General features: G+C 35.1%; 52 protein-coding genes (2 of these 52 only partly in view). 29 read left to right on the forward strand and 23 right to left on the reverse strand.

The features are described 5' to 3' along the window. The 3 genes from ABEB31_RS08535 to ABEB31_RS08545 form a co-directional block, all read right to left on the reverse strand. Nucleotides 1–37, reverse strand: partial view of a UvrD-helicase domain-containing protein gene (locus tag ABEB31_RS08535; protein WP_347050997.1) — the 5' end (the start) only. Its footprint begins 3,122 nt before the window's first position; 37 of the gene's 3,159 nt are visible here — the first part of the coding sequence; the start codon lies at nucleotides 35–37; the stop codon falls past the left edge of the window. 129 nt (nucleotides 38–166) lie between these two features. After that, entirely contained in the window at nucleotides 167–766 is a 600-nt protein-coding gene (locus tag ABEB31_RS08540; protein ID WP_347050999.1) for a lipoprotein signal peptidase, read from the reverse strand. Between the two features lie 120 nt (nucleotides 767–886). Then, on the reverse strand, nucleotides 887–1,102 hold the full coding sequence (locus tag ABEB31_RS08545) for a hypothetical protein (RefSeq protein WP_347051001.1): 216 nt from the start codon (nucleotides 1,100–1,102) through the stop codon (nucleotides 887–889). A 182-nt stretch (nucleotides 1,103–1,284) separates the two neighbouring features. Here ABEB31_RS08545 and ABEB31_RS08550 point away from each other — a divergent pair, with 182 nt between their 5' ends. Together ABEB31_RS08550 and ABEB31_RS08555 are read left to right on the forward strand one after the other, a co-directional pair. Beyond that, nucleotides 1,285–1,641, forward strand: coding sequence for a roadblock/LC7 domain-containing protein (locus ABEB31_RS08550; RefSeq protein ID WP_347051002.1), 357 nt, complete (start codon nucleotides 1,285–1,287; stop codon nucleotides 1,639–1,641). A 30-nt stretch (nucleotides 1,642–1,671) separates the two neighbouring features. Continuing rightward, the gene (locus ABEB31_RS08555; RefSeq protein ID WP_347051003.1) at nucleotides 1,672–2,052 is read left to right on the forward strand and encodes a hypothetical protein; all 381 of its coding nucleotides are present in this window, start codon (nucleotides 1,672–1,674) and stop codon (nucleotides 2,050–2,052) included. 240 nt (nucleotides 2,053–2,292) lie between these two features. Here ABEB31_RS08555 and ABEB31_RS08560 read toward each other — a convergent pair whose 3' ends face one another. The 5 genes from ABEB31_RS08560 to gdhA form a co-directional block, all read right to left on the reverse strand. Beyond that, nucleotides 2,293–2,673 (reverse strand): TraR/DksA family transcriptional regulator, encoded by a 381-nt coding sequence (locus ABEB31_RS08560; protein ID WP_057115206.1) that lies wholly within the window; start codon nucleotides 2,671–2,673, stop codon nucleotides 2,293–2,295. Between the two features lie 7 nt (nucleotides 2,674–2,680). After that, complete coding sequence (gene ileS / locus ABEB31_RS08565) at nucleotides 2,681–6,082, reverse strand: isoleucine--tRNA ligase (protein ID WP_347051004.1); 3,402 nt, start codon at nucleotides 6,080–6,082, stop codon at nucleotides 2,681–2,683. A gap of 120 nt (nucleotides 6,083–6,202) precedes the next feature. Continuing rightward, nucleotides 6,203–6,916, reverse strand: coding sequence for a DNA repair protein RecO (gene recO, locus ABEB31_RS08570; protein ID WP_347051006.1), 714 nt, complete (start codon nucleotides 6,914–6,916; stop codon nucleotides 6,203–6,205). 81 nt (nucleotides 6,917–6,997) lie between these two features. After that, entirely contained in the window at nucleotides 6,998–9,280 is a 2,283-nt protein-coding gene (porZ, locus tag ABEB31_RS08575; protein ID WP_347051007.1) for a type IX secretion system anionic LPS delivery protein PorZ, read from the reverse strand. 115 nt (nucleotides 9,281–9,395) lie between these two features. Beyond that, nucleotides 9,396–10,739 carry an NADP-specific glutamate dehydrogenase gene (gdhA, locus tag ABEB31_RS08580; protein WP_347051009.1) on the reverse strand — a complete coding sequence of 448 codons (1,344 nt, stop codon included), beginning with the start codon at nucleotides 10,737–10,739 and terminating at the stop codon, nucleotides 9,396–9,398. A 323-nt stretch (nucleotides 10,740–11,062) separates the two neighbouring features. Here gdhA and ABEB31_RS08585 point away from each other — a divergent pair, with 323 nt between their 5' ends. After that, nucleotides 11,063–11,857, forward strand: coding sequence for a THC0290_0291 family protein (locus tag ABEB31_RS08585; protein ID WP_347051010.1), 795 nt, complete (start codon nucleotides 11,063–11,065; stop codon nucleotides 11,855–11,857). A 114-nt stretch (nucleotides 11,858–11,971) separates the two neighbouring features. On the opposite strand, the gene ABEB31_RS08590 is transcribed toward ABEB31_RS08585, so the two are convergent. Then, entirely contained in the window at nucleotides 11,972–13,114 is a 1,143-nt protein-coding gene (locus ABEB31_RS08590) for a cystathionine gamma-synthase (protein WP_347051012.1), read from the reverse strand. A gap of 170 nt (nucleotides 13,115–13,284) precedes the next feature. On the opposite strand from ABEB31_RS08590, the gene ABEB31_RS08595 reads away from it, so the two are divergent. Next, complete coding sequence (locus tag ABEB31_RS08595; RefSeq protein ID WP_347051013.1) at nucleotides 13,285–14,028, forward strand: DUF3298 and DUF4163 domain-containing protein; 744 nt, start codon at nucleotides 13,285–13,287, stop codon at nucleotides 14,026–14,028. Nucleotides 14,029–14,067: 39 nt separating this feature from the next. Here the strand turns inward: ABEB31_RS08595 and ABEB31_RS08600 are convergent, their stop codons facing one another. From ABEB31_RS08600 to ABEB31_RS08610, 3 genes are all read right to left on the reverse strand, one after another. Further along, nucleotides 14,068–15,210, reverse strand: coding sequence for an ATP-binding protein (locus ABEB31_RS08600; protein WP_347051015.1), 1,143 nt, complete (start codon nucleotides 15,208–15,210; stop codon nucleotides 14,068–14,070). 114 nt (nucleotides 15,211–15,324) lie between these two features. Next, nucleotides 15,325–16,077, reverse strand: coding sequence for an SDR family NAD(P)-dependent oxidoreductase (locus tag ABEB31_RS08605; protein WP_347051017.1), 753 nt, complete (start codon nucleotides 16,075–16,077; stop codon nucleotides 15,325–15,327). Nucleotides 16,078–16,220: 143 nt separating this feature from the next. Next, nucleotides 16,221–17,096, reverse strand: coding sequence for an aldo/keto reductase (locus ABEB31_RS08610; protein ID WP_347051019.1), 876 nt, complete (start codon nucleotides 17,094–17,096; stop codon nucleotides 16,221–16,223). A 213-nt stretch (nucleotides 17,097–17,309) separates the two neighbouring features. Here ABEB31_RS08610 and ABEB31_RS08615 point away from each other — a divergent pair, with 213 nt between their 5' ends. The 8 genes from ABEB31_RS08615 to ABEB31_RS08650 all read left to right on the forward strand — a co-directional run bounded on the left by ABEB31_RS08615 (nucleotide 17,310) and on the right by ABEB31_RS08650 (nucleotide 26,632). Then, nucleotides 17,310–18,314, forward strand: a complete 1,005-nt coding sequence (locus ABEB31_RS08615) for an AAA family ATPase (RefSeq protein ID WP_017497457.1) — start codon at nucleotides 17,310–17,312, stop codon at nucleotides 18,312–18,314. Nucleotides 18,315–18,443: 129 nt separating this feature from the next. After that, nucleotides 18,444–19,307: a DUF58 domain-containing protein gene (locus ABEB31_RS08620; protein WP_347051021.1), complete on the forward strand. Its 864-nt coding sequence runs from the start codon at nucleotides 18,444–18,446 to the stop codon at nucleotides 19,305–19,307. Nucleotides 19,308–19,465: 158 nt separating this feature from the next. Next, the gene (locus ABEB31_RS08625) at nucleotides 19,466–21,100 is read left to right on the forward strand and encodes a hypothetical protein (protein ID WP_347051022.1); all 1,635 of its coding nucleotides are present in this window, start codon (nucleotides 19,466–19,468) and stop codon (nucleotides 21,098–21,100) included. After that, nucleotides 21,100–22,101, forward strand: a complete 1,002-nt coding sequence (locus ABEB31_RS08630) for a vWA domain-containing protein (RefSeq protein WP_347051024.1) — start codon at nucleotides 21,100–21,102, stop codon at nucleotides 22,099–22,101. The genes ABEB31_RS08625 and ABEB31_RS08630 overlap by 1 nt, the downstream gene beginning before the upstream one ends. Nucleotides 22,102–22,163: 62 nt before the next feature. Further along, nucleotides 22,164–23,198 (forward strand): vWA domain-containing protein, encoded by a 1,035-nt coding sequence (locus ABEB31_RS08635; RefSeq protein ID WP_347051026.1) that lies wholly within the window; start codon nucleotides 22,164–22,166, stop codon nucleotides 23,196–23,198. 42 nt (nucleotides 23,199–23,240) lie between these two features. Next, the gene (locus tag ABEB31_RS08640; protein ID WP_347051027.1) at nucleotides 23,241–23,984 is read left to right on the forward strand and encodes a tetratricopeptide repeat protein; all 744 of its coding nucleotides are present in this window, start codon (nucleotides 23,241–23,243) and stop codon (nucleotides 23,982–23,984) included. Nucleotides 23,985–24,093: 109 nt separating this feature from the next. Beyond that, the gene (locus ABEB31_RS08645; protein WP_347051028.1) at nucleotides 24,094–25,839 is read left to right on the forward strand and encodes a BatD family protein; all 1,746 of its coding nucleotides are present in this window, start codon (nucleotides 24,094–24,096) and stop codon (nucleotides 25,837–25,839) included. Between the two features lie 46 nt (nucleotides 25,840–25,885). After that, nucleotides 25,886–26,632 carry a tetratricopeptide repeat protein gene (locus ABEB31_RS08650; protein ID WP_347051029.1) on the forward strand — a complete coding sequence of 249 codons (747 nt, stop codon included), beginning with the start codon at nucleotides 25,886–25,888 and terminating at the stop codon, nucleotides 26,630–26,632. A gap of 180 nt (nucleotides 26,633–26,812) precedes the next feature. On the opposite strand, the gene ABEB31_RS08655 is transcribed toward ABEB31_RS08650, so the two are convergent. From ABEB31_RS08655 to ABEB31_RS08665, 3 genes are all read right to left on the reverse strand, one after another. Continuing rightward, entirely contained in the window at nucleotides 26,813–28,366 is a 1,554-nt protein-coding gene (locus ABEB31_RS08655) for a vWA domain-containing protein (protein WP_347051031.1), read from the reverse strand. Between the two features lie 276 nt (nucleotides 28,367–28,642). Further along, nucleotides 28,643–29,215, reverse strand: coding sequence for a 5-formyltetrahydrofolate cyclo-ligase (locus tag ABEB31_RS08660; protein WP_347051032.1), 573 nt, complete (start codon nucleotides 29,213–29,215; stop codon nucleotides 28,643–28,645). Further along, entirely contained in the window at nucleotides 29,202–30,182 is a 981-nt protein-coding gene (locus ABEB31_RS08665; protein WP_347051034.1) for a succinylglutamate desuccinylase/aspartoacylase family protein, read from the reverse strand. Before ABEB31_RS08665 ends, ABEB31_RS08660 begins: the two co-directional genes overlap by 14 nt. A gap of 138 nt (nucleotides 30,183–30,320) precedes the next feature. On the opposite strand from ABEB31_RS08665, the gene uvrC reads away from it, so the two are divergent. The 12 genes from uvrC (at nucleotide 30,321) to ABEB31_RS08725 (ending at nucleotide 47,320) form a co-directional block, all read left to right on the forward strand. Next, a complete protein-coding gene (uvrC, locus tag ABEB31_RS08670; RefSeq protein ID WP_347051035.1) occupies nucleotides 30,321–32,114 on the forward strand; it encodes an excinuclease ABC subunit UvrC in 1,794 nt (597 codons plus the stop codon). A 172-nt stretch (nucleotides 32,115–32,286) separates the two neighbouring features. Further along, nucleotides 32,287–34,479: a patatin-like phospholipase family protein gene (locus ABEB31_RS08675; protein ID WP_347051036.1), complete on the forward strand. Its 2,193-nt coding sequence runs from the start codon at nucleotides 32,287–32,289 to the stop codon at nucleotides 34,477–34,479. Between the two features lie 284 nt (nucleotides 34,480–34,763). Continuing rightward, entirely contained in the window at nucleotides 34,764–35,921 is a 1,158-nt protein-coding gene (locus tag ABEB31_RS08680) for a homogentisate 1,2-dioxygenase (RefSeq protein WP_347051037.1), read from the forward strand. A gap of 149 nt (nucleotides 35,922–36,070) precedes the next feature. Next, nucleotides 36,071–37,231 (forward strand): 4-hydroxyphenylpyruvate dioxygenase, encoded by a 1,161-nt coding sequence (gene hppD / locus ABEB31_RS08685; protein ID WP_347051039.1) that lies wholly within the window; start codon nucleotides 36,071–36,073, stop codon nucleotides 37,229–37,231. Between the two features lie 298 nt (nucleotides 37,232–37,529). Next, nucleotides 37,530–38,300 (forward strand): DUF3108 domain-containing protein, encoded by a 771-nt coding sequence (locus ABEB31_RS08690; protein WP_347051040.1) that lies wholly within the window; start codon nucleotides 37,530–37,532, stop codon nucleotides 38,298–38,300. Then, a complete protein-coding gene (locus tag ABEB31_RS08695) occupies nucleotides 38,300–39,241 on the forward strand; it encodes a tryptophan 2,3-dioxygenase family protein (protein ID WP_347051042.1) in 942 nt (313 codons plus the stop codon). The genes ABEB31_RS08690 and ABEB31_RS08695 overlap by 1 nt, the downstream gene beginning before the upstream one ends. A gap of 23 nt (nucleotides 39,242–39,264) precedes the next feature. Further along, nucleotides 39,265–40,488 (forward strand): M23 family metallopeptidase, encoded by a 1,224-nt coding sequence (locus ABEB31_RS08700; RefSeq protein WP_347051044.1) that lies wholly within the window; start codon nucleotides 39,265–39,267, stop codon nucleotides 40,486–40,488. A gap of 113 nt (nucleotides 40,489–40,601) precedes the next feature. Continuing rightward, nucleotides 40,602–41,222 (forward strand): hypothetical protein, encoded by a 621-nt coding sequence (locus tag ABEB31_RS08705; RefSeq protein WP_347051046.1) that lies wholly within the window; start codon nucleotides 40,602–40,604, stop codon nucleotides 41,220–41,222. A gap of 269 nt (nucleotides 41,223–41,491) precedes the next feature. Further along, nucleotides 41,492–43,135, forward strand: coding sequence for a glucose-6-phosphate isomerase (pgi, locus tag ABEB31_RS08710; RefSeq protein ID WP_347051047.1), 1,644 nt, complete (start codon nucleotides 41,492–41,494; stop codon nucleotides 43,133–43,135). A 325-nt stretch (nucleotides 43,136–43,460) separates the two neighbouring features. Next, nucleotides 43,461–46,208, forward strand: coding sequence for a TonB-dependent receptor (locus tag ABEB31_RS08715; protein WP_347051048.1), 2,748 nt, complete (start codon nucleotides 43,461–43,463; stop codon nucleotides 46,206–46,208). A gap of 106 nt (nucleotides 46,209–46,314) precedes the next feature. Then, nucleotides 46,315–46,737, forward strand: coding sequence for a hypothetical protein (locus ABEB31_RS08720; RefSeq protein WP_347051050.1), 423 nt, complete (start codon nucleotides 46,315–46,317; stop codon nucleotides 46,735–46,737). 91 nt (nucleotides 46,738–46,828) lie between these two features. Next, nucleotides 46,829–47,320: a septal ring lytic transglycosylase RlpA family protein gene (locus tag ABEB31_RS08725; RefSeq protein ID WP_347051052.1), complete on the forward strand. Its 492-nt coding sequence runs from the start codon at nucleotides 46,829–46,831 to the stop codon at nucleotides 47,318–47,320. 32 nt (nucleotides 47,321–47,352) lie between these two features. Here the strand turns inward: ABEB31_RS08725 and ABEB31_RS08730 are convergent, their stop codons facing one another. Beyond that, the gene (locus ABEB31_RS08730) at nucleotides 47,353–47,808 is read right to left on the reverse strand and encodes a DinB family protein (protein WP_347051053.1); all 456 of its coding nucleotides are present in this window, start codon (nucleotides 47,806–47,808) and stop codon (nucleotides 47,353–47,355) included. An 80-nt stretch (nucleotides 47,809–47,888) separates the two neighbouring features. Here ABEB31_RS08730 and ABEB31_RS08735 point away from each other — a divergent pair, with 80 nt between their 5' ends. From ABEB31_RS08735 to nadD, 5 genes are all read left to right on the forward strand, one after another. Further along, a complete protein-coding gene (locus ABEB31_RS08735) occupies nucleotides 47,889–48,239 on the forward strand; it encodes an arsenate reductase family protein (RefSeq protein WP_347051055.1) in 351 nt (116 codons plus the stop codon). 229 nt (nucleotides 48,240–48,468) lie between these two features. Further along, nucleotides 48,469–49,329, forward strand: a complete 861-nt coding sequence (locus ABEB31_RS08740) for a YicC/YloC family endoribonuclease (protein ID WP_347051057.1) — start codon at nucleotides 48,469–48,471, stop codon at nucleotides 49,327–49,329. Between the two features lie 165 nt (nucleotides 49,330–49,494). After that, on the forward strand, nucleotides 49,495–50,067 hold the full coding sequence (gene gmk / locus ABEB31_RS08745; RefSeq protein ID WP_053473399.1) for a guanylate kinase: 573 nt from the start codon (nucleotides 49,495–49,497) through the stop codon (nucleotides 50,065–50,067). A 94-nt stretch (nucleotides 50,068–50,161) separates the two neighbouring features. Then, nucleotides 50,162–50,527: a four helix bundle protein gene (locus ABEB31_RS08750; protein WP_347051058.1), complete on the forward strand. Its 366-nt coding sequence runs from the start codon at nucleotides 50,162–50,164 to the stop codon at nucleotides 50,525–50,527. A gap of 108 nt (nucleotides 50,528–50,635) precedes the next feature. Next, nucleotides 50,636–51,217, forward strand: coding sequence for a nicotinate (nicotinamide) nucleotide adenylyltransferase (nadD, locus tag ABEB31_RS08755; protein ID WP_347051059.1), 582 nt, complete (start codon nucleotides 50,636–50,638; stop codon nucleotides 51,215–51,217). A 243-nt stretch (nucleotides 51,218–51,460) separates the two neighbouring features. Here nadD and ABEB31_RS08760 read toward each other — a convergent pair whose 3' ends face one another. From ABEB31_RS08760 to ABEB31_RS08790, 7 genes are all read right to left on the reverse strand, one after another. Continuing rightward, entirely contained in the window at nucleotides 51,461–52,930 is a 1,470-nt protein-coding gene (locus tag ABEB31_RS08760; protein WP_347051061.1) for a nicotinate phosphoribosyltransferase, read from the reverse strand. Then, entirely contained in the window at nucleotides 52,927–53,871 is a 945-nt protein-coding gene (locus ABEB31_RS08765) for an ADP-ribosylglycohydrolase family protein (protein ID WP_347051063.1), read from the reverse strand. The genes ABEB31_RS08760 and ABEB31_RS08765 overlap by 4 nt, the downstream gene beginning before the upstream one ends. A 3-nt stretch (nucleotides 53,872–53,874) precedes the next feature. Next, on the reverse strand, nucleotides 53,875–54,606 hold the full coding sequence (locus tag ABEB31_RS08770; RefSeq protein ID WP_347051064.1) for a metallophosphoesterase family protein: 732 nt from the start codon (nucleotides 54,604–54,606) through the stop codon (nucleotides 53,875–53,877). 3 nt (nucleotides 54,607–54,609) lie between these two features. After that, nucleotides 54,610–55,152: an RNA 2'-phosphotransferase gene (locus ABEB31_RS08775; RefSeq protein WP_347051066.1), complete on the reverse strand. Its 543-nt coding sequence runs from the start codon at nucleotides 55,150–55,152 to the stop codon at nucleotides 54,610–54,612. Between the two features lie 79 nt (nucleotides 55,153–55,231). Continuing rightward, the gene (gene ybiA, locus ABEB31_RS08780; protein WP_347051067.1) at nucleotides 55,232–55,762 is read right to left on the reverse strand and encodes a riboflavin biosynthesis intermediates N-glycosidase; all 531 of its coding nucleotides are present in this window, start codon (nucleotides 55,760–55,762) and stop codon (nucleotides 55,232–55,234) included. An 11-nt stretch (nucleotides 55,763–55,773) separates the two neighbouring features. Then, on the reverse strand, nucleotides 55,774–56,856 hold the full coding sequence (locus ABEB31_RS08785; protein WP_347051068.1) for an adenylosuccinate synthetase: 1,083 nt from the start codon (nucleotides 56,854–56,856) through the stop codon (nucleotides 55,774–55,776). A 222-nt stretch (nucleotides 56,857–57,078) separates the two neighbouring features. After that, nucleotides 57,079–57,671 carry the 3' portion of a hypothetical protein gene (locus ABEB31_RS08790; protein ID WP_347051070.1) on the reverse strand. Its footprint extends 277 nt past the window's final position, so 593 of the gene's 870 nt are visible here — the last part of the coding sequence; its start codon lies off the right edge, out of view; it ends in the stop codon at nucleotides 57,079–57,081.

Genomic DNA, 57,671 nt, shown 5'->3' on the forward strand with positions numbered 1-57,671 from the left:
CAGAAGCATCATATATGGAGAAAGACGGACTTTGCATAGTTAATTTTTTATACCGTAAAAATAACACAATAAAAATTAATCTCAATAATTCAAAATTCAAAATTCCAATATCTGCGCTTTATCGCACAAACATTGGAATTTATTTTTGTTATAATGAAATTTAAAATTATCCGTGTTTTGGAAAAGCTCTTTTATTAAAAACCAAAAGAATCCCTACTCCGGTAGAAATTGCCACATCGGCAACATTAAAAATTGCATTGAAGAACGCAAAATGCCTGCCTCCGACTATAGGAAGCCATGTTGGAAGATTTCCTTCCCAAATAGGGAAATAAAACATATCGACAACCAAACCATGAAACCATGTTCCGTAAGGCTGAGGAGAAAAAATAGTAGCCAGATTGTGTGTACTGTCATCAAAAATAACTCCGTAAAAAACCGAATCTATAATGTTGCCGGCCGCTCCTGCAAAAATTAAGGCAATAGCGACAACCAAATAGTTAGAATGACGTTTCTTAATTGCATCCGAAAGCCACCAGCCAATTCCGACTACAGCAAAAATTCTGAAGACCGTTAGAATTAATTTCCCGTACTCTCCCGGAATCTTAGTTCCCCACGCCATTCCTTCATTTTCTATAAAATGAATTTTAAACCAATCTGCAATTACAAATTCTTCACCCAGTATGAAGTTTGTTTTGACATAGATTTTTAAAAGCTGATCAACAATTAAAACCAGAAATATAAGGAAATACGCTTTTCGTAATGACATTTTACAATTTTTTGATGGGCAAAAATAACAATTAAATCAAAAAAAACGCTCCCAATGGAGCGTTAATTGTTTCTAATAAATCCAAACAAAGTTTAAGTGCTAATTTAAACCTGATTAGCTTTATTTTTTTGCCACAGCATTCGCCGGTGTTTTTGGAGTATCAGAGAAAAAATCAGAGATTGATTTAAATATGCCTTTACTTTCTTTCCCTGCAGCAATTCTCTTTGCTTCGTCTTTTTTTACATCTGTTTTAAACTTAATACGCAATTTTTCAAAATCTTTCATTCTACGCTCTACGTCAGAGCTTACTTCTTTGAATTTCAATACTTTAGTCATAATGTAAGTTTTTTATAGTAAATTATTTGAATTATTACTGATTGGGCATTACAATGATACATAATTTAATTTATATTTGTTAATAAAAATTAACACTTGTTTACCATAAATCAATTGTAATTTAATACAAAATATAATGAAACAAACGTAATTTAACATTTATCCCAAATCCTACAAAATCTATGAATGAAATCACAACCACTTTAAACGACTTTCTTGTCAATACCAAATCTACTGCAGCATTAATTTTAAATGGAAAAGGAAAACTAATCACTTCTTTAAATCTGGATTACGGAGACAGCGTTGCTGCTATGAGCGCTGCAATTTTATCCATGAGTGAAAAATTCTTAATTGATTTGGAAAAAGGCGCCTTAAAACAATTATACCTTAAAAGCGCAGAAGGTATTATTGTCGGAAACAAAATTAGCGGCTCCAATTTTATTGTGGCTTTTTCCCGCGAAGGAAGCAATCTCGCTTTATTAATGCGCTCAACAGAAGAAGTTTCTGCTGAGTTGAGCAAAAATTCCCTATTGAAATAAATAAACCATTAACAAACAAACCACTAAATTATGAGTAATGACTTTTTAAACGTGTTTTTAAACGAAATGAAAACCAATGTAAACGGCTTTATTGCTGTCGCTGTAACAGAAATCGAATCTGGATTAAGTTTCGGAAATTTAACTGTTGACCCGAGTTTTGATCCAGAGCTTGCCGCTGCATACAACCTGGAAGTTGTAAAAGCCAAATTAAGCGCAGTAAAAGCGTTAAATTTAAATCAGGATATTGAAGATATTCTGATTACACTTTCAAATCAAATTCATATTATTGATATTTCACCAAATAAAAAGTTTATGATTTATCTGGCAGCAGATGCTTCAAAAGCTAATTTAGGAATGACAAGGGCGATTTTGAAAAAGCACAAAGCTGAGGTTGAAAAAAATCTGGCTTAATTTAAATCTCACCAAATAGAAAACCGCCTTTTTTAAAGGCGATTTTTTTATTTATTTTGAAAAGAAAACAACTCAGTAACACCTTTCTAATTCCTACAATTAATCAATTAACAGGAAGCCTTTGATTTTAATAGTTATAAATAATTTCTTGCAAACACAATCATATAAATACAATCTTCGGAAGCACTAAATATTAAACAAAAAAAACGTCCCGATTTAGGACGTTTTTTTAGGATTATATTATCTCTGCAAATTTTTAGCTTCGATACTCATGGTTGCATGAGGAACAATTTTAAGCCTTTCTTTGCTAATTAATTTACCTGTTACTTTGCAGATACCATATGTTTTATTTTCAACACGGAATAGCGCGTTTTTTAAATCACGAATGAATTTCTCCTGACGAATCGCCAATTGAGAATTTGCTTCTTTTGACATTGTTTCGCTTCCTTCTTCAAAGGCTTTAAATGTTGGCGAAGTATCATCTGTACCATTATTCAGATCATTCATATAAGCACTCTTGATTAAATCAAGATCTGCTTGAGCTTTTTGGATTTTTGCCTGGATTATTTCTTTAAACTCTGCTAAATCTGCGTCAGAGTATCTTGTAATTTCATCTATCATTTTATAATTATTTTGAAATTAATATCAATGTTTTAATATCATCAAACTCAATTTCTGTGCCGTTTTCCAATACGTCAGCAAAAACCAAATCATCTGTCAGTGTCTCAGACTTTATATAGTCTTCATTTTTCGAAACAGCTTCTTCTAAAATACCGTTTCTTTTTATTTGTACCTTAATCTTATCAGTAACTTCAAATCCTGAATCTTTACGGATATTCTGAATTCTGTTTACTAATTCTCTCGCGATACCTTCATTTTTTAATTCTTCAGATATAGTAATGTCAAGCGCGACTGTAATTCCGTTTGAATTTGCAACCAGCCATCCTTCGATATCCTGCGATGTTATTTCGACGTCTTCTAATGATAAAGTTACATTATTTCCAGAAATAACAATATCCAGCGTTCCCTGCTTGTCCAGCTGATTGATCTGATCGGCAGAAAAACCTTGTATCTCTTTAGAAATCAATCCCATATCCTTACCAAAACGAGGTCCTAATGCTTTAAAATTAGGTTTGATTTGTTTTACTAAGATACCCGAAGCATCATCTAAAAGTTCAATTTCTTTTACGTTTACCTCAGCTTTTATCAGGTCAGAAATCGCTTCAATTTCTGCACGCTGATTCTCGTCAAGTACCGGAATCATTACCTTTTGCAAAGGTTGACGAACTTTGATCATTTCCTTTTTACGTAGTGACAAAACCAAAGATGAGATGGTCTGCGCCTTCTGCATTTTGCTTTCCAACGTTTTATTAACAAAGTTTTCGACAAATTTTGGGAATTCAGCCAAGTGAACACTGGCAAAATCCTCTGTTCCTGTCGAAGCAGTTAAATCTCTGTATAGCTTATCCATAAAAAATGGAGCTACCGGAGCACTTAATTTACTGATTGTTAATAGACAAGTATAAAGCGTTTGGTACGCTGCGATTTTATCTTTTGCGTATTCTCCTTTCCAGAAACGACGACGGCATAAACGAACATACCAGTTACTTAAGTTTTCCTGAACGAAATCAGAAATGGCTCTTGTCGCTTTTGTTGGCTCGTAATCTTCATAACATTCGTCAACAAATTTTATTAACGTGTGTAATTCAGAAATTATCCATTGATCGATCTCCGGTCTTTCGTTTAACGGAATTTCCGCTTCAGCGTATTTAAATCCGTCGATGTTTGCATATAATGAGAAGAAAGAATAGGTATTGTAAAGTGTTCCAAAGAATTTACGGCGAACCTCAGCAATTCCTTCAATATCAAACTTTAAATTGTCCCACGGATTTGCATTTGAGATCATGTACCAACGCGTGGCATCCGGACCATATTCTGCAATAGTTTCAAAAGGATCTGTGGCATTGCCCAGACGTTTAGACATTTTTTGTCCGTTTTTGTCTAATACCAAACCGTTTGAAACTACATTTTTATAAGCTACCTTATCAAAAACCAAAGTTCCGATCGCGTGTAAGGTATAAAACCATCCACGAGTCTGATCTACTCCTTCTGCTATAAAGTTGGCAGGAAAATCTTTATTATCATCAATTTTGTCTTTGTTTTCAAAAGGATAATGCCACTGTGCATATGGCATTGCACCAGAATCAAACCAAACGTCGATAAGATCACTTTCACGCTTCATTGGTTTTCCGGAAGCAGAAACTAATGTGATTTCATCCACAACATTCTTGTGCAAATCAATTAAATCATAATTGGATTCAGACATGTTTCCGATTTCAAAACCTTTAAACGGATTTTCTTTTTGAAAACCTGCTTCGATAGATTTCTCAATCGCATTGTACAATTCTTCAACAGAACCAATAAGAACTTCTTCTTTTTTATCTTCGGTTCTCCAAATTGGCAACGGAATTCCCCAATATCTAGAACGAGATAAGTTCCAGTCGTTGGCATTTTTAAGCCAGTTTCCAAAACGTCCCTCACCAGTAGATTTAGGCTTCCAGTTGATAGTTTCGTTCAGGTCGAACATTCTATCTTTTACATCGGTTACTTTGATGAACCATGAATCTAGCGGATAATATAATAACGGCTCATCTGTTCTCCAGCTGTGTGGATAACTGTGCACGTATTTCTCAACTTTGAATGCTTTATTTTCTTCTTTAAGACGAATTGCGATTTCAACATCTACAGATTTCTCCGGTGCCTGTCCAGCATCGTAATATTCGTTTTTAACGTATTTACCAGCTAAATCTCCTAAATGCGAAGTAAACTTTCCTTGTAAATCTACCAAAGGAACTGCGTTTCCTTCATCATCTAAAACCAACATTGGCGGAATCTCGGGCTTTGCTTCTTTTGCCACTTTAGCATCATCGGCACCAAAAGTCGGCGCTGTATGCACAACTCCTGTTCCGTCTTCTGTGGTAACAAAATCTCCCGCAATTACTCTAAATGCATTTTCAGCATTTTCGTAAGGCAAAACGTAAGGCAGTAATTGCTCGTAACGTATTTCTACTAAGTCTGCTCCTTTTGCTTCGGTTAAGATTTTATATGGAAGTTTTTTGTCGCCGTTTTTCACGTTGTCAAAATCAGCGTCGTCTTCACTAAGGAAAAATCCTTTTCCAAATTGTTTTCCCACTAAATTTTTAGCCAAAACCACATTAACCGGCTCAAAAGTATATTGATTGAAAGTTTTTACTAAAACGTAATCAATTTTTGGTCCAACAGTCAAAGCTGTATTTGATGGTAAAGTCCATGGAGTTGTCGTCCATGCTAAAATGTGAATATCTCCAAAACCTTGTAAAAACGAAGGCAATGTTTCCGGCAAAGTTTTAAACTGTGCTACAATTGTAGTATCTGTAACATCACGATAAGCTCCCGGCTGATTTACTTCGTGAGAAGATAAGCCAGTTCCGGCTTTTGGAGAGTAAGGCTGAATGGTATATCCTTTGTACAACAAACCTTTATCGTAGATTTGTTTCAAAAGCCACCAAACCGACTCCATGTATTTTGGTTTATAAGTTACATACGGATCCTCCATATCTACCCAATACCCCATTTTTTCGGTAAGGTCATTCCACACGTCGGTATAACGCATTACGGTTTTTTTACACGCTTCGTTATATTCTTCGATAGAAATTGTTTTACCAATATCTTCTTTTGTAATTCCTAATTCTTTTTCGGTACCCAATTCTACAGGCAAACCGTGCGTATCCCAGCCGGCTTTTCTTTTAACCTGAAAACCTTTCTGAGTTTTATAACGGCAAAAAATATCTTTAATCGCACGCGCCATCACGTGGTGAATTCCTGGTAATCCATTCGCTGAAGGCGGACCTTCAAAAAACACATAAGGCTCAGCACCTTCGCGGGTTGTTACACTCTTTTCAAATATATTTTCTTTCTTCCAAAAATCAAGAACTTCAGACGCTACTGTTGGCAGGTCAAGTCCTTTGTATTCAGTAAATTTTGTACTCATTTTATCCTTTTCTTAAACGAGGTGCGAAAGTAAGGAATTTTAAGGAAAATAGATAAAAGATGACAGAAAAAAGACCAGTTTGACAAAATTTCAAGTAGATTCTGCAACCTTTTAATGTAGTTAAGAGAAAACTTCTTTTAAAATCTCTAAAGATTTAGGTTTTTTAAATCCTTCCAGGTGCAGACTGTAATAATCAATTAAAATTTTAAGGAGAATTTGTCTTTCCAAAACATGAAAAACTTTTTGATCGTTATCAAATTTTAAATCCATTAATTTTTTAAACAAATTGGTCTCATGTTCTGAGAGCATATTACCTGTTTGAAAAAGGCTGAAGACGCCTTCATTCATTTCAAAAAAAGGCAAATTATTTTCTGAAAGATCCGGATAAAAACCAAGATATTTTGTTATTTCTAAAAGCAGGATCAAATGAAAATTAGAAATTTCATCATGATGATCCAGCCAGGTTAAAGCGGTTTCTAAAAACAGAAAAAGCTGTTCGTTTTTTTCTTCTTCCTGAATAGAATAATGCAGCATTTCAGAAAGAAATAATACCATTGTACTTTTCACAATATCAGTATGAATGCTCTGAAAAGGAACTGCCGTTTTTATTTCTTTGAAGTTTTCTAAAGTACCTTTGTTTTTATGAACAGCTTCTATTTCCAAAATCGAAAATGGCTGAAAATAGGCAATCTTCTGACTTGCCTTTTTACTTGAAAAAGCATCCCGTACGAAATAAGATTTCAGTCCGTTCGAAAGCGTAAAACATTTTACGATCAGACTTTTTTCCTGAAATTTTAAGGATGAAATTACTATGGCTTTGGTTTTGACGAGCAAAATTTTAGATTTTTAGACTTCTTAGATATTTGACTTCTAGATTATAGCTGACTTTCGACTTTTAAACTTTCAAACTTTTGACTAACGTATAATCATAACTTTTTTCACTTTTGTTTCTCCTCCATCCTGCGCAGAAATAAAAACCATATAGACACCTGAAGCTACTTTATATTTACCAAAGGCTGTTGTATCCCACTCAATTGTTCCTCCTGATGATTTTATTTCGTAAACCAAATTCCCTTCAATGTCGGTAATTTTTACGTTGGCATTCTCAATTAAGCCGGCAACTTTTACGGTTCCTGAATAATTTGGACGAACGGGATTTGGATAAACATAGACATTATTAAGGTCATCATTGGCTTCTGTAGCAATGCCATTAAAAGAAACCATTCCTTTACTGGTTGCAATAAATACCTCACCTGTTTTGGCATTAATTTTAATATCATTTACATAATTGCCCGGCAAAGGTGAATTGTTTATCGTAAAATGATATTTAGTTTCCTGACCGTTGGGAGAAACCATAAAAACGCCTGAATCTGCTGTTCCAATCCACTTATTGTTCGAACCATCAACCGCAATAGTGGTAATAAATTGTTCGTACAATAATTCCTGTGCCAGATCATCTTCAACAATAATAATAGGATTAGCTTTTAACTGGCTTTCTGTCTGAAAACTTCCAATATTCGACAAAACTCTTAAACCTTTTGCAGTACCAATCCAAAGCTGGTTTTTTGTATCCAGAGCTATTGCTCTCACGTCTGCAATTGGCAGATTTCCAACATCTGCGCCGAAGGTCATTTTTTTAAACGTATTTGAAGTTTCATTAAAACCTACCACTCCATCTCTGTTTGTTGCAAGCCATTTTACATTATTGCGGTCAACAACCAAACTGGAGTAACTGATATTTTCAGCAATATCAAAAATCGGAGTCATAGAATAACTGCCCCACTGACCGTTCGTTTTTAAAACCTTTAAACCATTTTTGATTCTGCTGTTTGTAACCCAGAGATTCCCCGATTTATCAAAAGCAGTTGCATTGATACGAATATCAATATAATTTGCACCTGCATTGGTAATAGATTCCAGTCCGCTATTTTTTTCATTATATAACGTAGTCGGAACTTCATTCTCAATCTTTAATAATCCGGAGAAAAAAGAACTTGCATATACCTGTTTTTCATTGTTCGGATTCGCAAGAATTCGCGTTATTGACTTTGCATCGTAAACTTCTGTGTACGGAATATTAAGCCAGCCGGTATTATTGTATCTGCTTATTCCGTAACTATCTAAAGGATAAGGATCGTAAGAAGTATCATAATCTCCATAAACTGCCCATAAATTATTGGAAGTAGATGCTAAAGAAAAAATATTGTTCCGAACAGGGCCCGCCGGGGTATTATTTTCAAAAGTACCTGCATTATTAAGCGATGATGAAAACAATCCATTTTCTTTTGTTCCGATAAAAATCTGATCTCCAATTGCCGTGGCACAGGTAAAATTCAGCATATTATTCAAAACCTGTGTATTAGCAATCTGCCGATTTAAAATCATTTGATTATTGTACACATAAACCATATTGACTGTTGTAACAAATAAATTATGATTTCTGGCTCTTATATCAACCGTTGACTGTGGCAATTGCGAAAAACCAACGAACGCAGTCGAATTGTATCGATGAATATATCCGGAATCGGTTACGGCTATAAGTTCTGTATCTAATGTTTCGACGCCAGTCCAATTTCCCGTATTGACAACCGTCCACTGATTGTAATCTATCAGATTTGGATTTGCACTGTCTGCTTTTCGAATACCCGAAGAAGTTGCCGCAAAAATAGAACCGTTAAATAAAGTGGCTTGCTTTACGCTGATTTCAGCTCCGTTATCTCCTATAAAATAAGTATCGCCAAATTGAGAAGTATTTAAATTGAACTGTACAATTCCGAAATCACAGGAAACATATACCAATCCGTTATGTTCCATAAAATGATTGATTTTTTTAATGTTTGCTGGTAATTGTTTGTTTATAATGTCGACAACTTTTAAAATACTTCCATCGGTTTCATTAATCACAATCAAAAGACCATTTTCATAACCTATAATAGTTTTTTTAAAGACTTCACTATAATAAACTGCAGAAATGGTTTGCCCCGATAATCCGTCAACAGTGGTTGTGGTTTTCAGTACATTTGCTGCCAAATTTTTTGAAAACAATGCGTTTTCTGAAGCCGCAAAAACATTTGTAGAAGATTCTGAAATATCTTTAATTTCATTAAAAGAAAAATATCCCTGCCATGACAATTTGCCCTGAGCCTGGGAAAACTGAATGAGTACTAAAACCAAACCGCAGAGAAATATTTTTTTCATTCTTTAATGTATTCGAATAGCAAATATACTACAAACGGGATTATTAAATTTTTGGAAGAATAAAAAATGCCTTCGATTATAAACCGAAGGCATTTTCATCATTGTAATTAATTTTTTAAACTACACCTTGTGCAAGCATAGCATCGGCAACTTTTACAAATCCGGCAATGTTAGCTCCTTTTACATAGTTAACATATCCGTCTTCTTCGGCACCGTATTTTTTACATTGGTTGTGAATTCCAACCATGATATCTTTAAGTCGTAAATCTACTTCTTCACTCGTCCAGTTTAAACGAATAGAGTTCTGCGTCATTTCTAATCCTGATGCCGCCACACCACCGGCGTTTGCTGCTTTTCCGGGAGCAAATAAAACTTTATTGTCAAGGAAAAGTTTAATAGCTTCTAATGTAGAAGGCATATTTGCAGCTTCTGTAACACATAGTACACCATTATCGATTAATTTCTGAGCATCGTCTCCGTTTAATTCATTTTGAGTAGCACAAGGAATTGCGATATCTACTTTCACTTCCCAAGGGCTTTTTCCTTTATGAAAAATGGCATTTGGATATTTCTCTAAATATCTTTCGGCTCTGTTATCTCCAGTTGCTCTCATTTCGACCATGTGCTCGATTTTTTCGCCGGAGATCCCTTCTTCATCATAAATATAACCGTCAGGACCCGATATAGTCACTACTTTACCACCAAGTTCATTTACTTTTAAAGCGACACCCCAGGCTACATTTCCGAATCCTGAAATAGCCACTACTTTTCCTTTAATATCATGACCTATCGTGCGAAGCATCTGATCTGTAAAGTAAACTACTCCATATCCTGTCGCTTCCGGTCTGATCAATGAACCTCCGTAAGCCAAACCTTTGCCGGTTAAAACTCCTGTAAATTCATTTCTAATTCTTTTATATTGACCAAATAAATAACCAATTTCTCTTGCTCCTACTCCAATATCCCCTGCAGGAACATCCAGGTCCGGACCAATATGACGGCATAATTCTGTCATAAACGACTGGCAGAAACGCATGATTTCTGCATCTGATTTTCCTTCAGGATCAAAATCAGAACCACCTTTTCCACCTCCCATAGGAAGTGTCGTCAGACTGTTTTTGAAAACCTGCTCAAAAGCTAAAAATTTCAAAACAGATAAATTCACAGAATGATGAAATCTTATTCCTCCTTTATAAGGTCCGATTGCAGAGTTCATCTGAATTCTAAATCCTCTGTTTACAATGATTTCACCTTTGTCGTCTACCCATGGAACTCTAAAAATTATAGAACGTTCCGGTTCTGCGATTCTTAAAAGTATATTTTTACCATCATACTTTTTACGCTCAGATATAAAGGGAATTACTGTTTCTGCAAATTCTCTAACTGCCTGAAGAAATTCTGGCTCATTTGGATTTTTTGACTCAACAAGAGCCATAAACTCATTTATTTTTTGTTCCATCGTTGAAATAAATTTTTCAGATCATTTAATTTAAATCTTACTCTAATAATTAAGAAATTATGTTTAAGAAAACGTTTTCGTTTTAACACACAAAGATATATCAAATATTGATTCCGTGTTATATTTTTCACGTTTTTGAAACGATTTGTGTTTTTTTCAGAGATTGCAAAAAAACACATTTTACATGTAGGTGTTTACATGCAAATCACCTTTTTAATGTTAGCAAATTAAGTATTTTGCTAGTTATTTTTCAATAGACCGATTTAATATTTTGAATCGTTTAGGTTTTTTATATATTTGCCAAGATTTGTAAGCCCTAAAAAATGTCTAAACACCTATTTATCAAACTATTTGCCCTATTTTGTATTGCAACTACGGCATCAGCGCAATCAGACCTAGCACAAGAGATAGGAATATATGCAGGACCTGTAACTTTACAGTCAGATTTTGGTCAGAGAAACAATTTTGACACCAATGCAGGAAACTCTGGTTTTGGTATTGGGATTATGCATTTTATCAATTTTTCTGCTGCCAATAACAGAGAAAGTTTCTTTACAGAACATTTTAAAGTAAGATCGGATCTTTCTTTCAGTAAAACAACTCTAAAACATTTTGGAGAATGGGTAGAAAGAAAACCTGACGGAGTATTTGCCCAGCAACTTAAAAACATGCACGCAAGCTCTACTATAGTAGGACTTGGTGCCCAAATAGAATTTTCTCCTTTTATGAAAATTCACGATTTCGAAAATACAATTGGAAGTTTTAGTCCGTATGGAAGTTTAGGATTTCAGGTAAGTTATTATTCTGCAAAAGTTGGGTCCCGCTTAGGAGATATAACTCTTCCTAACGTTACTCCGGGAAAATATTTAACGCCATCTGACGGCCGTGCGCATGGATTTTCAACAGAATCGGGAGTAGTATTATCAGCAACGGCTGCTCTTGGAGTACATTACAAATTAACAAAAATGAGCGACCTAATGTTTGAAACACGCTTTCAAATGTACAGCTCCGACTGGATTGACGGTTTAAATCCGAATAAGGATATTTATACCGAAAACAAATCTAACGACTGGCAGGTTTGGTTCAACTTTGGATATATCCATTATTTAGAATTCTAGTTTTAAGCAAGATACAACATAAAAAATCCCAAATTCCAAATAAAAAATGGAGTTTGGGATTTTTATTTATAATCAAAAGAGAAAAATTTTGAAGCTTTATCTCTTTGAATGTTTCTAAGACAATGCCTGTTCTAAATCTGCAATTAAATCTTCTGCATCTTCGATACCCACACTTAGTCGAACTAAATCATCTGTAATACCGACCTCAGCTCTTTTATCTGCCGGAATGGATGCATGTGTCATTAATGCCGGATGATTCGCAAGAGATTCCACTCCCCCAAGAGATTCTGCCAGAGTAAATACTTTTAATTTTTCTAAAAACGCTATAGAATCTTCTTTTTTGCCCGATTTAAAATCAAATGAAACCATTCCGCCAAAGGCTTTCATTTGCTTTTTTGCGATTTCATGAAACGGATGATTTTTTAATCCCGGATAATAAACAGTTTTTATTTTAGGATGACTACTTAAATATTCTACCACTTTTTCGCCGTTTTCACAATGTCTTTGCACTCGCAATGCCAGCGTTTTAATTCCTCTCAAAACCAAAAAACTATCCATTGGCCCTAAAGTTGCGCCCGTTGCAAATTGCTGAAAATGCAATTGCTCTCCCAATGCCTCATTCTTTACAATTAGTGCTCCGGCAATCACATCAGAATGTCCTCCTAAATATTTGGTTGCAGAATGCATTACAATATCAGCACCCAAATCCAAAGGCTTTTGCAAATATGGCGTTGCAAATGTATTGTCAACAGCCAGAAGAATATTTTTTGCTTTTGTAATTTTTGAAATTTCAGCAATATCAGCCAATTTCATCAACGGATTTGTAGGCGTTTCTACCCAGATTAATTTGGTGTTTTCATTAATTAAAGCATTCAATTTTTCGATATTCGTCATATCAACAAAATGAAATTTAATTCCTGAATCTTTATAAATTCTCGAAAACATCCTATAAGTCCCACCATATAAATCATCCATTGCAATGATTTCGTCCCCTGCCTTAAAAGATCTCAACACACAATCTGTGGCTGCCAGGCCAGAAGAAAATGCCAATCCGCGTGTTCCGTTTTCGATACTTGCCAGCGCATCTTCCAGAGCAGTACGGGTTGGGTTTGAAGCTCGGCTGTATTCGTAATCTGCTAGAGGTTTCCCAGGACTTGTCTGAACAAATGTAGAAGTTTGGTATACGGGTGGCATTACTGCTCCTGTTGCAGGATCATGATGTTGTCCTCCATGTATAACTTTTGTATTGAATTTCATATAAATAAAATTTATTTTTTAAATGTTCGTTTCCAACAAATTTGTTGATATTCGCAATTTTTTTGATTTATGTTTTAAAAATCGTAAATTTAGAATACAAATTTACCGTTTTAATTTATTTTATTCCAGATCCTCTTCACTATCTTTTCATATAATTAACATTTCCCGACATGAAACAATTTCCATTTTTAATCTTTATACTGCTGGCGTTTACAAGCTGCAGCAAAGAGCTAACATTTGAAAATGAAACATTTGAGGAAAAATCTAAAATTCCCTGTAAGAAAGATTGTCCGACAATTAATCTCGATGTTCCGATCGCAAAAAATGGAGAAATTATTGGAGACAGCATCAACAGGAAAATTTTTACTGTGATCAAGGAAATTGTTTATTTTGGAGAAAAGCCTACAAAAATTAAAGATTACAGATCTTTAGCATCATCTTTTATAGATTCGTATGAAGAAATGCATCAAAAATTTCCAACAGAAACCTTTGGCTGGGAAGCAAAAATTAAAGGAAATGTAGAGTTTCAGTCTTCGCAGATTTTAAATATCCGTTTAGATCATTATACTTTTACTGGAGGAGCGCACGGATATCAGGGTTACCGTTCTTTATTGTTTGATCTGAAAACGGGCAAAACAATCTTAAGCAATCAGCTTTTTAAAAACGAAAATGAATTTAAAGCTTTCGCTGAAAAAGCATTTCGCAAAAAATATAAAATTCAGGCAGAAGCCGTTATAAACGCAACAGGTTTAATGTTTGAAAATGACAAATTTCAATTACCTGAGAACATTTTCTACACCAGTGAAGGATTACTATTATATTACAACTCGTACGAAGCCGCTTCTTATGCAGACGGACCAAAAGATATTTTGTTTTCTTATGATGAAGTAAATAAATATTTAAAATTTCAGTAAAGAAAAAACCTCAAAACCTTAAAATTTCAGCACCTTCCCCTAAACATCATATTTCATCTTTCTCAAAACCCGAAGCGCTTCTTTAAAAGAGGAATAGACTTGTTTATATGGTTTTAACAGCAATTTGGCATCAATCAATTTTTGCCGTGCTTCTTCAAATCCATTCAAATGGCAAATCATAAAAGTAGAAGGCAGATTTTCCAGATCTTTCATTTCCCGTTCAGACAATGCGATTTCCTTTTGAAGTTTAGACAATAAAGCCATGTTGGTATTGTAAATGTGATACAGCATTTTCCGGTTGAATTCGGGTGGCTGAAAGAGCATCTGGCGGTCTATTTTATAGTAACCATTATCAAAAAAGTGGATGGTTTGTTCTTCTAAAGGATAATAGCTCGTTTTGTCGTTTAATCCCAGAGGAACATATTCTGTAATAGTAAAAGTATCATCGTTATAAACAATCGTAACAACATCTTGTGCCGAATAAAAAAGCTTAATCTGTTCGTTGATCAGCTCAATATCTACGCGGGACAAAAAGGTTTTATCGCGCATTTTTTTGGGAACGCCGGCCCAGCAAATCACAAACAACTCTTTAAATACATGATATTTTGGTGACATATCTTTATGCCGGAAATTCATAAAATCAAATACGCCGTCTAATGTGTACTGAATACTATTTCTGGAACTGTTTTCAATGCCAATTACGGTTTCGGTATTTTGATAGCTTTTCTCTACTTCTTCGTGTTCTTCTACAGGTATCGAATTACTTCCGCGTCTTATAAAAACACTATTAGCCAGAATGGTATGGATTCCTTTTTTAAAATAAGAAATCTTGTTTTTTGGCTTGATCGTAACCAAACCGATTACTTTATCTTTTGGCAGATTGGGAAACGGAATATTCTCGTACTGGATTTTTGGCGGATTTTCTAAAAAAGCGTTTACAAGATTTTGAATCCTGCTGTCATCAAAAAAATCATCGCCCACGATTTCATTGTCATGATCTTCAACCCCAACGACGATATAAGAATTATTGTTCGGATTGGAATTGGACAAAGCACAAATGTGTTTTAGAAATTTTCCTTTTCCTTCACGGGAATGCAGATTCAATTGCCTTTTTTTATCATAAAAACTGCTTTCGTCATTATGAGCGAGCAGGTTTTTTATTAAAAGGCGTTTATTGATCATATTTTTAGAATTCTTAGAATTTTAGACTTACTTAGATTTCTTGGTTTTTTGGACAATTTAGACTTCTTAGACTAATAAAAAATCTAAGAAGTCTAATTGTCTAAGAAGTCTGCGTTAGTCTCTTTTAACAATTGTCGACGAAGCCTGCGCTGTACTCATCACAACCAAATCGGCGATATTAACATGATAAGGCCTTGAAACTACAAAATGAATAATATCAGCAATATCTTCTGCCTGTAAAGGATCAAATCCTTTATAAACATTTGCAGCTCTTTCGGTATCTCCTTTAAAACGAACTTCGCTGAATTCTGTCGCTACCATTCCGGGATGAATTCCTCCGACTCTAATTCCAAACGGATTTAAATCAATCCGCATTCCGGCAGTTATAGCATCAACCGCATGTTTAGAACCACAATATACATTTCCGTTCGGATAAACTTCTTTTGCCGCCGTCGAACCAATATTGATAATATGTCCCGATTGTCTCTCCACCATTTGCGGAATTACTGCTTTAGAAACATATAAAAGTCCTTTCACATTTATATCAATCATGGAATCCCAATCGTCCAGATTTCCCGTTTGAATCGGATCTAAACCATGCGCATTTCCGGCATTATTGATTAATACATCTATAACGGAAAAATCAGCCGGCAAAGTACTTATTTTTTCCAGAACATCTTCTTTTTCACGAACATCAAATTGTAAAGAATGAACTTCTGTAAAAGCTGAAAGTTCTTTTTGCAGTTCCTCAAGACGATCCTGACGTCTTCCGCAAAGCACGATTTTATAATTATTCCTGGCTAATATTTGTGCAGTGGCTTTTCCGATTCCGCTTGTAGCTCCGGTAATTAAAGCTGTTTTTTTCATTGTTGAATTATTTTTTTGGCCACAGATTAGAAAAATCCATTTCAATTCTTATAATCTGTGGCCACTATTTTTTTCCGCTTAAAGCGAATTATAAAATCTAACTGAACCAATCACTAAAAAACTGATTACTGAACACTTGAAAATTAAGGCACATCATTGCCCATACTTTCTGTCCAGATCGCAAACCAGTCTTCGGTATCCATATCTAATTCTACCGCTTTTGATAAAGATTGGATTCTAGCAATATTAACTGTTCCCGCAATAGGAATTACCTTGGCAGGATGTTTTAAAATCCAGGACAACAAAAGTGTATCTGCACCTAAATGGTATTTTTCCATCAATTCTGAAAACAGTTTTTTCAGACGGCGCGTTTGTTTGGTATCTTCTCTAAAAACAGTTCCAAGCGGATTCCAGGATAAAGGACGAATCCCGTGTGTCTGCATATAATCTAAACTTCCGTCCAGCATTGGTTCGTAATGCGTAGCCGAAAACTGAACCTGATTGTAGCTTACTTCGGTTTTACTGCGAATTAATTCTGTTTGTGAACTTGTAAAATTAGAAAGTCCGAAATCTATGATCTTCCCTTCTGTTTTTAGTTTCTCAACGGCTTCTGCAATTTCGTCTGCCTGCATTAAGGGACTCGGTCTGTGCAGCAGGAAAACATCCACATAATCTGTCTTCAGGTTTTTCAAAGATTTTTCCACCGATTTAACGATGTAATCTTTAGAATAATCGTAATGTTTAATTTTGTTTTCGGGACGTTTTTCAGCAATCATCTGAATGCCGCACTTCGTAATTAATTGCAATTTTTCCCTTGAAATTTTACTTGCGTGAAAGGCTTTTCCAAAATCGGCTTCGGTCGTATAAGATCCGTAAATATCGGCGTGATCAAAAGTCGTAATTTTGTTTTCGATACTCACTTGTATCATGTTTTCCATTTCTTTGGTTGTAAGGTTTTTATCCCAAACTCCCCAATTCATAGTGCCTGAAATTATAGGCGATAAGACAGTTTTGTTCATAATAGTTATGCGTTATTTTTGGTAATAATCATGCTTTAATAAAACATAATCATCAAAGTTCTTAAAAATATAAAAATAGATTCACAATTAGTCCTTAAAATTAGGTCATTGGTCGAAGTTTTAACCATTCTTTAACATCTTACTTCTTAAAAAATATTCAATTTGCACTCTGAAAAATTAGGCGTACAAATCAAGGTTTTTAAAAATATTTATATGGAAGAAAATACAACGACTTTAGACATTAGAGCGATAAATGAAAAAATTGAAAGAGAAAGTGCTTTTATAGACCTTCTTACAATGGAAATGAACAAAGTTATTGTGGGTCAGAAACATATGGTCGAGCGTCTATTAATCGGATTGTTGGGACAAGGACATATTTTATTGGAAGGAGTTCCGGGCTTAGCCAAAACTTTAGCCATTAATACATTGTCTCAGGCCGTTCAGGGTTCTTTCAGCCGTATCCAGTTTACGCCGGATTTATTACCTGCCGATGTTATCGGAACCATGATTTATAATATTAAAGCAAACGAATTCTCAATTAAAAAAGGACCAATTTTCGCCAATTTCGTACTTGCCGATGAGATTAACCGTGCTCCTGCAAAAGTTCAGTCTGCACTTTTGGAGGCTATGCAGGAAAAACAAGTTACAATTGGAGACACCACTTTCAAATTAGATCGCCCATTTTTGGTATTAGCAACCCAAAACCCGGTAGAACAGGAAGGAACTTATCAGTTACCAGAAGCACAGGTCGATCGTTTTATGCTGAAAACTGTAATTGATTACCCAAAAATTGACGAAGAGCGTTTTGTAATCCGTCAAAACCTTAAAGGATCTTATGAAAAAGTAAATCCGGTAGTTTCTGTAGAACAAATTTTACGTGCTCAGGAAGCGGTTCGTGAAGTTTATATGGATGAAAAAATCGAGAAATACATTTTAGATATTATTTTCGCAACGCGTTACCCGGAAAAATACAAATTAGCCGACTTAAAACCGCTTATCAGTTTTGGAGCTTCTCCTCGTGGAAGTATCAATTTGGCTAATGCTGCAAAATGTTACGCGTTTATCAAACGTCGTGGTTATGTAATCCCGGAAGACGTTCGTGCCGTTGTACACGACGTTCTGCGCCACAGAGTTGGAATTACATACGAAGCAGAAGCAGAAAACATCACTTCTGTAGACATTATCAACAAAATCGTAAACGAGATTGAGGTTCCTTAAATTTTAGATTTTAGAGTTCAGATTTTAGATTTTTAAATCTGTGCTCTAAAAAGTACTCAATAATTAATTTTAGTTGTTTTGTAACTCGAAAATCTAAAATCTAAAATCTAAAATCTGCAATCCGAAAAAATGGATACAAAAGAGCTTTTAAAAAAAGTACGGAAAATAGAAATCAAAACGAAAAGACTGAGTAATCATATCTTTTCGGGAGAATACCACTCTTCATTTAAAGGACGAGGAATGACGTTTAGCGAGGTACGTCAATACCAATACGGAGATGATATTCGTAACATCGACTGGAATGTAACCGCACGTTATAACGAAGCTCACGTAAAAGTATTTGAGGAAGAACGCGAATTGACCATGGTTTTAATGGTTGATATTTCGGGTTCGGAATCTTTTGGTTCTAAAAATCAATTTAAAAAAGACATCGTAACCGAAATTGCGGCAACGATGGCTTTTTCGGCTACACAAAACAACGATAAAATTGGTTTGATTCTGTTTTCTGATACTGTAGAATTATATATTCCGCCAAAAAAAGGACGTTCACATGTATTGCGCATCATTCGCGAATTGATCGAATTTGAACCAAAAAGTCATAAAACCGATATCGCACAAGCCTTAAAGTTTTTATCCGGAACTCAAAAAAAGAAAGCTATTGTTTTTATGATTTCCGATTTTATGTCTGAATCTTACGAACATACTTTAAAAATTGCTTCTAAAAAACATGATATTACAGGCGTTCGTGTCTACGATATGCGCGAAGAACAAATTCCGAATTTAGGAATGGTAACCATGCTGGATGCCGAAACCGGCAAAATACAATTGGTAGACACCAGTTCTAAAACAGTCCGCCTGAGTTACGAGAAACATTATCAGGAAAAATTAAATTATTTTAAAGATACTTTCCGTAAATCCGGCGCAGGAATCGTCAACACAAGAGTTGATGAAAATTACGTTACTAAACTTTTGGGCTATTTCAAATCAAGGTAAATTAATTTTAGATTGCAGATTTTAGATTTTAGATTTTGAAAATCGAGTATTTAAGTATTCTGCCTTTGATAAAAAATAAAAAATCCGCTTAAATCTGTGTCATCTGCGTTCCATTTTTAAGCATTCATTTTAGACTAGAATCTGAAATCAAAAATCAAATGAAATTAAAGTTTTACATATTTTTATTCTTGCTCACTTCAGCTGTTTTTGCACAACAAAAACAAGTTGAAACCAGTATTGATACCACAAAAAATAAAATTGGCGCCGAGTTCAAGCTTACGCTGAAGACCGTTGTGACGTCTACCCAGAAAGTTGAATTTCCAAAGCTTAAAAATATTGGCGCTTTAGAAGTAATTCAATCCTATCCGATCGATACTGTAAAAAAGGACGGAACGTATGAATTAATTAAAAAGTACGGTTTAACCCAGTTTGATTCTGGCCGTTATACCATTCCCTCTATTAAAATTTTAATTGATAAAAAACCTTTTTTAAGCGATTCTGTTAAAGTTGAAGTGGCGAATGTAAAAGTGGACACGCTACAGCAGAAGATGTACGACATTAAAGATATTATCACCGTTGATGAAGGAATCGGAAATTGGTGGATTTACGTTTTAATTGCGTTAATAATTATCGGAATTGGTGCTTTTGTATATTGGTATGTAAAAAAACGTCAGTTGAAAAAAATTGAAGAAGAAGTTTATAAAACACCAATCGAAAAAGCGACAAGTCTGCTAAACAATCTGGAACAGAAAGAACTGGTTCAAAAAGGAGAAATCAAGGAATATTATAGTGAATTAACCGATATTGCCCGAAATTATATTGAAGAAGCGATTCATATTCCGGCAATGGAAAGTACAACTTCTGAATTAATTGCAGCGATCAGAACTGCTTCTGCCAAAAAGAAAATGACGCTGACCCCGGAAACGGTTGAAAATCTGGAACGCGTTTTACGCCAGGCCGATTTGGTAAAATTTGCCAAATCAAAACCACTGGATTTCGAAATTACAGAGGACAGAAATAAAATTCAGAAAGTAATTTTAACGCTTGACAATGCAATTCCGACTGAAGTTCCGGAAGAAATAGAAGACCAGTTACTGAATGAGGCACAACGTCAAAAACAAATACAGATTCAGCTACGCAAAAAACGCAATGCCCGTATTGGATATGCTGTCGGAGCCGTAATTCTGTTACTATTTGTTACCACTACTTTTCTTATTGTTACAAAAGGTTTCAATTATGTAAAAGATAATTTAATCGGTCATCCGTCTAAAGAGTTATTAGAAGGAGAATGGGTAAAAAGTGCTTACGGAAATCCGGCCGTTCTTATCGAGACTCCAAAAGTTTTGAAAAGAATGGATGCAGAAAAGGTACTTCCAAAAGAAGCTATGGCACTTATTAAAGAAATGCAGCTTTTTGCGTATGGAAGCATGATTGACAATTTCTACATTGCAGTTTCTACCACAAAATTTAAACAACCAACAGATATTGATTTATCTAAAGCTCTTGAGGGCTCATTAAAAGTGATGGAAGCTCAGGGCGCACAAAATATTATTTTAAAACAGGAAGATTTCCAAACCAACGAAGGTATTCAGGGAGTAAAAGGTTATGGAACAATGAGTATTCTGAATCCGGTAACAAAAACAAGTTCAAAAGCATATTATGAGTTGCTGCTTTTTAAACAAGAGCAAGGCTTACAGCAAATTGTAATTTTGCATGAAGAAGGCGATACCTATGCAAATGATATTACCACCCGCGTACTCAATTCTGTTGAACTTCAAAGAGCAAACAACTAATGAATAAGATCAATTTTTTAAATCCGGAATTCCTTTGGTTGTTTCTGTTAATTCCAATAGCCATAATTTGGTTTTTCTGGAAGAGAAATCAGCAATCGCCTACTCTTAAAATGAGTTCGACAGCAGGTTTTCAGAACAGCGAATCGTTTTGGACGAAATTTAAACCTTTCTTATACGTTTTCAGGATTCTTGGTTTAAGTTCACTAATTATCGCGTTGGCACGTCCAAGAACGGTAGATATCAGCAATCAGACCAAAACAACAAAAGGAATTGATATCGTAATGGCGATTGACGTTTCGGGAAGTATGCTGGCAAAAGACTTAAAGCCAAATCGTATGGAAGCGCTAAAAAGAGTTGCCGCCGATTTCGTTGAAGAAAGACCAAATGACAGAATCGGTTTGGTTTTATACGCTTCCGAGGCCTATACCAAAACTCCCGTAACAAGCGATAAAGCAATTATTCTCGAAGCGATAAAAGGAATTAAATACGACACGGTTCTACAAGACGGTACCGGAATCGGGATGGGTCTGGCAACCGCCGTCAATCGTTTAAAGGACAGTAAAGCAAAAAGCCGAGTGATTATTCTTTTAACTGACGGTGTAAACAATGCCGGATTTATCGAACCGGAAACTGCTGCAGATATTGCAAAACAATATGGTATAAAAGTTTATACAATTGGTTTAGGGACAAATGGTATGGCCTCATCTCCTTACGCTTATGCACCAAACGGAGGATTTCTGTTTAAAATGCAAAAAGTAGAAATTGACGAAAGATTAATGAAAAGCATTGCGCGCAAAACCGACGGAACGTATTTTAGAGCAACCAGCAATGACAGGTTAGCCGAAATATACAATGCAATTAATAAACTGGAAACAACCGAAATTCAGGAATTGAAGTTCTACGATTATGACGAAAAATACAGAGGATTTGTTTTATTTGCAGCCTTTCTATTATTGCTCGAAATTGGTTTAAGAAATACAGTTTACAGAAGCTTCATTTAATTTTAGATCAAAAAAATCTAAAATTAATCCCGAAGTTTCGGGACAGAAATCTAAAATTTAAAATGGAATTAGACGAAAAAAAATATTTATATCTCTTACTGCTTATCCCGATTGTGGTTTGTGTTTTTCTTTTCAATCTGTATTGGCAAAAAAGAAAACAGCGCGAGTTTGGAGATTTGGAAATGGTAAAAAGACTGAGTCCTGAAAAATCGGTTTTTAAACCTGTTCTAAAAATTAGCGTAATACTTTTGGCACTTACCTGTCTTATTATCGGACTGGTAAATCCGAAGATTGGTACAAAAATGGAAACCGTAAAACGTGAAGGTATCGATATTGTTTTTGCTGTCGATGTCTCTAAAAGTATGCTGGCCGAAGATGTTGCACCAAGTCGTCTGGCAAAAAGCAAACAACTGGTTTCTCAGATCATTAATCAATTAGGAAGTGACCGAATCGGAATTGTGGCTTACGCCGGAAGTGCGTTTCCCGTTTTACCTATCACCTCAGATTATGGTGTTGCAAAAATGTATTTGCAGAGTATGAATCCGGATATGGTTTCTTCACAAGGAACTTCACTAGACGAAGCCATCAGATTATCTTCGACCTATTTTGACGAAAAAAGTAAAACCAGTAAATTATTAATCCTGATTTCAGATGGAGAAGATCATTCTGAAGGTGCCACTTCTGCCGCAGAAGAAGCCAATAAATTAGGAATGAAAATTATTACGATTGGTGTTGGTACAGAAAGAGGAGCCACTATTCCGCTAAAAGAAAATGGCGTTTTAAGAGGGTATCAGAAAGATCAAAATGGGCAAACTGTAACCACCAAACTAAATCAGGAAGGTTTAAAAACGATTGCAAAAGCGACTAAAGGCGGTTATGTTTATGGCGGAAGCACCAAAGAAGTTTTAGATTACGTAAAAAATGCTTTGAACAATATTCAGAAAACTGAATTTGAGGCAACTCAAATGGCAGAATTTCAATCACAGTTTCAATGGTTCATCGGATTTGCATTTTTACTTTTATTCGCTGATATATTCTTGTTGGAAAGAAAAACAAGCTGGATTAAGGAGTTGAATTTATTTAACGAAAAGAAATAAGGGTTCGAATTTAAATTTCGAATAAAAAACAAAAAAAACAGAATGAAAAATTTACTTCTTTATATTTTACTAACGGTTTCTTTTGCGGTTTCTGCGCAGGAGAAAGACAAAGCTTTGCCTGCAGCCAACGAAGAATATAAGCAGAATAAATTTGTTGATGCTGAGGCGAATTACAGAATTTCGGAATCTAAATTTGCTAAACGTGCCGCTGCGCCGTACAATTTAGGAAATACAATTTACAGACAAAATCAGGTTTCTGAAGCGAAGTATGCTTACGCGAAAGCAATAAAAAACGCCAGAACAAGACCAGAAAAACACAAAGCTTTTCATAATCTCGGAAACGTTTTTATGAAAGAGAAAAATTATACGCAGGCAGTTGAAGCATACAAACAAGCCTTGCGAAATGACCCAACAGATGAGGAAACGCGTTACAATTATGCGTATGCGAAACAAAAACTAAAAGAAAATCCTCCGAAAAACGACAATAAGGACAAGGATAAGAATAAAGACAAAAACAAAGATAAGGACAAGGACAAAAATAAAGACAAGGATAAAAAAGACGACAAAGGCGATAAGGACAAAGATAAAAAAGACGGTAAAAATGATCCGAAGAAAGACGACAAGTCTGATAATAAAGGAGAACCAAAACCGCAGCCGGGAGGCATTTCAAAAGAACGTGTTCAGAATTTATTAGATGCAGTTAATAATGAGGAGAAAAAAATTCAGGACAAAGTAAACGCTCAAAAAGTAAAAGGCAATTCTAAGAAAACAGAAAAAGACTGGTAAAATTTGGTTAATCGTTTAACCGTTAATTTGTTTATTTGATCCAAACAATACGATTAAACAAAATAACGTTTAAACGATTAAACATTAAAAAACAACTATTAAACATTAAATGAAAAGATATTTAATTCTATTTCTAATCACTTTTCAAGGACTTATGGCTCAGGTTCAATTTGAAGCCAGAGTCAGCAAAAACACGCTTGGAATTAACGAAAGACTTCGTATAGATTTCATTATGAATGTAGACGGAGACAACTTCGAACAACCTGCTTTTGAAGGCTTCAGAATGGTTGCGGGGCCAAGTCAGCAAATAAGTCAATCCTGGATAAACGGAAGAAGTTCTTTTCAAAAGATATATTCTTATATCTTACAACCCGAGAGAAAAGGTTCTATAACTATTAAATCCTCTGCCATAGAATATAACGGACAGGTTTATAAAACATCGCCCATAAAAGTTACCGTTACCAATGCCGTTGCACAAGAGAGAGACCCGAACGACAGACCACAGGGCGGAAACGGAAACGAACTCCTGCAATTGGTTGCCGAAGTTTCTAAAACAAATCCGTATTTGAATGAACCAATTACAGTGGTTTACAAATTGTATTTTAATTATATCAACGTAACAGGATTTAAAGAACTTGCAAAGCCTAAATACAATGATTTTTGGAATCAGAATATAGATGTTAAGCAACTTTCAGTAGAACAAGGCTCTTTTCAGGGTCAGCAGGCTTATTATGTCATCTTAAAAAAGACTATTTTATATCCGCAGAAATCAGGAAGATTAACAATTCAGCCTCTGTCGTTAGATATTGGTGTCGAGATGGCAACCAATCGCCGCGACATGTTTGGTCAAATGATTACAACCGAAGGCAACAGAGTGGTTTCGGCAGGATCAAGAACAATCAATGTGCGTCCGCTTCCTGAGAGCAGTAAACCGGAAGGATTTACCGGAGGCGTTGGTAAATTAAATTTTGTTGTAACACCTTCCAAAACGAAACTTAAAAGCGGAGAAAGTCTCGATTTAATTGTGAGCGCACAAGGAACAGGAAACATGAAGTTATTTACACTTCCAAAACCTGTTGTTCCAAATGCTTTGGAAATGTATGATCCGGTTCACGATGAAAGCGTCAGCACTTCGCTGAGCGGAATGTCCGGAAGAATTTCTGATAAATATACGATTGTACCGCAATACAAAGGAAAATATGCGATAAAACCAATGCAGTTTTCTTATTTTGATTTGAGTACTGGTTCGTATAAAACTATAACATCAAAAGAAATTATGATTGATGTTTTAGATGGCCCGACACTGGCAGAAGAAAATCCGTCGACGGCAGCCAAAAGTATGGCGACACAAGATCAGTTTACGCATATTAAAACACGTACAGTTTTAACCGGTATTGCTAAGAATGATTTTTACGGATCGAATTTGTATCTCGGTCTCTTATTCGCACCATTTATTATTATTCCTCTAATTATTTTAGTTAAGAAACGAAAAGAAGCTATTGACAGCGATGTTACCGGAAACAGAATCAGAATGAACAACAAGCTTGCGAAGAAATATTTATCTCAGGCTAAAAAACATCTGAACAACAAAGAGCCTTTCTATATCGCATTAGAAAAAGCCATGCATAATTTCCTGAAAGCGAAACTGCATATTGAAACCTCGGAAATGAGTAAAGCCAATATTCGTGAATTATTGCTTTCGAGAAATGCCAAAGAAGAAACCGTTCAGAGTTTTATTGAGCTGACAGAAAATTGTGAATTTGCCCGTTATGCACCGGCATCGAGCGCTTCGATTCAGCAGGATTATGACAAAGCCGTTTTGATTATTTCTGAATTAGAAAAACAGATTGTTTAAAATAAAACCCGGCAGTTTAAAACCTGTCGCGTTTAAAGAAAATAAAATGAAAAATATACTATATCTATTTTTATTAATCTCACAGGTTTTCTTTGCGCAGGGCCGCTTTGAAAAAGGAAATGATTTGTACCAAAAGGGACAATATCAGGAAGCGGTGCAGGTTTATGAAAACATTATCAAAGAAGATAAATTACAATCGGCAGAATTGTATTTTAATTTGGGAAACAGTTATTATAAATTAAATAAAGTAGCTCCTTCCATTTACAATTACGAAAAGGCTCTGGTTTTGAAACCGGGCGATTCTGCTACTTTAAACAATTTAAAATTCGCCAAAAAACTAACAATAGACGAAATTAAAGAAGTACCAAAAGTAGGATTTGCCAAATTGATTCAGAACTTTACTTCTATTTTTGATTATAATATGTGGGCCAAAATTTCAGTTGGAATTGCCTTCGCTTTTTTATTGTTTTTTATTGGATATTATTTTTCGCAAAGTTCAATTGTAAAAAGAATCTATTTCGTGGGAATGTTTATCCTGTTAGTAGCTTTAGCTTTAACGGCTTCGGCAGGAATGTCTGAAAAAAGTCATTTCGATAATAACAGACCTGCAATTGTTTTTTCTGAATTAAGTGAAGTCCGAAGCGAACCACAAAAAAAAGGAAATGCTATTATTCTACTGCACGAAGGTGCAAAAGTATACGTTTTGGAAGCTGTGGGAACATGGAAGAAAGTAGAATTAACAGACGGAACACAAGGATGGCTTGATGCTTCAACAATTAAAGAGGTTAAATAAATAAGTATAAATTCAATATATAAAACCCAAATTCCAAAAATTAAATACAATCGGAATTTGGGTTTTATATTTTTAAAATAATATTGCAAAATTAGAAATCCGAAGGATTTAAATATTTATAAAAAAATCCCAAACTCCAAAACATAATTGGAGTTTGGGATTTATTTTTTGGATTTAGTATTAATTCACGGCATCAACCAATCTTAAAAACTCTGCTTTGTAGCCATCAGAATCATTCGATAATCCGGATTTTGCCAGGCTTTTTATTTCAGAACCGGAGCTGTTTGCAATATATTTTGATTCGCGAAGTTTTAATCCGAACCAGGAAACAGCAGTCGCAAATTTGAAATCTGAAGAGCTGTTTTCCAGATTTGTTTTCTTATCTGCGATTACATTTACGATTTCAATGCTTTTATCGCCATCCGGTTTTTTATACCTAAACTTTACCGTTGCCAATTCATCACTGTAATTAACGTTGTCTTTTTTAGTTTGAGTATATTTTAAATCCGATGTCACATAATCGCTTTCAACCCCAACCGGAACAATTTCATAAAGCGCCGTAACCGAATGCCCGCTTCCTAATTCACCGGCATCAATTTTATCATTTTTAAAATCTTCGGCATTCAGTTTGCGATTCTCGTAACCAATCAGTCGATATGCCTGAACATGTTTCGGATTAAATTCAATCTGAATTTTTACATCTTTTGCAATAGCGAACATTGAACCTTTAAATTCTTTTCCAAGAAAACGATTTGCTTCCTGAATATTATCGATGTAAGCATAATTTCCATTTCCTTTATCGGCCAGAATTTCCATTTTGCTGTCTTTGTAATTCCCCATTCCAAAACCTAAAACGGTTAAGAAAACACCAGATTCTCTTTTTTGTTCAATCAGTTTCAGCATATCATCATCTGTTGAAGCGCCAACATTAAAATCGCCATCTGTAGCAATCACTACTCTGTTGTTGCCTTCTTTTATAAAATTTTCCTCAGCTAATTTATATGCCAGTTCAATTCCTTCTCCGCCCGCAGTACTTCCGCCCGCATGAAGTGCATCAAAAGCATCCATAATTTCATCTTTTTCATCGCCTGAAGTTGGCTCTAAAACTACTCCGGCAGAACCGGCATATACAACAATCGAAACCTTATCGACTGGGCGAAGTTCTTTTACCAAAATTTTCATTGATTCTTTTAATAACGGGAGTTTATTCTGCTCATCCATAGAACCAGAAACATCTACTAAAAAAACCAAATTAGTGGCTGGCAAATTTTCCATCGGAATGTTCTTTCCCTGCAAACCTATTTTCAGCAGCCGGCTGTTTTTGTTCCATGGGCAATCGCTGTATTCTGTATTAATGGAAAAAGGATGGCGACCATCTGGCTGTGGATATTGATACTTAAAAAAGTTGATCATTTCCTCGACACGCACAGCATCTTTTGGAACTTTTTGTCCTTCATTTATAAATCGGCGAATATTAGTATACGATGCATTATCAACATCAATTGAAAAAGTAGAAAGCGGCTCTTTGGAAGGAGATGTAAACGGATTTTCTTCCAATGCTGCGTAGCTTTCTGTGTTAGGATCTGGAATGTAATTTTCGTACGGCATATCTTCAGCCGGAACAGCAACTGTCATATCCATTGTATCGGCAGCTTCGTTTGGAGCATACGCTTTTTTACAGCTGAAAATAGTAAGTACAAGGAATGCCATCATAAAGAAATTAAGATTTCTCATAAAGTAAATTTTAAAATTAATAAAAGGTTAATGGTTTCAAATAAGGACTAGCATTCCGGATGTACTAGAGGTAATTATTTGCAGTTTCGAAACATTCAAAATCGTGCCAAAAAATTACAAACGTTTTTCTTACAAGAAACAAAAATGGAGAAACCTATAATTTATAAGGCATTAAGAAAAAAAATATTATTATAAAAGTTTCTTTAAGCTACGAATTCACTGATTTATTTTAAAAATTATAAAATTAAATTTGTGAATTCGTGGCTAAAAAAAATCTCAACGAAAATCGTAAACTTTCTCCGGAGTCACACAGAAATCCAGTTTAATATCACATTCGAAAACATCATCAATCTGATTTTCGGCTTCAAAAAAAGAAAGACCGATTTTTAAAGTCTCCGGTTTACAGGCAGCCAGAAATTTATCATAAAAACCTTTTCCGTAACCAATTCGGTTGCCCTGAATGTCAAAGGCCAGAAGCGGTACAAAAACCACTTCGATTTTAGAAGCAGGAACTTCAATTCCATCAACAGGTTCCGGAATATTATATTCGTTTTTTCTGATTTTAGTATTATCGGTCAATAGAAAATGAGTCATTTCCCGGGTTTCAAAATCACTTTTCGAGATCAGGATTTCTTTATCTTTTCCTGAAAGTAAATGAAGAATATATTCTGTGTTTATTTCTTTTTGTTCTTCTATCGGAAGAAAAACATGATAGTAAATTTTATCCCAAATGGGCATTTGGATAAGATGATTTGCAATTGCGAGACTTTTTTCTTCTATATCATCAGAAGAAAGTGCTTTGCGAAGGTTTTTATATTCAATTCTAAGTTCTTTTTTACTGTTCGGCATTTTCGGGATTGTTTTTGGATAAATGATAAATAGCATCGCCTTCATAAACAATTGGCGAATGATTGGCATTAATTACATAACCATCGTGCGGCGCTTTAACTTTTTGTTCAAATTTTCCAAACGGATCTGTAATAATCGCCAGAATAGTTCCTTTGGTTACAAATCTTCCTACCAAATTAAAATCATGCAGTAAACCGGAACATTTAGCGCGCAGCCAAACCGAATTTTTAATATAAATCGAAGGCTCTATTGCAGGCTCAACAATTTGTTTAGCATCCAGCATTTTTAAATAATGAAGCAGCCGTTTTGTTCCCAACACCCCTTCGTTGGCAATTTCATTGTTAATATCCAATGATTTTCCGCCTTCAAAAAGGAGCATTTTTACATTGGCTTTTTCAGATGTATTTCTAAAAGAACCGGTTATATTTTTAGAATATAAAGTAAATGGTGCATTAAAAACATCGGCCAAAATTTTTAAATCAGGGTTATTCTCCGTGATTCTTATTTGTGGCGCATTAAAACGGCTTGCCCCTCCTGCATGAAAATCGACTGCATAATCTAAAATTGGCAGAATTTCTTCGACAATATGATAGGCAAACCTGCTCGCAAGAGAACCTTTTTTACTTCCCGGGAAAACGCGGTTTAGGTCACGTCCGTCTGGAAATTCCCGCGATTTATTTACAAAGCCGTACATGTTGATAACCGGAATGCAAATAATAGTTCCGCGTAAGGGTCTGTTTAATTTTTTACTGATAATCTGACGAACAATTTCAACTCCGTTTATTTCGTCGCCGTGAATTCCGGCAGAAAATAAAACTGTCGGACCTTCCTGTTTGGAACGACGCACAATTACAGGAATATTCAGTTTTGTTGTAGTATGCAGCCTGGCAATTTCGACATTTATAGTTTTGTGTTCTCCCGGCAGAATTGATTCGCCAAAAATAACCAATGGAGTATTATTTTTCATCTGGAATTATAAAAGCTAAATATAGAAATTATTCTTTTGATTTCGTAAATTTGAAACTAATTCAATGTTAAGCTTAAATGCAAAAATCGGAATGATATTTGAAAAAGCTTACGGACAATACTCCACAAACAAAACAGAATGCAAAAATCGGCCTTAGATCTTCAGATTTTAACCTTGCCCGACAATCCAGGCGTCTATCAATATTATGATAAAGACGGAAAAATCCTGTATGTCGGCAAAGCCAAAAATTTAAAAAAAAGGGTTTCCTCCTATTTCAATAAAGTTCACGATACCAGGAGAACAAATGTTCTGGTGCGAAAAATTGTAACTATAAAACATATTGTTGTTCCCACAGAAACCGATGCGCTTTTACTGGAAAACAATTTAATTAAAACGTTACAGCCACGATACAATGTTTTGCTTCGCGACGACAAAACTTACCCTTGGATCTGTATTAAAAAAGAACCATTTTCGAGAATATTTTTAACCCGCAGAATGATTAAGGACGGATCCGAATATTTTGGGCCGTATACCAATTTCAAAATGGTTTATACGATTTTGGATTTAATAAAAGAATTGTATCCGCTTCGTACCTGTACGTATGATCTGAGCGAATCTAATATTAATTCCGGTAAATATAAAGTTTGTCTGGAATATCATATAGGGAACTGCAAAGGTCCTTGCGAAGGAATGGAACCTTTGGAAGAATATCAAAGACAGGTAAACGCAATTCGCGAAATACTGAAAGGAAATTTTAAAGAAAGTTTAAAAGATTTTAAGAACCTGATGAATACTTATGCGCAGAATCTTCAGTTTGAAGAAGCGCAAAAAATTAAAGAAAAGATTGACATTCTCGAGAATTACCAATCCAAATCTACCATCATCAATCCTAAAATTACCAATATTGATGTTTTTTCAATTGTTTCAGATGAAAGTGCGGCGTATGTCAATTTTCTTCAAATTTCCCATGGTTCCATAATTCGTTCCCATACTTTAGAAATAAAGAAAAAACTGGATGAAAGCGATGAGGAATTATTAGAACTGGCAATTGTCGAACTTCGGGAGCGCTTTAATTTGTTATCGAGGGAAATTATCGTTCCGTTTGAAATGGAGTTGGGCGAAAACATTAAAGTAACAGTTCCGCAGCTTGGAGATAAAAAACAGATTCTGGATTTATCCATCAGAAATGCCAAATTTTATAGAATAGAACAATTAAAACAATTGCAGATTGTAGATCCCGATCGCCACGTCAACAGAATTATGGCACAGATGCAGAAAGATTTACGGCTACCGGTTGAACCACGACATATAGAATGTTTCGATAACTCCAATATTCAGGGAACAAATCCCGTGGCGGCCTGCGTGGTTTTTAAAGACGGAAAACCAAGTAAAAAAGATTACCGTCATTTTAATGTAAAAACGGTGGAAGGCCCCGACGATTTTGCTTCCATGACAGAAATTGTGGGCAGACGTTACAAAAGATTATTAGAAGAAAACGAGCCGCTTCCTCAATTAATTATTATTGACGGTGGAAAAGGACAGCTTTCTGCAGCTTTAAAAAGTATCGATGAATTGGGGCTTCGCGGAAAAATAACGATCATTGGAATTGCAAAACGTCTGGAGGAATTATTTTATCCCGGCGATTCTATTCCGTTATATTTAGACAAAAGATCAGAAACCTTAAAAGTAATTCAGCAGTTAAGAAACGAAGCACACCGATTCGGAATCACTTTTCATCGCGACAAACGAAGCAAAGCGGCGCTTAATTCTTCGGTAGAAAATATTCCGGGAATTGGCGAAAAAACCATGCTTACGTTAATACAACATTTTAAAAGTGTTAAAAGATTAAAGTTGGCAACCGAAAAAGATATTTCTGCCGTTGTAGGTGTATCTAAAGCCAAAAAAATTGTCGACTTTTACAAAACCAATTAATTTCTTTATGCGCCAATTCCAGCTGTCCATTTCAAATACTCGGTCAAAAGGATTTTTTTCCACATCCAAAAAAGGAGCTTCTTTGGTCGCTCTTTTCCGGAAAGAAAAAATATCCTTTTGTCTCTCGCAGTTTTCCATTTCCATCTGGGGCGTAACAACACTCGTTTTTATAATGACGTTCTTATTTTCGCAGAACGCCATTTCGCAGGAAACTAAAAAGGACAGCGTCAAAAGACCTAAAATCGGTTTGGTTTTAAGCGGCGGCGGCGCCAAAGGTTTTGCCCATATCGGTGTACTGAAAGTTTTGGAAGAAGCCGGAATCAAAATTGATTACATCGGCGGGACCAGTATGGGATCTGTAATCGGCGGACTCTATGCTTCTGGTTACAATGCTTCGCAAATTGATTCGATTTTCAAAAAAACAAATTTTGACGAACTTATAAACGATTACATTCCGCGTTCATCAAAGAACTTCTATGGCAAAAAAAATGATGAATTGTACGCAATTGTTCTGCCTTTTAGTAATTTCAGAGTCGGTATTCCCGAAGCGCTTTCTAAAGGAATGTACAATTATAATTTATTAAGCAGTCTAACAAGAAACGTTCGTCATATTCGCGATTTCAATAAACTTCCCACTCCTTTTTTATGTATCGGGACCAATATCGAAACCGGTCAGGAGGTTTTATTAAATAAAGGAAATCTCGTTCAGGCCATGATGGCTAGCGCGGCATTTCCTTCCTTGTTTACTCCCGTAGAAATCGATGGTAATTTACTGGTCGATGGTGGCGTTGTCAACAATTACCCAATTCAGGAAGTACGTAATCTTGGCGCTGATATTATTATCGGAGTGGACGTTCAGGATGATTTAATGAAAAGAAAAAATCTGAAAAATGCCACCCGGATTTTGGTGCAGATCACCAACCTGCAATCTATCGACAAGATGAAAAACAAAATAAAAGACACAGATGTTTATATCAAACCGGACATTCGTGATTTTGGCGTTATTTCATTTGACAGAGGGGAAGAAATTATCCGAAAAGGCGAAGAAGCAGCTTTTGCGGTTTACGAAAAAATTAAAACTTTGATTCCGCAAACAGAATTTTACAAAAAGCCTAAACTAAAAATTGCTACAGATACTATTCAGATCCAAAAAATTAATACCGAACAATTAGATAATTATACGAAAGAATACATCCGAGGTAAACTTCGTTTTAAACCCGGAAGTACAATTACTTACGACAATTTAAAAGCCGGTATCAACAACTTAAATGCAACGCAAAACTTTAGTACTATTTCCTATTGTCTCCAGCCTGACGGCGATAAAGATGACCTTGATCTGGTATTAAAGGAAAATCCAACGCAGACTTATTTAAAACTGGGACTTCACTACGACGGACTTTATAAAAGTGGAATTTTACTGAATCTTACTCATAAAAAGACCTTCTTAAAAAATGATGTTACTTCTTTAGATATTATTTTAGGGGATAATTTCAGGTATGATCTTAATTATTATGTTGAAAATGGATTTAATATCAGCTTTGGTTTCCGCTCCCGATTGAATCAATTTAATCGAAATGTGACTACAAGCCTAAGTAATCTCGTGTCAGAAAATCCAAATGTCAGTCTTATCAATGTTGATTTTATGGACATAAATAATCAGGCTTATTTCCAGACTATTTTTGTACAGAAATTTTTAATGGGAGGTGGTTTGGAATATAAATATTTAAAAATCAATTCCCCTACATTATCCAACGAGGAAAACATCATCGATAAAAGCAATTATTTTAGTGCTTTTGCCTATTTGAAATATGATTCCTTAGACGACAAATATTATCCGGGTTCCGGTCTGTATTTTTCTACAGATCTCCAAACTTATCTGACTTCTTCTGATTACACTAATGACTTTAAACCTTTTTCGATTGCAAAAGCTGAATTATCATTTGTAAACACGTTGTTTAAAAGGGCTACTTTTAAAATTGATGCCGATGCAGGGTTTACTTTCGGAAATAGCAGTGTACCATTTTTTGACTTTATTCTAGGAGGTTACGGCTACAGCAAAATAAATAATTTTAATTATTTTTATGGATATGACTTCCTGAGCATTGCGGGAAACAGCTATATAAAAACCGGTATTACACTGGACTATGAAATTCTGCGCAAAAACCACGTTAACTTTTCTGCCAACTTTGCCAATTTAGGAGATGATATTTTTTCTACTGTCGACTGGGTTTCAATGCCAAAATACACGGGTTATGCCGTTGGGTACGGACTGGAAACTATTATTGGACCGATAGAAATTAAGCAATCCTGGTCGCCGGAAATGTCTAAGAGTTTTACGTGGTTCAGCATAGGTTTCTTATTCTAGAAAAAACCGCTTTCATAGAATTTTGGCATTAATAAAAAATATTTAAGAATAAATTAATGCTAAAAAAATGTGATATATAATTTTAATTAATAAAAATTACGATATTTGTTGTAATGAAAACAAAATGGACAGGTTTATTGGAGTATCTTCAATTTCTTATCAAAAGAAATCCGGAGTAATACTATCGAATTGAATAATTAGCCAACTTAGAAAATGAGCTGATTATCTGTTCACAATTTACATTTTCTAATTATCTAATTTATAAATTATCTAATTGAAAAGCCATGCCATTATATCACAAACTCGGAAATTTTCCGCAAAAGCGACACACTCAATTTGAAAAACCAAACGGTGGTTTTTATTACGAACAGTTATTTGGAACCGAAGGTTTTCATGGCCATTCGTCACTTTCCTATCATATTCACAGACCCACTCAGGTTAAAGAAATTTTAAATTCGTATTCGGTTGAACCAAAAATTGCAATCGGAAAAAATATCAAATCACTATTATTTAAAGGTTTCGAACTTAAACCGGAAAATGACTTTTTGGACAGTCGAAAAGCAATGTTGGTCAATAAAGACTGCATTATAGGACTTGCAGCTCCAAAAGAATCACTTCGAAAGTATTTCTACAAAAACGCAGACGCAGACGAAATGCTTTTTATTCACAGAGGAAAAGGAAAACTTCGTACGATGCTCGGAAATATCCCTTTTGAATATGGTGATTATCTTATAATTCCAAGAGGAATTATTTATCAAATAGAATTTGAAACCGAAGACAATCGACTTTTTTATGTAGAATCCTATTCTCCTTTTTACACGCCAAAACGTTATAAAAACCAATCGGGTCAGCATTTAGAACATTCGCCATTTTGCGAGCGTGATTTTATTCTGCCAAACGAATTGGAAACGCATGATGAAAAAGGTGATTTTTTAATTAAAATCAAAAAAGAAGGAATGATACACGAGGTTGTTTACGCCACACATCCCTTTGATGTTGTGGGGTGGGACGGCTACAATTTTCCATACGGATTTTCAATTCATAACTTCGAACCTATAACCGGGCGTGTACACCAGCCGCCACCGGTACATCAAACTTTTGAAACGGCTACTTTTGTCGTTTGCTCTTTCTGCCCGAGACTTTACGATTATCATCCAAAAGCAGTTCCGGCACCTTATAATCACAGTAATATAGATTCAGACGAAGTTTTGTATTATGTTGATGGCGATTTTATGAGCCGTAATAATATCGAGCAGGGACACATTACTTTACATCCAAAAGGAATTCCACACGGTCCCGCACCTGGCGCAATGGAACGCAGTATTGGTCACAAAGAAACTCAGGAATTAGCCGTTATGGTTGATACTTTCAGGCCATTAATGGTTACCGAAGAAGCTATGGGATTAGATGATGGTCAGTATTACAAATCCTGGACGGAGTAAAAAAATTTAACCGCAAAGCACGCAAGGAAAAATACGCAAAGAACACAAGGCTTTGCGAACCTTGCGAAAACTTAGCGTCTTTGCGGTAAAAAACACAATCAAAAAACACTTTCGGTTTATAAAACAACCGATTTTAAAAAATAAATATTATGTCAAAAGAAGTAAAATCAGTAGAATACGGATTAGAGAAAATATTTGAAGGAGCGCAGGATTTCCTTCCTTTATTAGGAACAGATTATGTAGAGTTTTATGTCGGCAATGCCAAACAAGCAGCACATTATTACAAATCTGCTTTTGGTTATCAGTCTTTGGCTTATGCCGGACTGGAAACCGGAGTTCGCGACAGAGCTTCTTATGTTTTAAAACAAGATAAAATCAGAATTGTTTTGACAACGCCTTTAAATGCAGATTCTCCAATAAATGATCACTTAAAAAAACATGGTGACGGTGTAAAAGTGGCGGCGCTTTGGGTAGAAGATGCAAGAAGTGCGTATGAAGAAACTATCAAACGTGGCGCACGTTCTTTTATGGAGCCCACGGTTGAAAGCGATGAATTTGGAGAAGTAGTCCGATCCGGAATTTACACCTACGGGGAAACCGTTCATATTTTCGTAGAAAGAAAAAACTATACTGGTGTGTTCCTTCCAGGTTACAAAGAGTGGAAATCTGATTTTAATCCTGAACCAACCGGTCTGAAATATATAGATCATATGGTTGGAAATGTGGGTTGGAATGAAATGAATACCTGGGTAAAATTCTACGAAGAAGTAATGGGATTTGTGAATTTCCTGTCTTTTGATGACAAGCAAATCAATACAGAATATTCCGCTTTGATGAGTAAAGTAATGTCAAACGGAAACGGAAGAATTAAATTCCCGATCAATGAACCTGCCGAAGGAAAGAAAAAATCTCAGATTGAAGAATATCTGGATTTTTATGGCGGACCCGGAATTCAGCATATTGCCATAGCAACCGATGATATTATTAAAACAGTTTCTGCTTTAAAATCACGCGGTGTTGAATTTTTATCTGCTCCCCCACATGCCTATTACGAAGCAATTCCGGAAAGATTAGGCGTCCACATGGATATGATGAAAGAAGATTTAAACGAAATTGAGAAGCTGGCCATTATGGTTGACGCCGACGAAGACGGATATCTTTTACAAATTTTTACCAAGCCCGTTCAGGATCGTCCGACACTTTTCTTCGAAATTATCCAAAGAATGGGTGCAAAAGGATTTGGTGCAGGTAACTTTAAAGCACTTTTTGAGTCGATCGAAAGAGAGCAGGAATTGCGAGGAACGCTGTAAAACGTTAATTTTCACACATAAAATCATATAATTCTCCAAAAAATGATGCTTTTTTTGCAAATGTTATGTTAAACTTGACTTTTGCTATTTGTTTTTTGAACTTTCTATCTATCTTTGCACTCGCAAATCAGGAAGGGGTGGTTTCCTTCCGAATTGATATAAATTTCATAATTTATAGTTTTTTGGTTAGTTAATAGCATAAAAACTCAGTCATCTTTGACTGAGTTTTTTTGTTTTAGTAGATTTGGAATAGAATTTGCATTTATTTATCTTTATAATAAAATGTAAATATTGTACTATGAAAAAGTATTTCCTCATCATATTAGCACTCACAACTCTGTCTTTCGATACTCTTAAACAAGATGCTTTCGATACCGGAGAATTCTTCAAATTCAGAATACACTACGGAATTGTAAACGCAGGTTACGCAACGCTCGAAGTCAAAGATGCAACCATCAATAATAAAAAAGTATATCATTCTGTAGGAAAGGGTTATACAACGGGAATGTCAAAATTTTTCTTCAAAGTAGATGATTTGTATGAAAGCTATTTTGACAAAGAAACAGGAAAACCGTATCGCTATGTCAGAAAAATTGACGAAGGCGGTTATACTAAAAATCAGGAAGGTTTTTTTAACCAGAACGACAACAGAGTTTTGGTAAAAGACTACAAACGAAAATCTGAAAAAACTATTATTGTAACTGAAAATGTACAAGATATTGTTTCAGCTTTTTATTATCTCAGAAATCACCCCAATATAGACAAACTTAAATCGGGTGATGCGATTACAATTGATATGTTTTTTGACGAAGAAATCACAAAATTTAAGTTAAAATATATAGGTCGTCAAGATATTACGACTAAATTTGGAACGATTTCTACAATGGTCTTTAAGCCATCTGTTCAAACCGGAAGAGTATTTAAAGAAAAGGAAAGCTTAACACTCTGGATTACAGACGATGTAAACAAAGTTCCTATTCGAATTAAAGCAGATTTGGCAGTAGGATCTCTTAAAGCCGATCTCGACGAATATAAAGGACTTCAAGGTCCACTTAAAGCAAAAAAATAATGAACCCTACAGATAATTCTGAAGCAATCTTAAAAGAAATTGATCTTAAATTTCAAGCCATAAATCAAAAAACTGATGTTCAGTTAGAAGGATTACTTTGGGCCAAACCAATTACTTACTGGGATTATATTCAGACAGATGCGCTTTTAAATTTACAAATTCAGCGCACCACACTTCCTGACGAAATGGTCTTTATTATGTACCATCAGGTTAACGAATTAATCTTTAAGATGATTTTGTGGGAAATTGATCAAATTGCAGAAACAGAAAATATCCAGGTCGGGTTTTTCAGCGAAAGATTATCCAGAATTACAAGGTATTTTGACATGCTTACCAATTCGTTCAGCATTATGGAAAACGGAATGGAAGTGGATCAATATATGAAATTCAGAAATACATTAACTCCGGCAAGCGGATTTCAGAGTGCGCAATATCGCATGATCGAATTTGCCTCGACAGATGTAATCAATCTGACTGACACACGTTACAAAGATAAATTTGATGAAAATACAGATTTAGAAACTTCGTTTGAACATCTATATTGGCAGGCTGCCGGCAAAGATTATCGCACCGGAGAAAAATCGTACCTGCTTAATGAGTTTGAAAAAAAATACAAAGATCAGTTTTTAAGACAGATGTCATCGTTTAAAACAAAAAACATCTGGAGAAAATTCATCCAATTACCAATTGAAGATCAACAAAATAGAGAGCTGATCGATGCTATGCGCCATTACGACAAAACGGTAAATATTACCTGGGTAATGCAGCATTTAAATACTGCTAGAAAATATATTTTGGAAAGCGGAAAAGGAAATGGCGAAGCAACCGGAGGAAGCGACTGGCAAAAATATATGCACCCAAAGTACCAAAGACGCATCTTTTTTCCTAAATTGTGGACCGAAGAAGAATTGTTCAATTGGGGAAACGAAACTAACATTTAATTCCCACAAAAAATCCCACAAGTTTGAAAAAAGCAGTCGTAATTTTAATTGTCTTGTTTTCGATATTTTCTTGTAATAAAAAAACAGAAGAAAAAGTAGAAACAAAAATTACCAAACCAAAAACCAAAAAAATAGAATTCGGTTTTAATTACGCAGATTTCAATGTTGTAAACGATACAATTTCCAAGGGAGATTCTTTCGGCTCGATTATGCAGAGTCAAAATATCGGAGACAAAAAAGTGCACGATATAGTAGAACAGGTCAAGGATTCTTTTAATGTGAGATCTATTCGCTACAACAAACCTTATACTTTACTTCGCTCCAAAAACAAAACAAACAATTTAGAAGTTTTTATTTATCAGCCTGATGCGCTTACGTATTACATAATTGACTTAAGAGACAGTATTGCAAAAGCTTACAAAAAAATAAAGCCCGTTACGCTTAAGCGAAAAATAATTGGCGGTGTGTTAAAAAGTTCATTATCTGAAACCTTAGGAAATGAAAGTGTTGAAACCGCTCTTGCCAGCAGAATTACCAAAGTTTTTTCCTGGTCTATTGACTTCTTCAAACTTAAAAAAGGCGATCGTTACGGTCTAATTTTTACTGAAAGATTTATCAACGGAAAAACGTACGACGGCGTTGAAGAACTGGAAGCTGCTTTCTTTGAATATAAAGGTAAGATCATTTATGCTTTTCCTTTTGAAAGAGACACAACTTCCGGAAAAATAGAATATTATGACGACGAAGGAAAAACACTAAAAAACTTTTTCTTAAAAACGCCGATTAAATTCAGCCGAATCACTTCGCGGTTTACAATGAACAGATTTCATCCTGTACAACATACCTGGAAAGCACATAAAGGGACCGATTATGCTGCTCCAACTGGTACTCCCATTTCAACAACTGCTTCAGGAGTTGTGGAGGCAACTGGTTATACTGCCGGAAACGGGAATTTCGTAAAAGTAAAACATAACGGAACCTACTCCACACAATATCTACACATGTCTAAGATTCTGGTTCGTCGCGGTCAACGCGTAACGCAGGGACAAACGATTGGCTTAGTCGGAAGCACAGGTTTGGCTTCTGGACCTCACGTTTGTTATCGTTTTTGGAAAAATGGAGTTCAAGTAGATGCACTTCGATTGAATCTTCCAACCGGAGAATCTTTAACCGGAAGTGACAGAACTCGTTTTATGAATCAGATAGAACCTTTGAAAAGAGAACTGGACAGTATTGGTAATTTGTAAGAATAAATCCTTGTTGCTGTAAAATTCATACGCGGAATAAATACATAGAACATTCTTTACATTTTCGAACTTCTCAACTCTGGGTTCAGGGAAATTTAAATATCGCTTAAATAATGAAAAGTACTCGCCTTAAATCAATGTACAATGAAACTTTTTCAGGTTTAAAATTATTTTACCGCGATACCAATTTAGCAGAAAATTTAATTTCAAATTATAGAACCGGCCAGATTATTCAGGAAAAAGGATTTACAGATATGTCTTCAATTGGCGGCGGACTTTCGGGTAATTTACGATATTTAATTGCCAGCGCACATGCCAAAGATATTTCAAAATTTAATCCTGACTCTGGCAAAATTGGTCACTTTCTATTAGATTCCATTTCCTATTTTAAGGTTTTGGATGTTCAAAAAATTGGCAATAAAACCCAAATTTTTCTTTTAAATATTCCTGATAATGCCATTACACTTTTCAAAAATTCCACTTCAAACCTGGAAGAAGAAATTATAGAAAAAGCCAGAAAAAAATTCAAAGATAAAGTCGACGCTGACATAATACCTGACTTACAAACTGAAAGCTGGAAAGAAAGAACTAAGTTTCCACTGGGAATGAGTGAAAATGGGGAACTGTTTTTTGATGATTCTAAAATTAAAATCGAAGAATTGAAAAGAATAGAAATCGATACCGAAAATAAAATTATTCATATCAATAAAAAGCCCTGGTGGAAGATTTGGTAATCTGATTTCCCAGATTCTAAACATTTCCAAACGGACCTCAAAGAGGTCAAATATTTATAGACATAAATTATTGGGATAATATGCAACCCCAAAAGGCTCGTATTCTATTCGATACCATGATATTCTATACATATTTAATCCCTTCAGGATTGCTTTGCTCATAAAACGTTTTCGTAACTAATTGTTATATAATCGTGAACCTTTAAGGTATTAAAACTTATTTCAGTATTTTTGTGTTTCGATATAAAACAAACTCAATTATATAAAAAATGGCTTTAAACACAACCAACCCAACCGGGACTGAAGCGTGGAAAAATCTGCAAAACCATTACAACGCAATTCACGAAACCACAATACAAGAATTGTTTCAACAGGATAATGACCGCGCAGCAAAATTTAACCTGCAATGGAATGATTTCTTAGTAGATTATTCTAAGAACAACATCAGTCAGGAAACTATTTCTCTCTTATTAGAATTGGCAAATTCAATTGGATTAAAAGATTCAATTGCTCAATATTTCGGAGGCGCATTAATTAATCAGACTGAAAATCGTGCCGTTTTACATACGGCTTTGAGAGCTCCTGAATCTGCGGTAATTAAAGTTGACGGAGAAAATGTAATTCCGGAAGTTTATACTGTAAAAAACAAAATCAAAAACTTTACTGAGGAAATAATTTCAGGAAAAAGAAAAGGTTTTACAGGCAAAGCTTTTACAGATATAGTTAATATCGGAATTGGTGGTTCAGATCTTGGTCCGGTTATGGCTGTTGAAGCTTTACAATTTTATAAAAATCACCTGAATACACATTTCGTTTCGAATGTTGACGGCGATCACGTAAATGAAGTTATCAAAAAACTAAATCCTGAAACTACTCTTTTTGTGATCGTTTCTAAAACTTTTACCACTCAGGAAACACTTTCAAATTCAGAAACTATTAAAAAATGGTTTTTAACATCAGCTTCACAGGAAGATATTGCAAAGCATTTCGTAGCGGTTTCCACCAATATTCAGAAAGTAACCGAATTCGGAATTAACCCTGACAATGTTTTCCCAATGTGGGATTGGGTTGGAGGTAGATTTTCTTTGTGGAGTGCCGTTGGTTTAAGTATTGCTCTGGCAGTTGGTTTTGAAAATTATAATGATTTACTGAAGGGTGCCAACGAAATGGACGAACATTTCAAATCGGCCGAATTTGACGAAAACATTCCGGTATTATTGGCTCTTTTAAGTGTTTGGTATAATAATTTTTATGGTGCCGAAAGTGAAGCTTTAATTCCTTACACACAATATTTACATAAACTTGCACCTTATTTGCAGCAGGCTTTTATGGAAAGTAACGGAAAAAGCGTTGGCCGTGACGGAAAACCCGTTAACTACCAAACGGGAACTATCATTTGGGGAGAACCCGGAACGAATTCGCAACATGCATTCTTCCAATTGATTCATCAGGGGACCAAATTGATTCCAACCGATTTCGTAGGATTTATTAAGCCTCTTTATGGCAATGAAGATCATCATGATAAATTAATGTCAAACTTTTTTGCCCAGACAGAAGCTCTAATGAATGGAAAAACGGCAGATCAGGTTCAGGCAGAATTTGACAAGCAAGGACTTTCTGAAGAAAAAGCGTCTTATTTGAAACCTTTTAAAGTTTTCACAGGTAACAAACCGACGAATACAATCCTGATTCAAAAACTGACTCCAAAAAGTTTAGGATCTTTAATCGCATTATACGAACATAAAATTTTTGTTCAGGGTGTAATTTGGAACATTTTCAGCTTTGATCAATGGGGAGTTGAATTAGGAAAACAACTGGCCAATTCGATTTTGGATGAGATTACTTCTAATACAGTTAAAAATCACGACAGTTCGACTTCATTTTTACTAAATCACTTTTTGAAGAATAAATAAAAATACTGTTTTTTAAAATTTTTATAACATTTCAAAACGTCTTAATTCATTAGAATTAAGACGTTTTTTTTACGTAAAATACCGACAAAAAGCATTAAAAATGCGTTGATTTACACGTTTAAGACTACAGTCTTATTCACATTATTATGATTTTAACAAAAAACACTTACACATATTCAAGTAAATGATGTATTTTTTAATAAAAAAAGTAAAATTCATTTTAATGCGCAACAGAAACCACAAAACTTGTTTTTCTTAACATTTCGATAACACTATCTGAGTTATTTGTTATAATTTTGCCAAAAACAATAAACTAAAGAACAAAATGAAGAAAATGAAAAATTGGTTACTGACCGGACTATTTTTTATGATAGTTTCAACCGTATTTTCTCAAGGTAAAGTTACTGGTATGGTTACCGACGGTGTCGCTTCACTGCCAGGTGCTAACGTAGTTATCAAAGGATCTACTACAGCAACCTCTACAGATTTTGATGGTAAATTTACTATCGACTCACCAAGCAGCTCAGGCGAATTGGTAATTACATTTTTAGGTTTTGATACGAAAACAGTTAAGTATTCAGTATCTGGTGGAACTACAAACATTGGAAACATTGTTTTAGCTTCTAATTCTAACGAATTAAGTGAAATCGTTGTTAAAAGTACAACAGTCGATATCGCAAAAGACAGAAAAACTCCTGTTGCCGTTTCCACTATTAAAGCTGCAGAAATTCAGGCAAAATTAGGAAATCAGGAGCTTCCTGAAATGCTAAAAAGTACACCATCTGTATATGTAACTAAATCTGGTGGTGGTTTTGGTGATTCAAGAATTACTGTTCGTGGATTTAGCCAAAATAACGTTGCTGTAATGGTGAACGGTATGCCGGTTAATGACATGGAAAACGGTGCCGTTTACTGGAGTAACTGGGCTGGTTTGTCTGACGTTACTTCTTTTATTCAGGTACAAAGAGGTTTAGGATCTTCAAAATTAGCTATTGCTTCTGTTGGGGGTACTATGAATTACGTAACTAAAGCTTCTGACTTGAAACAAGGTGGTACAGTTGGTACCTCTTTTGGTAATGATAATTTCTTCAAATCTAACGTTGCTTACAACACAGGAAAATTAGACAGCGGATTCTCTGCATCTGTTTTATACAGCCACACTCAGGGTGACGGATATGTAGACGGAACTGAATTTAACGGAGACAACTACTACGTAGCTCTTGGCTATACCACAAAAAACAACAAGCACGACTTCCAATTTACAGTTACTGGTGCTCCACAATGGCATGATCAAAGATCTACATTTATCACTATAGCTCAGTACCAAAAATATGGTACAGAATCTGATCCAAACATTAAATACAACTCTGACTGGGGTTATAAAGGAGGTGAACAATTTAACATGGTAAGAAACTATTACCATAAGCCGGTTGTTTCATTAAACTATGATTTCCAAATCAATGAAACTTCTAAATTATCAACTGTCGGTTATGTTTCTTTCGGACGTGGAGGAGGTTCCAGAGGAGCTGGTGGTATTAGAGGTTTTAACTATGCTAATAACGCATTCAGAACAGCAGACGGTTTAATTGATTACGACAAAATTGTTGCTTACAACTCAGGACAAACTGTAAACATTAACGGTACTAACTACACTCGTACAACTAACGGTACAAGTGGACAGTTTCAAAATAGCTCTGCTACAGGAAATTTAACAAATTCTACAACTGGTATTTCTCAAATTTCATCTGTTAACTCACATAACTGGTATGGTGCAATTGTTAACTTCAATAAAAAATTCTCTGATCGTTTAACCTGGGATTTAGGAATTGACGTAAGAGGGTACAAAGGAATTCACTACCAAAATGTAAACAATTTATTAGGAGCTGACTCTTACCTTGATAACTTTGATGTAAACAATCCAAACAGAGTTTTAACAAACACATATTCTACATATGCTGCCTGGAACGTATTCAAAAGCACGGATAAAGAAGAAAAAATCAACTTTTACAATGATGGTGACGTAAGATGGTATGGTGGATTTACTCAATTAGAGTACTCTTCAGACAAGTTTACTGCGTTCATTCAGGGTGCACTTTCTCAACAAGGATTCAAAAGAGTGGACTATTTTAAATACCTTTCTTCAAATCCACTGTCAAGCACAGATTATGAAAACATCTTAGGTGGAAACGTAAAAGGTGGTGTTAATTATAACATCAATGAGCATCACAATGTTTTTGTTAACTCAGGATACTACTCTAAACAACCATTTTTTAACGCTGTTTACCCAAACAACGCTTCATTAGTAAATGGTAACTTAACAAACGAAAAAATCTTCGGTATTGAAGCTGGTTATGGTTTACGTACACAAATGTTTACTGCAAACTTAAACTTTTACCGTACTTCATGGAAAGACAGATATCAAAGACAAAATGACGGAGCTGCTGATAACCCTGGAGGTTACTTCGATTTTGCTGGAATTACGGAAATCCACTCGGGGATTGAGTTTGACGCTACTGCTAAATTACTTGATAAACTTACTCTTACCGGAATGTTTTCTATTGGAGATTGGAAGTATGAAGGAACAAGTACAAGTAACCGTTATGACTCAGGAAACAATCCTATCGGTGGAGGTACTCCTATAACATTATACCTTGACGGTGTAAGAGTTGGAGATGCTGCTCAAACTACAGCCGCTTTAGGTGCAACTTACGAGATTTTACCACGTTTTACTGTTGATGCGAACTACAACTATAACGACAAATTATACGCTGCAATTTCTCCAGGAAACTTTACATCTGCAACTAACAGAGGTTCATTACAATTACCATCTTACGGTACAGCTGACGCAGGATTATCTTACAAATTGTTAGTTGGTAAAAACAAAAGCAATTCTGTAGGCTTCAGATTAAACGTAAACAACGTTTTTGACTATACTTACATTGCTGAAGCAAAAACAAATATATTTGCAGCAGATGTTCCAACTGTTTCAACATATAAAGGTATTGCTACTACAAACCAGGTTTACTTTGGTTTCGGTAGAACTTGGAACTTCGCGTTACGTTACGATTTCTAATATTTAGAATCTAAATAAATACCATAAACGGCATTGACTTTTAAGTTTAATGCCGTTTTTTTATAGTCATTTTTGTTATATTTGTTTTCAACAAAAAACATCGTTTATGTACAATTTTATACAAAAATTACACTCTGGCTGGGCATACCTTGCATTACTGCTTTTACTTGTTGCAGTTGTTAACGCCATTATCGGAGTCACTTCAAAAAAAGAATTTACAGGAAAAGATCGTAAAATCGGTTTGTTTGCTTTAATTGGAATTCATACTCAATTATTAATTGGTCTGATCCTTTATTTTGTTTCTCCGTTAGGAAAAGCTGCTTTCGGGCAAATGTCGAATGCAGAATTGAGATTAACTTCGTTAGAGCATCCTCTTATCAATCTTATTGCCATCATCCTAATCACAATTGGATGGTCAAAACATAAAAAATTAATCAATAGCGAAGCTAAATTCAAAACCTTTGCTATATTTTACGGATTAGGATTATTGCTTATTTTAAGTAGAATTCCGTGGAACCTTTGGTTCTAAAAATACCAATTAAAAAGCCCTGATGAAGGGCTTTTTTTATCTCGGCATATTATTTGTACAAACTCCCCCCAAGTCTGAAAAAAAATAACCCATGAGAAACAACAAAAAAATTTTATTCGCCACAATCGCTCTGACTCTAATTAGTGGATTTTCGTATGTGGTAAGCCAGACCAAACCTACAACAGAACCTAAAATTATTCAAGACACTGTTAAAAATGTAAAGCCAAATCTGGTTGCATTACCTTTAGACTCCGTATTTACAGACAAAGGTTTAAAACTAAAACCTTATAAAAAAAACGCTCACGCTTCTTACTACGCAGATCGTTTTAACGGGAAGAAAACCGCTAACGGCAGTAGATTTAACAACAACAGTTATACGGCAGCTCACAAAAAGCTTCCTTTTGGAACAAGAGTAAAAGTTACCAATGAAGCTAATGGCAAATTCGTTATCGTCAAAATTACCGATCGTGGACCTTTTGTAAAAACCCGTGAAATCGACTTGTCTAAGAGAGCTTTTATGGAAATCACCAGAAATAAAGGCGCCGGCGCAATGAAAGTGACTATTGAAAGAATAATGGAATAAAAAAAAATCCCGCTCTAAGCGGGATCTTTTTTTTAAACAAACTTTCTAATACTCATAATGATTCCGAGGTGAATTCCTTCATGATAATTATTGAAATTTAATGCCTCTTCAATATTGCGAAGTGTAAATCCAACGCTGGTTGGATATTCCTGATACTTCACAAAAACGTTGTTTTTAAAATCTTCTTCGATTTGTCTGCTTGTTGTTAAAAGCAACTCTCTAATTTCGTCAACTTCTTGTTGAGAAAGATCTCCTTCCGGCTTTGCTCCTTTTCTGTATTTCATTATAAATTCTTCCGGAAGTTTGGTTGGCAAACCCGACAGTTTATATACTAAGGCTTGCTGTGTAGCCGCACAATGCGCTATATTCCAGATTATATTATTACTAAACCTTTCCGGAATTTTATTTAATTGTTCTAAAGAATGAGAGTCCAATACTCTTAAAAGATTTTCTCTTATGTTTTTTTGTACTGCAAAAACTGAATCCATATTTGTAATTTTTTTTCTAAAATTAATCATTTTTCAATTTCAAATGGATTTTCTTTGTAATCTAATTCAATTCGACAATTATGGACAAAATATATTACCTGGCTTCTTGCGATACCTGTCGCAAAATCATCAAAAATCTTCCTGAAAATAATTTAGTTTTTCAGGATATCAGGCAAGATCCAATTACGGAAGAACAGTTGGAAGAAATGCATAAACTGGCCGGAAGTTACGAAGCTTTATTCAGTAAAAAAGCGCAATTGTATAAGTCTATGGACTTAAAAAACAAATCTTTGAGCGAAGCTGATTTTAAAAAGTATATTTTGGAACATTATACTTTCTTAAGCCGTCCGGTTTTTATTATTGATAATCAGGTTTACGTGGGAAACAGTCAGCAGAATATTCTTCAGGTTACAAAAGCGTTGCAAAAATAATATTTTGAAAAAGCGCTTATGAATTTGAATTGCAGCGTTAGGGATAGAAATGGAAATCCTTTTTTTTGTCCCGTTTTATTACGGGACAAAAAAAAGATTGAAACGGATAGCCTCCCGATAGCTATCGGGAAAGGGAACGCCCAAAACAAAGTACAAATTTAGCGACTTAAAAACTAGAAACCTCAGCTGTTAAGTTTTTTAGTATCTTTGCGCCTTTATACTCAATTATATGATACAATCTATGACAGGGTTTGGCAAAGCTTCTTTGCAATTGCCTACAAAAAAGATTACAGTCGAAGTAAAGTCCTTAAACAGTAAAGGTTTAGATTTAAATGTAAGAATGCCGTCGCTTTACCGCGAAATGGAACTTGGCTTAAGAACTCAGATTTCGACTAAACTGGAAAGGGGAAAGATTGATTTTGCGATTTACATCGAAAGTACTGCAGAACAGACTTCGACCAAAGTAAATGTTCCTGTTGTAAAAAATTATATTGCACAACTTAAAGAAGTTTATCCTGATGCTGATGAAACTGAATTGATGAAAATGGCCGTCCGTATGCCGGATACATTAAAAACAGAACGCGAGGAAATTGACGAAAATGACTGGGAACAGATTCAGGTTATTATTGAGGAAGCACTGCAAAACATCTTAAGTTTCAGAAAAGACGAAGGAGAATCTCTTGAAAAAGAATTCAATCTACGAATTGCAAATATTCGTCAGTATATGAACGATGCTCTGGCATTGGATCCGGAACGCGTTCAGGCGATAAAAGACCGTTTGCAAACTGCGATTTCTGAATTGCAGGTTAATGTGGATGAAAACCGTTTTGAACAGGAATTAATCTATTATTTAGAGAAATTAGACATTACGGAAGAGAAAGTTCGTTTAACGAATCATTTGGATTACTTTTTAGAAACCATAAAAGGTACTGAAGCCAATGGTAGAAAATTAGGTTTTATTACTCAGGAAATGGGTCGTGAAATTAATACTATGGGTTCTAAATCGAATCATGCGCAAATGCAGAAGTTGGTCGTGATGATGAAGGATGAATTGGAGAAAATTAAAGAACAGGTTTTGAATGTGTTGTAAAGCTATAAGCATTAAGCTATAAGCATTAAGCTGTAAGCATTAAGCTGTAAGCATTTAACTTTACGCATAAAAAAACATACAGAAAAAGCTTAAAGCATATCGCCTAAAGCTTAGAGCAAAAACAAAAAGCTTAAAGCATATCGCTTACAGCCTAAAGCATACACAATGAATAAAGGAAAATTAATTGTTTTTTCGGCGCCATCCGGATCAGGAAAAACAACGATCGTAAAACACTTATTAGGACAAGAAGATTTAAATCTTGAATTCTCAATATCAGCCGCTTCTCGTGATCCACGTGGTGAGGAAGTTCACGGAAAAGATTATTATTTTATTTCTTTAGAAGAATTTAAAAAACATATTAAAGCCGAAGATTTCCTGGAATGGGAAGAAGTGTACCGCGATAACTTCTATGGCACTTTAAAATCGGAAATTGAAAGAATCTGGGCTTTGGGAAAAAATGTGATTTTTGATATTGATGTCGCAGGCGGTTTACGTATCAAACATAAATTCCCGGAACAAACTTTAGCAGTTTTTGTAAAACCTCCAAGTGTAGATGAACTTAAACGAAGATTAAAAGAACGTTCCACAGAAAGTGACGACAAAATTAATATGCGTATTGCTAAGGCATCTGTAGAGTTGGCGACTGCTCCTCAATTTGATGTGATTATTAAAAATTATGATTTGCCAGTTGCCTTGGAAGAAGCGCACCAACTAGTAAAAGATTTCGTAAATAAGTAGTTTTTTAGTCCTTAGTTATTAGTAATTAGTCCTTAGTGGACAGCTTTTTTTTTTCTTTACGTTTAATTTTGAGTTTAAAATCAAAACTTAAAATATGAGTGGAATTAAATCATACAAAGAATTACTAATTTGGCAGAAAGGAATAAAAATCGTTGTTTTAGTCTATAAACTTACGAATGGTTTTCCAAAAGAGGAAATATATGCGCTAACAAGTCAATTAAAAAGAGCCAGTGTATCAGTTCCATCAAATATAGCAGAAGGATTCGGAAGACAAAGTGACAAGTCATTTAATCATTTTTTGAATATTTCGAGAGGTTCATTGAATGAAATAGAAACACAAATTATTATTGCAAAAGAATTAGATTTCATCTCTGATAATAATTTATTTAATGAAATAATGTTTTTGATTGAAGAAGAAAGCAAAATGATAAATGCTTTTTCAAGAAATCTTAAAGATTAGTATTTTAGTCCTTAGTTTTTAAGTACCTAGTTCTTATCTTTAATACTATGACGAAAGATTAAACTTAAAACTAAGTACTAAGCACTAAAAAACTAAGTACTAAAAAAAATGAAAATAGGTCTTTATTTCGGCACATACAACCCAATTCATGTTGGGCATATGATTATTGCCAATCACATGGCAGAATTTGCCGGTTTAGATCAGATTTGGATGGTGGTTACGCCTCATAATCCGTTAAAGCAAAAAGCAACGCTTTTAGACGATCATCAGCGATTAGAAATGGTTTTTCTGGCAACAGAAGATTATCCGAAGATAAAACCGTCGGATATTGAGTTTAAATTACCTCAGCCGAATTATACTGTAATTACGCTCGCGCACTTACAGGAAAAATATCCAACGCATGAGTTTTCTTTGATTATGGGCGAAGATAATTTGAAGACACTTCATAAATGGAGAAATTACGAAGTGATTCTGAACCATCATGATATTTATGTGTACCCAAGAATTTCTGATGAACCTGAAAATATCGAATTAAAATCGCATCCTAAAATTCATGTAATCGATGCACCAATTGTGGAGATTTCATCGACTTTTATTCGAAATAATATCAAAGAAGGAAAAAACATTCAGCCTTTACTTCCTGCAAAAGTTTGGGAATATATTGATCATAATAATTTTTATAAAAAGTAATCATAATTTTTTATTTGAATTGCCTCCAGTTTTAACTGGAGGTTTTTAATTGTTAGTAAATGCTTTAGCCCAATTCAGACGTTTGGCTAAAGCCTGTATTGGACCAATACTATTACCTATAGCTAAAGCTGTAGGCAACTTATTACAAACAAAAGACCTTTGTCAAAGTTTTAAACTTTGACAAAGGTCTGAGGATACAAAATAAAAAATCAGGAATTTAAAATTCTGGATTTTGTTTTGTAATTAAGCTTCGATACTCACGTCACTTTTTACTCTTGTCCTAATCTCGCTTAAAGATTGATCAACTAAAAGCTTTCCATCTCTGAAAACCTCTTTCAATTCGCCTTGTTTTTCTTCTACCCAGGAAACATTATCGGTTAAATGGTACTTGCCGTCGATTAAGTCGATTTTCATTAATCCTTTGGCAGATTTTTTAGTTCCGTCATCAGTAATTGGATCTTTGAAGATCGCTCTTCCTTGTCCGTTTACTTCGCCATAAGTGGCTTTCATTGCAAATCCGAAAGTATCACGAGTGTTATATTGATAAGTGAAAGATCCGATTCCTAAAACCACATTGGTAGAAGCAAAACCTTTTTCTTTTAATTTTTCGCAGATTTGAGTTGCTCTGGCTACGGTAATACTGTCTCCGTAAATCGCTCCAATCTGTGGCACCAATTCTTTGAAACCTTTATCGTTTGTTGTTCCGCCAAAAACATCCCAAAGCAATTCGATTACTCCTTTTTTCTCCTGTTCTGTTTTTCCGTCGGGATTTCCGCAGATAATTAGAATAGGGTCACCGCTGTCAGGACGAATCACGACTTTTCCTTCTCTGGAAACGATATCTTCTTTTAAACGTGGTAGATAATCCGTTAGCACTTTCCATAAATCCCAGGTGTCAGAAACAATAGAAACAATTCCTTTTGGATACACTTCTGTTATCAGTCTTTTGAATGTTTCATACTCGCCTTCTGTCGTTCCCATACACATTACAGAATGTTCTGTTGCCGCTACTGAACCTGCCACTAATTCCTGATCTGAATTGGCGTTGTAATATTCTTCTAAAAAATCGATCGCCGGAATCGTGTCAGATCCTGTAAAGCTCAATAAATGTCCCGCAGCAGAAGTTAGTGCTGCTTCAATACCGCCCATTCCCCTCATAGAGAAATCGTGTGCCTGCCAATCTACAAATTCAGGAGCAGAAGAAGTTTCTGCAGCAAATTTGTCTAATACTTTTCTATATTCTTTTGCAATTGTCGCAGAGTTACACGGTAACCAAACCACTGCAGAAAGTAACGTTTCGAAATAATTTGTCAGCCAGAAAAATTCCGGAATTGTATTGTACATCGTAAACATTGGTACTCGCAACGGAACGCTCGCTCCTTCCGGCAAAGCTTTAAAAACCATCGGAATATATCCTAAATCGTGTAAATCTTCAATATGCTTGATTCCGACCAGGTTTTCACCCAAATAATTATTAATTCTGCGAGAATATTTTTTTACAACTTCTTCCTTTGGCTTTTTGAAGAAAGACTCTTCAAAGTCATGAATAATATATTTTTTGATGAAATACTGCAATCCGAAAAAGATTACTTCATCCACTTCTTCGATACGTGATTTTCTTGGTGTCCAGTTAGAATATACTAATGTGGTTCCGTCTGGGTATTGTCTTCTGTGGTCAACTTTGTAACCGTCGGTTAATAATAAAGGGTTCATATATTTTTATTTAAATTATCTGCTAATCGTTCTGCCAAATCTTTTATATCATTTACTCTGACTAAATGCTCTATCCATTTCTCCGGAATATTATCCAGTCCGTAATAAATTCCTGCCAAACCTCCTGCAATTGCTGCCGTTGTATCGGTGTCGCCACCTAAGTTAACTGCTCTTAAAACGGTTTCTTCATACGAATCTGCATTTAAAAAACACCAAAAACTTGCTTCTAAACTATGGAGAACATAACCCGAAGACTGTATTTCACTTTCTACATAAAGCATATCGTATTTCAGAATTCTATCAAATAACTGAATTTCAGCAGGATTATATTTTTTATCTTCCAAAAATTTTGAAAGCACAACTTTCATATCCTTATAAGCTTCGAATTTATCTTTATCTTTTAAAATCTCCAAACAATATAGTACATAAATAAAACAGGCAAATACTGACCGGAAATGTGCATGGGTTATCGACGAAACTGCTTTGACTTTCCTGTAAATAATTTCGATATCTTTTTCTTTTTGAAGATAAAAGACCAGAGGCAAAATACGCATTAAAGATCCATTTCCGTTATCCTCATCAAAAAAGTTTCCAGAGAATTCGGCCGATTCTCCTTTTACTACACGAAGCAGAGAATGCTTGGTTGTACCGCCAATATCAAATACTTTATAATGAGCGCCCCAATATCCTTCAACCATCCATTTTACGAAAGTCTGCGCCATATCTTCGATATCAAAACCCCTGCATAAACTTTCTGCAGTACAAAAGGCCAGCGAACTATCATCACTAAATGTCCCCCGAGGCTGATTCCAGCACATAAATTCCAACATATCTGTAACCGGATTTTGTTTTAAATTATCTCTAGTCTTAAATTCAACCGGAACTCCCAAAGCATCGCCTATTGCAACTCCCAGTAAACCTGATTTTATGGTATTTTTCATCTTTTATTTATTTCTTCCTTTTTCATCAGGATACAAGGTTTGCACCACATCACTCTGCCAAAATTCTTTTGTTTCGATATTTATACACGTAAGTTTTCCATAAAAACCTGCTCCTGTATCAACATTCCAGACATTACAGCCCTGCATCGGAACTTCAACATCGTAATGAAGTGTAGGTGTGTGCCCGATGTATATTTCATTAAAAAGCAATAATCTTTTCGGATATAAATTGGAATCTTTTTGTATTCTTTTGTCCATTGTCAAAGCCATTTCCCATAATGTTCTGTCCCAGGAAAAATTCGTTTGATAATGTTCTTTTTCCGGTCCGTGCATGGATGAAAAACCAGCATGGATAAATAAATTATTATTTTCATCCACAAAATAATCTTTCATGTTTTTAAAGAAATCAAGATGTTGCTGCTTTCGCGAAAGATCGCTATCCTGATAACTTTCTATGGTTGATTTTCCGCCGTGCATAAACCATATTTCGTTTATCACATCATTCTGAAGCCACTCTTGACACCAGGCATCGTGATTACCTCTTATAAAAATACATTCCTGTTTTTGAGATAAATCAAGTAGGAAATCTATAACCTGAGCCGATTGGCTCCAACCGTCAACATAATCGCCTAAGAAAATTAATCGGTCATTTTCAGAGTAGTCAATTCTGTCTAATAACTGAAGTAAAGCTTTTAAACCTCCGTGAATATCTCCAAAAACTATTGTTCTTTTCATTTTTTAAAATTCAATATATTTCGCCGGAACCTCATCGGTCAGCCAGACATTGTTCTCGGATAAATAAAATGTATATCCGTCTCTGTGCATGGCACCGCTTCTAACGGTTAATATCTGAGGGATTCCTCTTCTGCTTCCTACTTTCGTCGCCGTTTCTTGGTCTTTACTCAAATGTACATGCTGACGACTCATTTTCTTCAAACCTTCTTTTCGAATGTTTTCCATGAATTTGCCAACCGTTCCGTGGTATAAATATTCTAAAGGTTCTGTTTCTGCCAGATTTAATTCAACCGAAATAGAATGCCCCTGACTTGCACGGATCTTGGTTTTATCTTCGTTGAAAGCAAAACGCTTTTTATCGTTATTTTCTACAACATAATCCAAAAGTTCTGCATTAAGACGTTGCCCTTTTTTATTACATTTTTCTATTAATTCTTCTACATCTGCCCATCCATTTTCGTCTAATTTTAATCCGATAGTTTCAGGCGAATGTCGCAGCACCAGACTTAAAAATTTGCTGACGCTTTTTGCTGTTTTTTCATTCATCTTTTCTATGTTATTTTTAATTTTTGTTTAATTTTTAATGCATTTGAAACTCTAAAAACCATAAAGTATACTCTACAGTTTATTGTTTCAATTTAGCTCTAACTTCCATCAAAGCAAAACCTAACAAATTCAACCCTTTCCATTTTTCAGGAACCAAAACATCTTTGTGATCTTCTGCCATTCCGATTCCCCAAATGAGATCTACCGGACTTGCCTCCACGATAACTCGTTCATTTGTATTGATTAGAAATTCGCTTAAATCTTTGTTTTGACTGAATTTATGATAGTTTCCTTCTTTTACAATTTCAAATCGGTTTTCTAACCAAACTTTATCATCGTAATTTCTAACTTTTCTACCCAGTTTTTTAGCTTCGGCCGGAGATTTACAGGCTATGATTTTAGCTAAAATTTCCTGATCGTCAAACAATTCCGCTTTCTTGGCCATCATCCAATGTTCGGCTGTTTTGTATGTGATGTTATCTACTTCAAAAGAACTCAACCACCATTGACTAAAACAGGTTTTTGTAATCGTTCCATCTTTCGTGGGCTGATGTCCCCAGAAAAATAAAAACTTACTTTCCGGAGCTATGTTTTCTATGTTGTACTTCATTTTTTTCTATTTTATTGATACAAAGAAGTAATGTTTTTAAAGTCTTTCGAATCGGGCGAAAACGATCCGTAGATTTCTTTAAATTCTGTTTTGAGACTTTCGAACTCATAATTCTGCTCAAGCTGATCCATACAGGTTACCACCAAATTTCGTTTCGCCATTGGACTGTAAGCGGCATCGAGTTTTAGAGCATAATTTAATAGATTATAATCTAAGCTTCCAAAACGTAAGTGCTTTTGATATTCGTTGAAAACACAGGTTTCTTCTTCGTTGTTTTTTAATTTTATTTCTCCTTCATTTGCCATCCAGCCGTGTCCGTGTCGGGTGGTGTAACTTCTGGTTGCGTAATAAATCTCAATATCTTCAATCTTTAATTTATTACAAATTTCAATTGCATTTTTTGAAGTCGTGTTGGCGTAGGTCACATTTGGAAAAACACCGTGATCCATATCCAGCAGAATTCCCTGGCTTCCTTCAAAAATCAGGTTTTTGTATTTTGAAAGGAAACAGTAATCGACAATATTCCATTTGAGTTTATCAATCGCTTCCAAATATTGTTTTACTTCTTCATCAATATCATCTTCATTTGAAAAACCATAGTAATACGCAATCTGGTTTAGCTTCTCTAGAAGCATTTCGCGTGGCGCAATCAAATCTATGGCAAACAACTTATACGGACCTTCGTTTCTTTTCATGGTAGAACCGATGCCTTTTCCGCAGGTTCCGTTTTCAATGTTTCGTACATTTCCTCTGTTGTGCCAGACATCAAAAGGTGTTGTAACTTTTGCTAACGGATGAATATACAAGTCCAGATTAGCGTTTTTTTCTTTTAATTCTTCTCGTTCGTTATACAGAAAAAGCGGATGAATCGTACAATGCTCACTATAATAAGATGGAAGACCTCGAAGTGCTCCGCTCGCAAAACTAGAATGCACGTGTTTTCTATCGCCGATCATAACGGTATGCGCCGCTTGTTGTCCTCCCGAAAAGCGAATAACTACAGATTGAGGTTTATGTTTTGCCAGAAAATCTGTTGTTATACCTTTTCCTTCATCACCAAATCCTAAACCTATAACTATTTGCGCTGTTTTCATTTTGTTATTTTTTTAATGCCGCAAAGACGTGAAGACACAAAGTATTTTAAGTATATACTTTAACAGTAACTTCTAAGTCAACAAATCTTATTTTCAATACTTTTTTTAACTTAGTCTTTTAAAAAAACTTAGCGTCTTTGCGACTTTGCGAGCAAATTTTCTTCGGCTAGAAAACTTTTAATCTCGCAAATACGCAGTTCCGAAGCTTCGGGAGCAAAGCTTTTAAAGCATTTCTATATTATCTAAACCTGAATCATTTTTATCAGAAACTGGTATTGTTCCTAATCCAGAACTTTTGTGTTTATCGCAGATAATCTTTTTTATTACGTTAGGAATTTCTCTGTGATCTTCAATCGACAAACAATTCTGACCTAACAATTCTTTCCACTCTACATCCGCATTGATCGCTTGTCCAGAGTGTAAAACACTAATATGATATACATCATAACGTTTTTGCGCTTCTGCTAATAATTCTAAATTTGTGTAAGTCTGCTGTCCCTGGCCCATAATTTCTTTAATGGCAGAAGCCGGAAGTTTTTTCAAACCTGGTTCATCTCCAACGGTAAACAGCAATCCTTTTTGTCCTCTTTTTTCGAATGCATCGGTTTTGGTATGAAATGCTGCAAAATACCACGCTAAAAGATAACTTTCTCCAGCATTTCCTCCGCCTCCGCCTTCGATGTATGTTCTTGTTAACCACATATCCAGTTCTTCGTCACCAGATTCAAACTGTCCAACCTGAAGTGGATATCTGTCGCATTCGTGATCTCCGATTCCTAAGAATAAAAGTGCCGGATCCGGAACACCGCCCTGAA

The organism is Flavobacterium olei (assembly GCF_039749035.1).
Classification (GTDB): domain Bacteria; phylum Bacteroidota; class Bacteroidia; order Flavobacteriales; family Flavobacteriaceae; genus Flavobacterium; species Flavobacterium olei.

Coding starts and splice junctions, on each gene's coding strand:
- ABEB31_RS08540 (WP_347050999.1), bottom strand. CDS start 766: ATGTCATTACGAAAAGCGTATTTCCTTATATTTCTGGTTTTAATTGTT.
- ABEB31_RS08545 (WP_347051001.1), bottom strand. CDS start 1,102: ATGACTAAAGTATTGAAATTCAAAGAAGTAAGCTCTGACGTAGAGCGT.
- ABEB31_RS08550 (WP_347051002.1), top strand. CDS start 1,285: ATGAATGAAATCACAACCACTTTAAACGACTTTCTTGTCAATACCAAA.
- ABEB31_RS08555 (WP_347051003.1), top strand. CDS start 1,672: ATGAGTAATGACTTTTTAAACGTGTTTTTAAACGAAATGAAAACCAAT.
- ABEB31_RS08560 (WP_057115206.1), bottom strand. CDS start 2,673: ATGATAGATGAAATTACAAGATACTCTGACGCAGATTTAGCAGAGTTT.
- ileS (WP_347051004.1), bottom strand. CDS start 6,082: ATGAGTACAAAATTTACTGAATACAAAGGACTTGACCTGCCAACAGTA.
- porZ (WP_347051007.1), bottom strand. CDS start 9,280: ATGAAAAAAATATTTCTCTGCGGTTTGGTTTTAGTACTCATTCAGTTT.
- gdhA (WP_347051009.1), bottom strand. CDS start 10,739: ATGGAACAAAAAATAAATGAGTTTATGGCTCTTGTTGAGTCAAAAAAT.
- ABEB31_RS08585 (WP_347051010.1), top strand. CDS start 11,063: ATGTCTAAACACCTATTTATCAAACTATTTGCCCTATTTTGTATTGCA.
- ABEB31_RS08590 (WP_347051012.1), bottom strand. CDS start 13,114: ATGAAATTCAATACAAAAGTTATACATGGAGGACAACATCATGATCCT.
- ABEB31_RS08595 (WP_347051013.1), top strand. CDS start 13,285: ATGAAACAATTTCCATTTTTAATCTTTATACTGCTGGCGTTTACAAGC.
- ABEB31_RS08600 (WP_347051015.1), bottom strand. CDS start 15,210: ATGATCAATAAACGCCTTTTAATAAAAAACCTGCTCGCTCATAATGAC.
- ABEB31_RS08605 (WP_347051017.1), bottom strand. CDS start 16,077: ATGAAAAAAACAGCTTTAATTACCGGAGCTACAAGCGGAATCGGAAAA.
- ABEB31_RS08610 (WP_347051019.1), bottom strand. CDS start 17,096: ATGAACAAAACTGTCTTATCGCCTATAATTTCAGGCACTATGAATTGG.
- ABEB31_RS08615 (WP_017497457.1), top strand. CDS start 17,310: ATGGAAGAAAATACAACGACTTTAGACATTAGAGCGATAAATGAAAAA.
- ABEB31_RS08620 (WP_347051021.1), top strand. CDS start 18,444: ATGGATACAAAAGAGCTTTTAAAAAAAGTACGGAAAATAGAAATCAAA.
- ABEB31_RS08625 (WP_347051022.1), top strand. CDS start 19,466: ATGAAATTAAAGTTTTACATATTTTTATTCTTGCTCACTTCAGCTGTT.
- ABEB31_RS08630 (WP_347051024.1), top strand. CDS start 21,100: ATGAATAAGATCAATTTTTTAAATCCGGAATTCCTTTGGTTGTTTCTG.
- ABEB31_RS08635 (WP_347051026.1), top strand. CDS start 22,164: ATGGAATTAGACGAAAAAAAATATTTATATCTCTTACTGCTTATCCCG.
- ABEB31_RS08640 (WP_347051027.1), top strand. CDS start 23,241: ATGAAAAATTTACTTCTTTATATTTTACTAACGGTTTCTTTTGCGGTT.
- ABEB31_RS08645 (WP_347051028.1), top strand. CDS start 24,094: ATGAAAAGATATTTAATTCTATTTCTAATCACTTTTCAAGGACTTATG.
- ABEB31_RS08650 (WP_347051029.1), top strand. CDS start 25,886: ATGAAAAATATACTATATCTATTTTTATTAATCTCACAGGTTTTCTTT.
- ABEB31_RS08655 (WP_347051031.1), bottom strand. CDS start 28,366: ATGAGAAATCTTAATTTCTTTATGATGGCATTCCTTGTACTTACTATT.
- ABEB31_RS08660 (WP_347051032.1), bottom strand. CDS start 29,215: ATGCCGAACAGTAAAAAAGAACTTAGAATTGAATATAAAAACCTTCGC.
- ABEB31_RS08665 (WP_347051034.1), bottom strand. CDS start 30,182: ATGAAAAATAATACTCCATTGGTTATTTTTGGCGAATCAATTCTGCCG.
- uvrC (WP_347051035.1), top strand. CDS start 30,321: ATGCAAAAATCGGCCTTAGATCTTCAGATTTTAACCTTGCCCGACAAT.
- ABEB31_RS08675 (WP_347051036.1), top strand. CDS start 32,287: ATGACGTTCTTATTTTCGCAGAACGCCATTTCGCAGGAAACTAAAAAG.
- ABEB31_RS08680 (WP_347051037.1), top strand. CDS start 34,764: ATGCCATTATATCACAAACTCGGAAATTTTCCGCAAAAGCGACACACT.
- hppD (WP_347051039.1), top strand. CDS start 36,071: ATGTCAAAAGAAGTAAAATCAGTAGAATACGGATTAGAGAAAATATTT.
- ABEB31_RS08690 (WP_347051040.1), top strand. CDS start 37,530: ATGAAAAAGTATTTCCTCATCATATTAGCACTCACAACTCTGTCTTTC.
- ABEB31_RS08695 (WP_347051042.1), top strand. CDS start 38,300: ATGAACCCTACAGATAATTCTGAAGCAATCTTAAAAGAAATTGATCTT.
- ABEB31_RS08705 (WP_347051046.1), top strand. CDS start 40,602: ATGAAAAGTACTCGCCTTAAATCAATGTACAATGAAACTTTTTCAGGT.
- pgi (WP_347051047.1), top strand. CDS start 41,492: ATGGCTTTAAACACAACCAACCCAACCGGGACTGAAGCGTGGAAAAAT.
- ABEB31_RS08715 (WP_347051048.1), top strand. CDS start 43,461: ATGAAGAAAATGAAAAATTGGTTACTGACCGGACTATTTTTTATGATA.
- ABEB31_RS08720 (WP_347051050.1), top strand. CDS start 46,315: ATGTACAATTTTATACAAAAATTACACTCTGGCTGGGCATACCTTGCA.
- ABEB31_RS08725 (WP_347051052.1), top strand. CDS start 46,829: ATGAGAAACAACAAAAAAATTTTATTCGCCACAATCGCTCTGACTCTA.
- ABEB31_RS08730 (WP_347051053.1), bottom strand. CDS start 47,808: ATGGATTCAGTTTTTGCAGTACAAAAAAACATAAGAGAAAATCTTTTA.
- ABEB31_RS08735 (WP_347051055.1), top strand. CDS start 47,889: ATGGACAAAATATATTACCTGGCTTCTTGCGATACCTGTCGCAAAATC.
- ABEB31_RS08740 (WP_347051057.1), top strand. CDS start 48,469: ATGATACAATCTATGACAGGGTTTGGCAAAGCTTCTTTGCAATTGCCT.
- gmk (WP_053473399.1), top strand. CDS start 49,495: ATGAATAAAGGAAAATTAATTGTTTTTTCGGCGCCATCCGGATCAGGA.
- ABEB31_RS08750 (WP_347051058.1), top strand. CDS start 50,162: ATGAGTGGAATTAAATCATACAAAGAATTACTAATTTGGCAGAAAGGA.
- nadD (WP_347051059.1), top strand. CDS start 50,636: ATGAAAATAGGTCTTTATTTCGGCACATACAACCCAATTCATGTTGGG.
- ABEB31_RS08760 (WP_347051061.1), bottom strand. CDS start 52,930: ATGAACCCTTTATTATTAACCGACGGTTACAAAGTTGACCACAGAAGA.
- ABEB31_RS08765 (WP_347051063.1), bottom strand. CDS start 53,871: ATGAAAAATACCATAAAATCAGGTTTACTGGGAGTTGCAATAGGCGAT.
- ABEB31_RS08770 (WP_347051064.1), bottom strand. CDS start 54,606: ATGAAAAGAACAATAGTTTTTGGAGATATTCACGGAGGTTTAAAAGCT.
- ABEB31_RS08775 (WP_347051066.1), bottom strand. CDS start 55,152: ATGAATGAAAAAACAGCAAAAAGCGTCAGCAAATTTTTAAGTCTGGTG.
- ybiA (WP_347051067.1), bottom strand. CDS start 55,762: ATGAAGTACAACATAGAAAACATAGCTCCGGAAAGTAAGTTTTTATTT.
- ABEB31_RS08785 (WP_347051068.1), bottom strand. CDS start 56,856: ATGAAAACAGCGCAAATAGTTATAGGTTTAGGATTTGGTGATGAAGGA.